Here is a 57,671-nt window from a genome sequence, read left to right on the forward strand (position 1 = left end):
CTTTAGCAGAAGCTATTCGGTCGGAATTACCAACCCCGTTCCGAGCACACACGTTTCCGCGGGTCTCGTCGAGGCGGTTGTGCCAACGTACTGGAGCGGGCCCCCGGATGCAAATCCGGGGGCCCGCTCCTGGTCCAGTGGTTGACGAGGCGTCAGACCTCAACCACCACAGGGAGGATCATCGGTCGCCGACGGTAGGTGTCGGAGACCCATTTGCCGACCGAGCGGCGGATGAGCTGCTGGATCTGGCGTGCTTCCATCACCCCGTCGGAGGCCGAACGGGACAGCCCCTCCTCGATCTTGGGGATGACGGCGGCGAATGCGTCGTCCTCGATACCCGAACCGCGGGCATGGATGTTCGGGCCGCCGACGATCTTGCCGGTGGTCGAGTCGACCACCACGAAGACCGAGACGATGCCTTCTTCCCCGAGGATGCGGCGGTCCTTCAGCGACGACTCCGTGATGTCGCCGACGGAGAGACCGTCGACGTACACGTAACCGGCCTGGACCTTGCCCGCGATTTTGGCGACGCCGTCGATGAGGTCGACGACCACGCCGTCCTCCGCGATGACGCAGCGGTTCTTGGGGATGCCGGTGAGCTGGCCGAGATCGGCGTTGGCGCGCAGGTGTCGCCATTCGCCGTGGATCGGCATCAGATTGCGCGGCTTGCAGATGTTGTAGAAGTACAGCAGTTCGCCGGCCGAGGCGTGGCCGGAGACGTGGACCTTGGCGTTGCCCTTGTGGACAACGTTGGCACCCCATCGGGTGAGGCCGTTGATCACGCGGTAGACCGCGTTCTCGTTGCCCGGGATGAGGGAGGACGCGAGGATGACGGTGTCGCCTTCGACGATCCGGATCTGGTGGTCGCGGTTCGCCATCCGGGACAGGGCGGCCATGGGCTCGCCCTGGGAGCCGGTGCAGACGAGGACGACCTTCTCGTCGGGCAGGTCGTCGAGGACCTTGACGTCCACGACGAGACCGCTGGGCACCTTGAGATAGCCCAGGTCGCGGGCGATGCCCATGTTCCTGACCATCGAGCGGCCGACGAAGGCCACCTTGCGGCCGCGTTCGTGCGCGGCGTCCAGGACCTGCTGGATGCGGTGGACGTGGCTGGCGAAGCTCGCCACGATGATCCGCTTGTCCGCCTTGGCGAAGGTCTGCCTGAGCACCTGCGAGATGTCCCGCTCGGGTGCGACGAAGCCGGGGACCTCGGCGTTGGTGGAGTCCGCGAGGAGCAGGTCGATGCCTTCCTCGCCGAGCCGCGCGAAGGTCGGCAGGTCGGTCAGGCGGCCGTCCAGCGGGAGCTGGTCCATCTTGAAGTCGCCCGTGACGACGACCATGCCCGCCGGAGTGCGGATGGCGACGGCCAGCGCGTCCGGGATGGAGTGGTTGACGGCGACGAATTCGCAGTCGAAGGGGCCGATGCGCTCGCGCTCGCCCTCCTTGACCTCCAGCACGTACGGCCGGATGCGGTGCTCCTGGAGCTTGGCCTCGATCAGGGCGAGGGTCAGCTTGGAGCCGATCAGCGGGATGTCGTCCTTCTCCCGCAGGAGGAAGGGGACGGCGCCGATGTGGTCCTCGTGGCCGTGGGTCAGGATGACGCCGACGACGTCGTCGAGGCGGTCCCTGATGGAGGTGAAGTCCGGCAGGATCAGGTCGACGCCGGGCTGCTCTTCCTCGGGGAAGAGCACTCCGCAGTCGACGATCAGCAGCTTGCCGCCGAATTCGAAGACCGTCATATTGCGGCCGATTTCTCCGAGGCCGCCGAGCGGGGTGATCCGGAGGCCGCCGTCGGGCAGGGTCCGCGGGGGGCCGAGTTCGGGGTGCGGATGGCTCAAAAGTCTCTCCCTACCACGCGCGCCGCCGGACCCTCCTGGGTCGCGGCGCGCGTGACATCGTGTTTTCCGTGCGTATGCGGCAGTGCGCATCGTCGGCTGTGCGGTCTTTCGGCTGTGCGGTTGTGCAGTCGTTCGGTTGTGCGGTTGTGCGTGTTCGGACCTATTAAGTTGTGAAGTCTGTGGTCAGAGGTCTACCCCGCCTGCGGCGAGATCCCTCCTGAGCTGTTCGGTGGCGGCCTGGTCCAGCTCCACGAGGGGGAGCCGGAGGGGACCGGCGGGCAGTCCGCGCAGCGCGAGGGCGGTCTTGGTGGTGATGACGCCCTGGGCGCGGAACATGCCGGTGTAGACCGGCAGCAGTCGCTGGTGGATCTCGGCGGCCTTGGTGACGTCGCCGCTGGTGTACGCGTCGAGGAGCGCGCGCAGTTCGGCGGAGACCAGGTGGCCGACGACGGAGACGAAGCCGGCGGCGCCGATGGAGAGCAGCGGCAGATTGAGCATGTCGTCGCCCGAGTACCAGGCCAGGCCGCTGCGGGACATCGCCCAGCTCGCGGCGCCGAGGTCGCCCTTGGCGTCCTTGTTGGCGACGATCCGGGGGTGTTCGGCCAGCCGGACGATGGTCTCGGTGTCGATGGGGACGCCGCTGCGGCCGGGGATGTCGTAGAGCATGACGGGCAGCCCGGTGGCGTCGGCGATGGCGGTGAAGTGCCGGTACAGGCCCTCCTGCGGGGGCTTGTTGTAGTACGGCGTCACCGCGAGCAGGGCGTGGGCGCCGGCGCTTTCCGCCTGGCGGGCCAGTTCCGTGCTGTGCCGGGTGTCGTTGGTGCCGGCTCCGGCGACGACGAAGGCGCGGTCTCCGACGGCTTCCACGACGGCCCGTACGAGCCGGGCTTTCTCCGTGTCGCTCGTGGTGGGCGACTCCCCGGTCGTGCCGTTGACGACGAGACCGTCGTTCCCGGCGTCCACGAGGTGGGCGGCGAGCCGTTGCGCGCCGTCGAGATCGAGGGCGCCGTCCGCGGTGAACGGCGTGACCATTGCGGTCAGGACCCGCCCGAAGGGGGCCGTGGGGGTGGAGGTCGGAGCCATGGGTCCACGCTACTCGGTGTGTGTACGGGCATGCAGCCTCGGGACCTGCGCAAAGGACTCCGGCGGTGCCTGCTCGGGGGTTCAAGCAACGCCGGAGTCCGTTTCAGCAGCCTAGATGAACTTCACGAATGCCTGCAATCTGAACACTTCGGACATTTGACTGCGGTCGCGCCGATCGATTCCGGCCGTTACGGTGCCACCCGGCCGTTCGCGTTGAACGCCGCGTGTGTCAGGGGCATCAGACCCGCCCACGCGGCCTCCATCCGCTCCCCCACCATCTCGATCTCCCGCTGCGGGAACGACGGCGTGGCCGCCAGTTCGTGCTGCGTCCGCAGCCCCAGGAAGTGCATCAGCGAGCGCGCGTTGCACGTCGCGTACATCGACGAGAACAACCCGACCGGCAGCGTCGCCCGCGCCACTTCCCTGGCCACCCCGGCCGCCAGCATCTCCTGGTACGCCGCGTACGAATGCGCGTACGACTCCTCCATCGCCCCCCGCACCGCCTCGTGCTGCTCCGCGGTGCCGTGCACGAACTCGTACTTCCCCGGCCGCCCCTGCTGCACCAGCTTCCGCTCGGGTCCCGGCACGTAGAACACCGGCTGCAACTCGCGGTAACGCCCGGACTCCTCGTTGTACGACCAGCCGACGCGGTGGCGCATGAACTCGCGGAAGACGAAGATCGGGGCGCTGATGAAGAAGGTCATGGAGTTGTGCTCGAAGGGGCTGCCGTGGCGGTCGCGCATCAGGTAGTTGATCAGGCCCTTGGAGCGCTCGGGGTCCTTGGTCAGCTCTTCGAGGGACTGCTCTCCGGCGGTGGAGACCCGGGCCGCCCACAGGACGTCGCCGTCAGAGGCGCTGTGCTTGACGAGGTCGACGGTCACGTCGTCGCGGAACTGGACGGGGACGGTGGTCCCGGTGGTGGTCTCGGTCGGCACCCGAGGTCCTTCCTGCTTGGCGGCTGTGCGGTTGAGCTGGTGTGCGGTTGAGCCGGTGTGCGGTCGGGCGGCTGTTCTGCCGTGCGGCGCCAGCCTATTCGCTCCGTATGACAGCGTTCGTCGGGCGGGCCAGGGCCGATCGGACGACCCGAGGTAGCCGCGGCGCCGCACGGCGGCTAGCCTCACCCGTCATAGCCCGCTCGTGCCGGAAGCTGCCGGAAACCCGAAGAGGATTCCCCGCGTGTCCCTCCCCCACAATTCCACCACCGCCTTCGTCGATGAGTTCACGCCCGGACGTGCGCTGCCGCACGCCGACCAGGACCGCTGGATGCGGCCCTACCGTCCAGGACCGTGGCGGGTCGCGACCGCGGCGCTGCTGCTGGTCTTCGCCTCGTACCTGCTCTTCGCCGCGCTGATCATGGTCGCCGCGGGAAGCGGGCAGGGCGGCGTCACGTGCCTGCTCTCGGCGTTCGTGATCATCGCGGTCACCCTGCGGCTGCTGCGCGTGGGTGTGTGGGTGAGCGGGAAGGGCCTGCGCCAGGTGGAGTTCTTCTCCACCTCGACGGTGTCGTGGAGCCAGGTGGTCTCGGTGCGCACGGCCCAGCAGCCCGTGCGGGTGCTGGGGCTGCCGCGCAGTGTGCAGGGGCAGGCGCTGGTGATCACCCGGCGCGGCGGCCGTCCGCTGCGGCCGATGCTGACCGACCACAACGCGGACTTCCTCGGCCGGGTCGAGGCGTTCGACCTCGCCGCCGACGCCATCGAGGGCTGGGCCGCCGAACTGCGCTGAGCCGCGCTCAGCTTCACCCTCCCGGGTGCACGGCCGGATGAATTCGACCGGGCACACCCGTATGAGGAGTCGCGCCCGGTCGCGGCCCGCCTAGACCCGCTCGCGCACCTCGCGCCCGTCGTGCAGCGCGATGGCCCGCTGCATCGCCTTGCGGGCCCGCGGGGTGTCGCGTGCGTCGAAGTACGCGACGGCGAGCCGGAACCAGTTGCGCCAGTCGTCCGGCGCGGCCTCCGTCTCGGCCTGCCGCTTGGCGAACACCGCGTCGGCCGAGTCGCGGTCGATCCGGCCGCTGGGCGTACGGACCAGTTCGTCCACGGGCAGGCCGCCCTCGGCCTCCAGTTCGCGGCCGAGCCGTCCGGCGTGGCGGGCGAACTGGGTGGTGTGCCAGAGGAACCAGGCGCCGATCAGCGGCAGGACGAGCACGGCGACGCCGAAGACGACGGTGACCGGGCGGCCGTCCGCGATGAGCAGCACCCCGCGGTCGCCGACCAGCACGAAGTAGAAGACCAGCACGACCGCGGACACGGCGTAGCTGAGTTTGGCGCGCATTTCGGTTTCCGTCCTCCGGTTCGGTCCTCCGCGTCAGCCCTCGTCCGGCTGAAGCGCGCGGTGGTCGTCCGAGAGGAAGTGTTCCAGGCCGAAGGTGAGGCCGGGGACACCGGGCACGGTACGGGCCGCGAGCAGGATGCCCGGCATGAAGCTGCTGTGGTGCAGCGAGTCGTGCCGGATGGTGAGGGTCTCGCCGGTGTCGCCGAAGAGCACTTCCTGGTGGGCGAGCAGGCCGCGCAGCCGTACCGAGTGCACCGGGACGCCGTCGACGTCCGCGCCGCGGGCGCCGTCCAGGGCGTGGGTGGTGGGGTCCTCCTGCGGGGCGCGGCCCGCCTCCGCGCGGGCGGCGGCGATGAGCTGCGCGGTACGGGTGGCGGTGCCGCTGGGGGCGTCCGCCTTCCGGTTGTGGTGCAGCTCGATGACCTCGACGCTCTCGAACCAGCGGGCGGCCTGCTGGGCGAAGCGCATGGTGAGGACGGCGCCGATGGAGAAGTTCGGCGCGATGAGCACCCCGGTGGCGGGCGAGGCGGCGAGCCGGCCGCGCAGGGTGTCGAGCCGCTGCGGGGTCCAGCCGGTGGTGCCGACCACGGCGTGGATGCCGTGGCCGACGCAGAACTCCAGATTGCCCATGACGGCGTCGGGGTGCGTCAGGTCGACGGCGACCTGCGTACCGGACTCGGTCAGTGTCTCCAGCCGGTCGTCACGGTCGATCGCCGCGACGAGGTCGAGGTCGTCGGCCGCCTCGACCGCGCGTGCCGCCTCTGATCCGATCCGGCCCTTGGCGCCGATGACGGCCACACGGAGCTTGCTCATCGTTGTCCTGTCCTCGTCCTTCGCATCTCACATCGGTTGACGGCACGCGCGCCGCGGCTCCCGCGAGCCGGTCCGCTACGCGAGCGCCTCGCGCAGGCGCGCGCTCTGCTTCTCCTTGAGCGGCCCTATGACGGCCAGCGACGGCCGCTGGCCCAGTACATCGCGGGCCACCGCGCGTACGTCGTCCGGGGTCACCGCGGCGATCCGGCCGAGCAGGTCGTCGACGGACAACTGCTCGCCCCAGCACAGCTCGCTCTTGCCGAGCCGGTTCATCAGCGCGCCGGTGTCCTCGAGACCGAGCACCGTGGAGCCGGAGAGCTGGCCGATCGCACGGCCGATCTCCTCGTCGGTCAGGCCGTGTTCCGCGACCTGGTGCAGCTCGTCCCGGCAGATCTTGAGCACTTCCGGCACCCGGCGCGGCTGGCAGCCCGCGTAGACGCCGAAGAGGCCGCAGTCCGCGAAGGACGAGGTGTAGGAGTACACCGAGTAGGCCAGGCCGCGCTTCTCGCGCACTTCCTGGAAGAGCCGGGAGCTCATGCCGCCGCCGAGCGCGGTGTTGAGCACGCTGAGCGCCCAGCGCCGGTCGTCGTTGCGCGACAGGCCGGGCATGCCGAGGACGACATGGGCCTGCTCGGTGCGCCGGTCGAGCAGTTCGAGGTGGCCCGCGGCGCGGAGCGTACGGCTGCCGGAGCGCGGCGCCATCGGGACGGCGTCCGGGTCGTGCAGGCCGCCCGCGTTCTCGAAGGCGCGCCGGACCTGGCGGACGACGGCCGCGTGGTCGACGTTGCCCGCGGCGGCGACGACGAGCCGCGTGGGGTCGTAGTGCCGCTTGTAGAAGCGGGCGACCTGGTCGCGGGTGAGCGCGTTGATGGTCTCGACGGTGCCGAGGACGGGGCGGCCGAGCGGGGTGTCGCCGAGCATCGCGGTGGTGAACAGGTCGTGCACCTGGTCGCCGGGGTCGTCCTCGGTCATCGCGATCTCCTCCAGGATGACGCCGCGTTCGGCGTCGATGTCCTCCTGGCGGATCAGCGACCCGGTGAGCATGTCGCAGACCACGTCGATGGCCAGCGGCAGATCGGTGTCGAGCACCCGCGCGTAGTAGCAGGTGTACTCCTTGGACGTGAAGGCGTTCATCTCGCCGCCGACCGCGTCCACGGCCGCGGAGATGTCCAGTGCGCTGCGGCGCTCCGTGCCCTTGAAGAGCAGGTGCTCCAGGTAGTGGGTGGCGCCGTTGAGCACCGGGGTCTCGTCGCGGGAGCCGACGGCCGCCCAGATGCCGAAGGTGGCGGAACGGACGGTGGGCAGCGTCTCGGTGACGACGCGCAGCCCGCCGGGCAGGACGCTGCGCCGTACGGTGCCGATGCCGTCGGTGCCCGGGAGGAGGGTCCGCGTGCGGACGGCCCGCCCCTTGGTGGAGGGGCGGGCCGTCACTGCGGTGGAGCGGGTCGTCACTTCTCCGACTCGTCCTTCGCGTCCTCGGCGTCGTCTTCGCCCTCGATGACCGGGATCAGCGAGAGCTTGCCGCGCTGGTCGATCTCGGCGATCTCGACCTGCACCTTGGCGCCCACACCGAGAACGTCCTCGACGTTCTCGACGCGCTTGCCGCCGGCGAGCTTACGGATCTGCGAGATGTGCAGCAGGCCGTCCTTGCCGGGCATCAGCGAGACGAACGCGCCGAAGGTGGTCGTCTTCACGACCGTGCCCAGGTAGCGCTCGCCGACCTCGGGCATCGTCGGGTTGGCGATCTGGTTGATCACCGCGCGGGCCGCCTCGGCCTGCGAGCCCTCGGTGGCGCCGATCAGCACGGTGCCGTCGTCCTCGATGGAGATGTCGGCGCCGGTGTCCTCCTGGATCTGGTTGATCATCTTGCCCTTGGGGCCGATGACCTCGCCGATCTTGTCCACGGGGATCTTGATGCTGATGATCCGCGGGGCGTTGGGGGACATCTCGTCCGGGACGTCGATGGCCTCGTTCATCACATCGAGGATGTGGAGGCGGGCGTCACGGGCCTGCTTCAGCGCGGCGGCCAGCACGGAGGCGGGGATGCCGTCGAGCTTGGTGTCGAGCTGGAGCGCGGTCACGAAGTTCTTCGTGCCGGCGACCTTGAAGTCCATGTCGCCGAACGCGTCCTCGGCGCCGAGGATGTCGGTGAGCGCCACGTAGTGCGTCTCGCCGTCGATCTCCTGCGAGATCAGGCCCATGGCGATACCGGCGACGGGGGCCTTGAGCGGCACACCGGCGTTCAGCAGCGACATGGTGGAGGCGCAGACCGAGCCCATCGACGTGGAGCCGTTGGAGCCGAGCGCCTCGGAGACCTGACGGATCGCGTAGGGGAACTCCTCGCGGGTCGGCAGGACCGGGATCAGGGCGCGCTCGGCGAGCGCGCCGTGGCCGATCTCGCGGCGCTTGGGCGAGCCCACGCGGCCGGTCTCGCCGACCGAGTACGGCGGGAAGTTGTAGTTGTGCATGTAGCGCTTGCGGGTCTCGGGCGCCAGGGTGTCGAGCTGCTGCTCCATGCGGAGCATGTTGAGGGTGGTGACGCCCAGGATCTGGGTCTCGCCACGCTCGAACAGCGCGGAGCCGTGCACGCGCGGGATGGCCTCGACCTCGGCGGCCAGCGTACGGATGTCCGTGACGCCGCGGCCGTCGATGCGGACCTTGTCCTTGATGACGCGCTGGCGGACCAGCTTCTTGGTCAGCGAGCGGTACGCGGCGGAGATCTCCTTCTCGCGGCCCTCGAACTGCGGGAGGAGCTTCTCGGCGGCCAGACCCTTGACGCGGTCCAGCTCGGCCTCACGGGCCTGCTTGCCGGGGATGGTGAGCGCCTGGGCCAGCTCGCCGGTGACGGCGGACTCCAGGGCCTCGAACACGTCCTCCTGGTAGTCCAGGAAGATCGGGAACTCGCCGGTGGGCTTGGCGGCCTTGGCGGCCAGCTCGGACTGCGCCTTGCAGAGCGTCCGGATGAACGGCTTGGCGGCTTCGAGGCCCGCGGCCACGATCTCCTCGGTCGGCGCCTCGGCGCCGCCCGCGACGAGCTGGATCGTCTTGGCGGTGGCCTCGGCCTCCACCATCATGATCGCGACGTCGCCGTCCTCGAGGGTGCGGCCCGCGACGACCATGTCGAAGACGGCGTCCTCGAGCTCGCTGTGGGTCGGGAACGCGACCCACTGGCCCTTGATGAGGGCGACGCGGACGCCGCCGATCGGGCCGGAGAAGGGCAGGCCCGCGAGCTGCGTGGAGCAGGAGGCGGCGTTGATCGCGACCACGTCGTACAGGTGGTCGGGGTTGAGCGCCATGACCGTGCAGACGACCTGGATCTCGTTGCGCAGGCCCTTGACGAAGGACGGGCGCAGCGGGCGGTCGATCAGCCGGCAGGTGAGGATCGCGTCCTCGGAGGGGCGGCCCTCGCGGCGGAAGAAGGAACCGGGGATCCGGCCGGCCGCGTACATGCGCTCCTCGACGTCCACCGTGAGGGGGAAGAAGTCGAAGTGCTCCTTGGGCTGCTTCGAGGCGCTGGTGGCCGACAGCACCATGGTGTCGTCGTCCAGGTAGGCCACGGCGGAGCCGGCGGCCTGACGGGCCAGGCGGCCCGTCTCGAAGCGGATGGTGCGGGTGCCGAACGTGCCGTTGTCGATAACGGCTTCGGCGTAGTGGGTCTCGTTCTCCACTATGGGGATTCTCCTCGTCCATGCCCGCAGGGCGTTTCCCTGGCGGGCCATCGGTGGAGGGGCGTCCTGTTACCGGTGCCGGTCTTCGATCGAAGCCTCCGGGGCGTGTGTCTTCCGGAGGCCACTACCGAGGACCGGCTGTTCGGCGATCAGGAGGACGCTCCTCCTCATACTTGATAACCATTGCACCAGATGACGGAGACATCACGCACTTCATGTGCGCGCTTCGTCGCTCGGCGCGTATATGGCCACTACGGCGATGCTTCGCCGTACACGGCGCGTATCGCGTATACGGCAAAGGGGGAGCGGCCCCGACTCGCGGGTACCGCTCCCCCTCCACGGCGTCTTAGCGAACGCCCGCGGCGCCGGCACGGATGCCGAGGCGCTCGCGGAGCTCACGGAAGCGCGTGATGTCCTTCTTGGCCAGGTACTGCAGCAGACGGCGGCGCTGGCCGACCAGGATCAGCAGACCACGACGCGAGTGGTGGTCGTGCTTGTGGGTCTTGAGGTGCTCGGTCAGGTCCGAGATACGGCGCGAGAGCAGAGCGACCTGGACCTCGGGGGAGCCCGTGTCGCCCTCCTTGGTACCGAACTCGGCGATGATCTGCTTCTTCGTCTCGACGTCGAGCGACATACGGACTCCTTAGGTATCAGTGGCCTCCGAGCGCCCCCGGTATTCATCGCGGGGGATGCTTCGTTGACTCGCGAGGCGCGGGATCACGGGGTGTGTACACACACGTGACCGTCACCCAGAGTACCAGCCCGCGGCGGTCCGCTTACCCGCGGGTCATCTCCGGGCGCGGGCGGGGACGCCGCCCGGCGCGTGAGGGTGGTGTGCGAGGGGCACTGACCCATGAGGGCGGGCCTGACATCGGAAGGCTACCGACGATTAGTCTTGCCCCTGACGGGGAGGGGGATCGGACATGGGATGCGTGGGTATGCGCGCAGCGGTGCGGTCCCGCGACGGTGTCCCGCGCCGACGAGCGGCTTTTTACGGGCCGGACTCGTCGCGGGGACACGGTGAAGCAGCAGACCAGGAGGCATTGTGAGCAGCGATCGGGACGACAGCCGCGTGGGCGGGGCCGGCCCTGTCGAGGACCGGGGCGACGCCGACTACACGGGTGAGTTCAGCCTGGGCGACGCGGCGCCCGCCTGGTACATGGGGGACGCGGGCGGCTCCGCGGACGCCGACGACGCCGACGAGGCGGCGGACAGCGGCTCGGATTCCGGCGCTGGCGCCGATTCCGGTTCCGTTCCTGTCACGGATTCGGGGTCCTTCACGGGCTCGGGCCCGCAGACGGGCGCGCGGTCGGACCGGCGCTCGGATACGGGTGCCGCAGGTTCCTTCCCTGCTGCCGTTCCCGGCTCCGAGCGGGGGGCGGGGCTGACGGGTGACGCGGCGGGTTCGTCGGAGTCGTCGGAGTCGTCGTGGTCCGCCGCCGCCGTGCCGTCGCTGCCCCTGCCCACGCCGGGCCCTTCGGCGTCGGCGGCCGAACCGTCCTGGTCGGCCGCGGCCGTACCGTCGATCCCGGTTCCGCGCGCCGCGTCGGCCGAGTCGGCGGGCGAGCCCGCGCGCGCGTCGGCGGGTCCGGACCGTTCGGACGGCTCGGACCGCTCGGAGGGTGCGGCGAAGCGGGAGCCCGAGTCCGCGCCTGCGGCGGAGGCCGCGGCCACGTCCGAGCCGGAGCCGGTACGGGCTTCCGCGTCGGGGTCCGGTACGCCCGGTGGTTCGGGATTCCCCGCTTTCGGGGGCCGCGAGGACGGCGCGCCCGACGCCACGGTGCGCTTCTCCGCCGCCGCGTTGCGGCGCGAGGTCGAGGAGCGCGAGGCCGGCAAGCGGAAGCCGCCGGAGCCGGCCGTCTCCTCTCCTACGTCCTCTTCTACGTCTTCTACGTCCTCGTCCACCGCCGATGACGAGCCTGCGGAGGCCAAGCCCGCCGCGCCCGCTGCCGCTGCCGCGAAGCCGTCGGCACCGTCGGAGCCCGAGGCCGAGGAGGCCCCGGCCGCGCCTCGTGCCCCGGTCTGGGTGCCGCTGCCCGGCGCGGCGGACGCCCTCCCGTGGGCGCCCGGCGCACCGCGCGGCCCCGTACCGCCGCTCCCCCCGGACTTCGAGCGCGCGGAGCCCTCGCACCCCGCCCCGGACAGCTCCCCGGCCGCCCCGCGACAGGGTTACGGTTTCCCGCCCGCCGCCGACGCCCCCGCCGCGCCCCTGCACCCGGGCGGCCCCAACCCGCCCGCACCCCAACAGGGTTACGGCAATCCCCCGGCGGCCAACGCTCAGGCGGCACCTCCGGCCGCCCCCTTGCACCCCGGCGGCCCCAACCCGCCCGCACCCCAACAGGGTTACGGCTTCCCGCCGCCGACCGGCGAGCCCGCCGCGCCACCGGCAGCGCCGCTGCACCCCGGCGGGCCCAACCCGCCCGCACCCCAACAGGGTTACGGCTTCCCGCCCGCGGCGCCCGCCGGGCCCGCGCAGCAGGGGAATTCGGGTCCTGCGGCGGCGGCGCCGTTGCACAGCTTCCCGCCGCCGACCGGACAGCCGGTGAACCTCCCGGCCCGTCAGGAGCCCCCGGCCGCCGCGCAGCCGGGCCCGGTCCAGCAGCCGGGCCAGCCCGTGCCGCCGACCGGCTACGCCCAGCCGCAGCCGCAGCCCCACCATCAGTCTCAGCCTCAAGCGCAGCCGCCCGCGCCGGTCGCGGGGACGCCGGACGCGCCGCAGGGCCAGGGGTACGGCTTCCCGCCGCCCGCGGCGCCGCACGCCCCGGTCCTGGCGCCCGCTCAGGTCCAGCCGCCGCAGGCACCGGAGCCGCAGGACGCGGTGCCCGAGCCGAACGACGCGGTGCCGCAGGACACCCCGGAGCGGAATCTGCCCGCGCCGGCCGGCTTCGGAGCGCCGCCGCAGGGCGGGCCGCAGCCGTACACGGCGGGCCCCGTACCGTCGGGACTGCCGCACGAGCCGGTGGCGCCGCAGCAGGGCGCGGGTCCCGCGCAGGGCAGCGGTTACGGTTTCCCGCAGCACGCGCAGCCGGGCCAGGACCAGGCGGCGCCGCTTCAGCCGCTGCCGCAGCAGGGCGGTTACGGCTTCCCGCAGCCGGGGCAGCCGCACCAGCCGCAGCAGCCCGCGCGGCCCGACCCGCAGGGTCAGCAGCAGGCCCCGCAGCCTCCGCCTCCGCAGCCGCAGGCACCGGCCGACCCGCGGATGGGCGGCTGGCCCACCGTCACGCCCGACCAGCGGCAGCCCACGACGCAGGGCGGCACGCCGCTCGGCTACACGGCGGCCGTGGAGCTGTCGTCGGACCGGCTGCTGCGCAATCCGCCGAAGGCGAAGCGCGCGGGCGCGAACGCGCAGCCGTCGCGGTTCAAGATCGGCGGCAAGAAGGAGGAGGCGGAGCGGCAGCGGAAGCTGGAGCTGATCCGTACGCCGGTGCTGTCGTGCTACCGGATCGCGGTGATCAGCCTCAAGGGCGGCGTGGGCAAGACGACCACGACGACCGCGCTGGGCTCGACGCTGGCCTCCGAGCGGCAGGACAAGATCCTGGCGATCGACGCCAACCCGGACGCGGGCACCCTCGGCCGCCGGGTGCGGCGCGAGACGGGGGCGACGATCCGCGACCTCGTACAGGCGATCCCGTACCTCAACAGCTATATGGACATCCGCCGGTTCACCTCGCAGGCGACGTCGGGGCTCGAGATCATCGCGAACGACGTGGACCCGGCGGTCTCGACGGCGTTCAGCGACGAGGACTACCGGCGGGCGATAGACGTGCTGGGCCGCCAGTACCCGGTGATCCTCACGGACTCCGGCACGGGTCTGCTGTACAGCGCGATGCGCGGAGTCCTCGACCTGGCCGACCAGTTGATCATCGTGTCGACGCCGTCGGTGGACGGCGCGTCCAGCGCGAGCACCACGTTGGACTGGCTGTCGGCGCACGGGTACGCGGAGTTGGTGTCGCGGAGCATCACGGTCATCTCGGGGGTCAGGGAGACCGGCAAGATGATCAAGGTCGACGACATCGTGGCGCACTTCCAGACCCGCTGCCGCGGTGTCCAGGTGGTGCCCTTCGACGAACACCTCGCCGCGGGCGCGGAGGTCGACCTCGACATGATGCGGCCCAAGACCCGCGAGGCGTACTTCAACCTGTCGGCGATGGTCGCGGAGGACTTCACGCGGGCCCAGCAGGCGCAGGGGCTGTGGACGGCCGACGGGGTCAACCCGCCGCCGCACCAGGCGCCGCCGATGCCGGTCCAGGGCGGCGGCCAGGCCGGTCCCGGCTACGGCCCCTACGCCGCTCCGCAGGGCGGTTTCCCCGCGCCGCCACCGCCGCAGCAGGGCAATTACCCTCCGCCGCCGCAGCCCCAGCAACCGCAGCAGGGCGGCTATCCGGCACCGCAGCACGGCGGTTACCCGGCGCCGGGTCAGGCGGGTCAGCCGGGACAGCCCGGCCAGCCCGGTGCGTACGGCGGTCCGCCGCAGGCTCCGCAGCCGTACCCGCCGGGCCAGCAGGCGGCGCCCGCGCCCTTCCAGCCGCAGTCGCCGCAGCCCCAGGCCCCGCAGCCGCAGCAGGGGTGGCCGCAGCAGCCCGCGCCGCCGCAGGGCGAGCAGCCGTACGGCGGGCCGCCGCAGGATCCGCAGAACCCGCAGGCGCCGCAGCTCCCGCCGGGGTACGGCTACCCGCCGCCGCCCGCCCCGCAGTAGCCGGGGGCAGGCGGGCCCGCACGGGCGCACAGCGCGGACACAGGGGCCGCCACCACGCGTTGTCGCTGGTGGCGGCCCTTGTCGTCCCCGGCCGCAGCGGCGGCCGGGGGGCGCGTACAACAGTTGGTGTACGGGGCGTCCCCCCGGAGGCGCACGCGGGCGGGGCGGGAATCCGCCCGTGGACCGTCGCCGCGGCGGCCGCGGGGAACAAGGATGGAATCATCCCTTCCCGCTGACGCACCGCCGAGGACGATCCGATGATCGAAGCCCACGCCCTGACCAAACGGTACGGCGAGCGCACCGCCGTGTCCGACCTGAGTTTCACCGTCCGGCCCGGCGTGGTGACCGGATTCCTCGGCCCCAACGGCGCGGGGAAATCGACCACGATGCGGATGATCCTGGGCCTGGACGCGCCGACGTCGGGCGGTGTCACCGTCAACGGCAAGCAGTACGCGGAGCACCGCGCGCCGCTGCACGAGGTGGGCGCGATGCTGGAGGCGTGCGCCATCCACACCGGCAGGAGCGCGTACAACCATCTGTTGTCGCTGGCCGCCACCACGGGGATTCCGCGCCGCCGGGTGGACGAGGTGATCGACATCGTGGGTCTGGGCGAGGTGGCCCGCAAGCGGGTCGGCGGTTTCTCGCTCGGCATGGGGCAGCGCCTCGGCATCGCGAGCGCGCTGCTGGGCGACCCGGCGACGCTGGTGCTGGACGAGCCGGTCAACGGCCTGGACCCGGAGGGCATCCTCTGGATCCGCAATCTCCTCAAGGACCAGGCGGCGGAGGGCCGTACGGTCCTGCTCTCCTCCCACCTGATGTCCGAAATGGCGCTGACCGCCGAGCACTTGATCGTCATCGGGCGGGGGCGGCTGATCGCCGACACGTCGGTGGCGGAATTCGTGCGGGCCGCGGCGGGGACGTCGGTGCGGGTGCGGACCGACGAGGCGGAGCGGCTGCGGAAGCTGCTGGCGGGCCCCGATGTGTCGGTGGCGTCGGTGGAGCGCGGTGTGCTGGAGGTGACCGGGCTCAGCAGCGACCGGATCGGCCGGATCGCGGCCGACCAGGGCGTCGCGCTGGCCGAACTGACGCCGCAGCAGGCGTCGTTGGAAGAGGCGTTCATGGAACTGACCAGGGACGCCGTGGAGTACCAGGCACCGGCGCCCGTGCGCGAGCGGGAAGGACAGGCGGCATGAGCACTGCCACCATCGACAAGGCGCCGGAGACTCCCGGGGCGCGGCGGACCGCGCCGCGCGGCGAGGTCACCCTCGCCCGCGTGCTGCACTCCGAGTGGATCAAGCTGCGGACGCTGCGGTCCACCTTCTACACGCTGATCGCGGGCATGGTCGCGCTGATCGGTTTCGGCGCGCTGTTCTGCGCGGTCACCGCGAACCGCTGGCCGCACATGTCGCCGCACGAGCGGGCCGACTTCGAGCCCGCGCTGACCAGTCTGCGCGGCTTCTTCCTCGCGCAGCTCGCGGTCGGTGTGCTCGGTGTCCTGATGATCACCGGTGAGTACGCGACCGGCATGATCAGGGCGTCGCTGTCCGCGGTGCCGCGGCGGCTGCCGGTGCTGTGGGCGAAGGCCGGGCTGTACGCGGCGGTGACCTGGGTGGTGATGACGGCGGGCGCGCTGATCGCCTTCCTGGTCGGTCAGGCGCTGCTGTCCTCCCGGCACATCGGCACCTCGCTGAGCGACCCCGGCGTGACCCGGATGGTGCTGGGCGCGGGCCTGTATCTGACGGTCGTGGGGCTGCTGGGCGTCGCGATAGGCGCCCTGGTCCGCAACACGGCGGGCGGTATCGCCACCGTCTTCGGCCTGCTGCTCGTCCTGCCGGTGCTCGCCGAGGCGCTGCCCACCTCGTGGGCCGACCACATCAACAAGTACCTGCCGAGCAACGCGGGACAGTCGCTGATCTCGCTGCACCAGGACGCCACGAGCCTCGCGCCCTGGACGGGGTTCCTGGTGTTCTGTCTCTACGCGGCGGTGGCGCTCGCGGGCGCGGCGGTGCTGCTCAAGCGGCGCGACGCGTGACGACGGCGTGACGAGGACGCGATGACGTACCCGCTGCCGTCCACCGCGACGGCACAGGACCCGGCTGCCCGGGGGAACGCCCCGCGGCAGCCGGGACCGGCGTCCGCGGACCCCGGCGCGACGGTCCCCTTGAGCACTGGTCCCATGGGCACCGGCATGTTGCCCATGCGATCGGCTGCTACCGGACCGGCCCCCGCGTGGCGGGCGCTGGCCGGGCGGGCCCGGCGGCGGGTGGGACGGCGGCTGCCCCCGATGGTGGTGGACGGGCTGTTCGCCGCCACGCTCTACGTGGGTCTCAGCATGCTGGCGCGGGCGGCGCTGCGGGACGATCCGGTGCCGTTCCTGGCGCTGGGGGCGGGGCTCACGGCGCCGTTGGTGTGGCGGCGGCGGGCGCCGCTCGCGGTCTTCGCCTGCATCGCGGCGACGGCCTTCGTGCAGTGGCTGCTGGACTTCCAGGTCCCGGCCGACGTGGCGCTGCTGGTGGCGCTCTACACGGTGGCCGCGTACTGCGACCGGCGGCGGCTGATGATGGCCTTCGGCGTGCTGGAGGTCGGGGTCGTCCTGGCCACGGTGAGCTGGGCGATGCACGACCGGAGCGCGGGGACCTTCGTCTCGCTGTCGGCGATGGCCGTCGCGGCGGCGGTCTTCGGCGTGAACATGCGCAGCCGCCGTGACCGTCTGGCCTTCCTGGAGGACCGGGCGGTGCGGCTGGAGCGGGAGCGCGACCAGCGGGCGCAGTTGGCGGTGGCCGACGAACGGGCCAGGATCGCACGGGAGATGCACGACATCGTGACGCACAATCTGTCGGTGATGGTGGCGCTCGCGGACGGTGCGGTCTTCGCGCAGCAGCGCACCCCCGAGCGGGCGACGACCGCGATGCGGCAGGTGTCGGCGACCGGGCGGCAGGCGATCACGGACATGCGGCGCTTCCTGGGGGTGCTGCGGGCGGACGAGCCGGACGCGCTGCGGCATCCGATGCCGGGCATCGCGCAGCTCGAATCGCTGGTGGACCAGGTACGGGCGGCGGGGCTGCCGACGGTGCTGTCCGTGGCGGGCGATCCGGGCCCGGTGCCCGTGGCGGCGCAGCTCACCGTCTACCGGCTGGTCCAGGAGGCGTTGACGAACACGCTCAAGCACGCGCCCGCCGGGACCAGCGCGGAGGTGCGGATCGGCTGCGCCCCCGACGCGCTGACCGTGACCGTCACCGACGACGGCCCGGGCACGCACCCCGCGGCGGCCGACACCGCGCACGGCGGCGCGATCGCCGACGGTGCGGCGGCCTCGGCGGGGCACGGCATACCCGGCATGCGGGAGCGGGCGGCGGCGTACGGCGGTTCGCTGGTCGCGGGGCCGCTGCCCGGTGGCGGCTGGCGGGTCGCGGCGGTGCTCGTCCTCGGCGCCCCGGAGCCGATATGACCGGCGGGGCGGCGGAGCTCGCGCCCGGCGGGAGCGAAAACGACGGGCGCGGAGCCGACGACAGCGGAGCCGACGAGGACGGGGGCGGGCGGGTGATCAGGGTGCTGCTGGTGGACGACGAGCCGTTGCTGCGGATGGCGTTCACGATGGTGCTGGACGCGCAGTCCGACATGCGGCCGGTCGGCGAGGCGGGCGACGGCGCGGAGGCGGTACGGCTCACGGACTCGCTGCGGCCCGACGTGGTGCTGATGGACGTCCGGATGCCCGGCACCGACGGCATCGAGGCCACCACGCGGATCGTACGGCGCTGCCCGGATTCCAAGGTGCTGATCCTGACCACCTTCGACCTGGACGAATACGCCTTCGCCGGGCTGAAGGCGGGCGCGTCCGGCTTCCTGCTGAAGAACGCGCTGCCCGAGGAACTGCTGGGCGCCATCCGCTCGGTGGCCGCGGGCGACGCGGTGGTGGCACCGCGCATCACGCGCCGCCTGCTGGAGAACTTCGCGCACCAGCTCCCCTCGGCGGCCGGCGGCTCCGAGGGCGACGGGCGGCTGAACCGGCTGACCGCCCGCGAGCGCGAGGTGCTGGTGGAGGTCGGCCGCGGCCTGTCCAACACGGAGATCGCGGGCACGCTGCACCTGGCGGAGGCGACGGTGAAGACCCATCTGAGCCGGATTCTGGTCAAGTTGGAGCTGCGCGACCGTGTGCAGGCCGTCGTCTTCGCCTACGAGACCCGGCTGATCCGCCCCACCTGAGGCCCGGCGCTCCCGCGCGCTCCCGCCCGCACGCTGTCAGGTGGCTGTCTCACAGGCCCGTCGCGCCGTCGATCCGCTCCCTGAGCAGGTCGGCGTGCCCGTTGTGCCGGGCGTATTCGGCGATGAGATTCACCAGGATGTAGCGCAGCGATATCTCCTTGCCGGTGACCAGCGAACGGCAGGTGGCGTCCAGCGAGGGCGCCTCGGCGACGATGGTCCTGGCCCGGTTGCGCTCGACCCGCCACGCCGAGAAGGCCGCCTCCACGTCCCCGTCGAGCCGGTCGAAGCCCTGGTCGGGGTCCTTGTCCGAGTAGTTGAGCATCGGCAGGTCCTCGCCCGCGAAGTGCTGGCGTATCCACCACCGCTCGATGCCCGCGAGGTGCCGTACGAGGCCGTGCAGGCTCAGCCCTGACGGGGGTATCGCCCGGTCCGACAGCCGGGCCGCGGCCACGCCCCGGCACTTCAGCTCGAAGGTCGCGCGGTGCCAGTCGAGGAAGGCGGTCAGGATCTCCCGCTCGCTGCCCGTGGTGGGCAGCGGCGGCCGGTCGTCACCCTCCGCCGTCGGGGAGAGCTGGACGTTCGCGAAGAACGGTACGTACTGCTCGGACATGCGCCAAGTCTGGCAGCGACCACTGACAGAGCGGCTGTGGAACGGCCTGGCCCGAGGCTATTCGGCGGCGGGCGACGGCTCGGTCGGCGCGGACGTGGGCTCGGGCGCGGACGCGGGCGGGGGCGTAGGCGGGGCGGCGGCCGAGTCGGCGGCGTCCACCAGGTCCCTGGCCCGCTTCACGTCGTCGGCCATCCGCTCCAGCAGCGCGTCGATGGTGTCGAACTTCTCCATCCCGCGCAGATAGGCGAGGAAGTCCACCGCCACGTGCAGCCCGTACAGATCGAGGCCGACGCGGTCGATCGCGTACGCCTCGACCGTGCGCGCGGTGCCGTCGAAGGTCGGGTTGGTGCCGACCGAGATCGCGGCGGGCATGGCCTCGCCGTCGACGTGCAGCCAGCCCGCGTAGACGCCGTCGGCGGGGATGGCGGTGTGCGGCAGGGTCTCGACGTTGGCGGTGGGGTAGCCCAGTTCGCGTCCGCGCTGCGCGCCCCGGACGACAACGCCCTCGACGCGGTGCGGGCGGCCCAGGATCTCGGCGGCGCCCTCGACGTCGCCCTCGCCGACCAGCCGCCGGGTCAGGGTGGAGGAGAACGGCTCGCCGCCGCCCGCCTCACCGCGCACGAAGAGGTCGACGACCTCCAGCTCGTAGTCGTACTTCAGCCCGAGCGCGGAGAGGAATTCGACGTCGCCCGCCGCCTTGTGCCCGAAGCGGAAGTTGGGGCCCTCGACCACGTGCTTGGCGTGCAGCCCCTCGACCAGCACGGTCTTGACGAATTCGCTCGGCGTCAGCTTCGAGAACTCGCTGGTGAAGGGGATGATCAGCAGCGCGTCCACGCCGAGGTCCGCGACCAGTTCGGCGCGCCGGTGGTGGGCGGACAGCAGCGGCGGGTGGCTGCCGGGCCGTACGACTTCGCTGGGGTGCGGGTCGAAGGTCACGACGACCGAGGGCAGCCCCAGTTCACGGGCGCGCTCCACGGCGCGGCCCATGATGAGCTGGTGACCGCGGTGGACGCCGTCGTACGAGCCGATGGTGACGACGCTGCGTCCCCAGTCACCGGGAACGTCGTCCAAGCCCCGCCAGCGCTGCACCTTGACGCTCCGCTTCTTCGCCGAATCACTGACCGTGTTGTCTTGTCCTGCGGGTCCAAGCCTGCCATGCCGCCGCGATGCCGTGCCCATCGGCACGGTCCGCGCGTACGGCGTCGGCCCTTCCCACCTGCGGCGCCCGTTCGAATGTGATGTGGACCGCGACATCCCGCCCGCTCGCCGACCTCCGACACGGGCGTGACTTTATCGGTTCCGCGACGGCTCCGGCGGAGCGGGCGCGGGCCCGGTCCGCGGCGAGCGCGGCGCACGCCTGGCCCGGTCCGCGGCCGGCGCGGTCTACAGCGAGGCCATGATGCGGCGCGGCGCGTCCAGGAACCGGCTCACGCCCTGGACGAGCAGCGGCGGCTGGTCGGTGTCGTCGCGCGACACGTTGAGCACGTAATAGACCTGTTCGATGGAGGGCGGGCCGACCGCGAGGGTGCGCAGCGCGGCCTGGCGGCTGTCGGCCTGTCCGGTGCGGACCAGATACGCGGCGGCCATCGAGCCCGTACGGCCGACGCCCGCGCCGCAGTGCACGAAGACCGGTCCCTGCGAGGTCCTCACGATCCGCAGGAACGTGTCGACCTGCCGCTCCGTGGGGGTCTGGCCGTCGCGGATCGGCAGCCGGACGGCGTGCAGTCCCGCGGCGGAAGGCAGGGCCAGTTCCGCGGGCGCCAGATCCTCCGCCCTGAGGTCGACGACGGTACGGATGCCCCGGTCGGCCAACGCCCGGTAGCCCGCGGCGGTCGGCGCGGACCCGCGCCACACGTGCGGGTCGACGGCCAGGAAGTGGTTGATGCCCGCCGTCCGCTCGCCGGAACCGGCCGAGGCGCCGTGCCGCGCCCACGCGGAGACCGCGAGCATGCCGCCCGCGGAGGCGGCCCACAGCACGCCGTAGCCGAGCAGACAGCCGAGCAGCACTTTCGTCACCCGCCGCGCCCAGATCCGGGCGCCGGGGGCGGCGGGCGGTAGGGAGCCGGGCCCGAAGTCGCCCGCGGGATCGGGTTCGTGGTCGGTTCCGGGACCGCGCGCCGGGCCGCGGACGGAATCACGTACGGAATCGCGTACGGGATCGCGTACGGGCCGCCGTAACGACGTCGGGGCAGGGACCGGGATCGGGATCGGGAGAGCGGCCGATTCGGACAAGCGGGGTTCACCACCTGGGGAGCGGAAACCTGGGGACGGGTGCCGCCGTCCCTCCCCGAGGGCAGCGGCCGTCCCGTCAGGCTAGCCGCTGCTTCCGGGGCCAGTGCCCGATTCCGGTACGCGGGCCCCCTGCCGGGGGCGCGCAGAGGGCGGGTCAGTGCGGGACTCCCGCCTGTCCCGTGCCCAGGACCTTGGCGTGGGCCCGGTTCACGCTCGCGTCCGAGAGGCAGCCGCGCAGCCGCATCATGTCGTGCGGACTGAGCGCGGGCCGGATGACGCCCGCGAAGACGCCGTCGGCGAGCCGCCCGAGGCTGGCGTCGGGGTTGAGCGAGGAGGTGGAGCGGCGGCAGCCCTCCCACAGGTCGCGGGCGGCCAGTTCACGCGCCCTGGCGTCGTCGGTGCCGTGCACGTCGATCCGGAAGACCACGGTGCTGGCCGCCGCGTCGGGCCTGGACTCCTCGCGGGTCTCGGTGGCCTCCGACAGCACATAGACGAGGTAGACCAGCAGCACGACCCCGGCGGCCGCGCCGAATCCGGTCAGCAGCGGGCGCAGTCGGCGCGCGGGCGGCACCGCCGGGTTGTCCTCCAGTTGGGTGATGACGCCGTGCACGCCGCCCGAGGGGGCGGCGAGCGGCGCGAGGCGGCCCGCGAGCCGCCGTTCCGCGCCCGGTCGCGCGGTGACCGCCGCGATCCGCTGGATCACCCAGGCGACACCGGACAGCGCCGCGCCGGTGACCATGAGGATCGGTACGAAGACGAACGTACGGTTGCCGCCGTCCACGCCGTCGCGGCTGTCCCCGTAACCGCCGCCGCTCGCACCGCCGTTGCCGTTGCCATTGCCGTTGCCGTTGCCGTTGCCGAGCCAGCGGAAGGGGTGCGCGGAGGTCTCCCTGGCGTGTTCGAGGCGCTGCCGTACTTCCTCCATCCGGGCGTCCGCGTCGCTCAGCCGCCGTTCCAGACGGCCCATCCGGCCGAGCAGGATCACGCAGACGAGGAAGCCCTCGACGGCGAGGAGCAGCACCCCGCAGATAACGGCGCGCTGCCACTCCCAGCGGTAGAGGTAGATCACCAGGTAGATGCCCGCGGCCAGGGTGGACAGGCCGCCGAAGAGGTAGCTGACGTACTTCACGCGACGGCCCCCTTGCGCGGTTCGTCCCGCGCTTCGAGCGCGGCGCGCCCGTCCCTGGGGGCGGGGGCGTCGTCGGACCCGTCCGGCTCCGCGCCCGGTGCGTCGGACGCGCCGCCCGTCGGCTCCACCGCCCCCGTACCGCCACCTGTCCGCTCCACCGCCCCCGTACCGCCACCTGTCCGCTCCACCGTCCCCGTACCGCCGTCCACGGCGAGCCCGGAGCCGGGGGCGAACCGGCCGACGGCGTCGGTGACGCCCACGACGGTCGGCACGTGGTACTCGCGGGCCAGCACCGCCAGGTGCGACAGGACGCTGCCGGTCTCGGCGACCAGGCCCGACAGACCCGGCAGCAGCGGCGCGAGCGCCGGGTCGAGCGAGCGGACGACGAGCACGGCGTCCGGCGGCCGTACGCCCGCCCCGTCCCAGGCGGTCCCCGCGCCCTGGCCGCCGCCCGCGCCCTGGCCCTCGCCCTGTCCCCGACCGGTACGGCCGCGGGCCAGGCTCACCGCCTGCGGTGCGCCGTCGGCGAGCCGGAAGGCGGCGGGCAGCGGCGGGGTCTCGGGGCGCGGGGTGCGCTCGGCCAGGTCGGCCGGACGGCCGCGGCCCGCGCCGACGCCCAGCAGTTCGTCCCAGCGCAGCAGCGCGATCTTGCGCCGCTCGCCGACCAGACAGTACGCGTCCATCCGGGTGCCGATCTCACGGACCATCGCGGCCTGCATCTCCTGCACCCAGCGGATGCGCAGCCGCAGCCCCTCACGGACGCTCAGGAAGCCGACACCGCGCGGGACTCCGTTCCAGCCGACGTGCTCGGGCAGCGGGCCGCGCTCGCCGAGGGTGGGCGGCAGCAGGGTGAGCAGGACGGGGTGGTGGGCGATCAGCTCCGCGTCGGTGGCGCCCCGGCCGCGGCCCTCGGCCAGTACGGCCAGCGCCTCGCCCGCCGCCGTCGTCCCGCCGCCCGTACCGACGCTCGCGGCGCCGCCCGTACCGCCGCCCGTACCGGTGCCGGTGTCCAGCAGCGCGCCCGCCAGGGACTCCTGGGCGTGCAGGGCGGACAGGGCGTTGCGTCCCCAGGAGACGGCGTTCAGCAGCTCGCCGCTGAGCATCTTCCGGGGCGCTCTGAAGTCGTGCAACTGCCGGTCGACGTCGGCCATCAGGTCCTGCGCGAGCAGCGGCAGCGCGCCGCGCAGCCGTCCGACCCGCCAGGCCGCGGCGGCGCGGCGGGCGCCGGGGGCCGGGTTGATGAAGTGCAGCACCGGGTGCGCGGGCGGTGTCACGCCGAGCAGCCGCAGGTCAGCGGCGGCGCGGCCCTCGACGGTACGGGCCACCGGCAGCTTGCGCAGCCGCCGCCGGGACGCGGCGCCCGCGATGTCCAGGGCCAGCGTCAGCCCGTGCGCCATCGGCGCCAGCCACAGGTCCTCCTCCAGCGGCTGGAGCACACCGGGCAGCGTCTCGCTCACCGGTCCCGGCCCCAACAGCCGTGCCCCGCGCGGCGGTCGGGCCGCCATCGCGGTGATCGGCCGCGCCTGGAACAGCCACAGCCGCCCGTCGTCCGCGAAGCCGAACTCGATGTCCTGCGGCCCGCCGTACACGCGCTCGGCGCGCCGGGCCAGCCGCACGAGCCGGACCAGCTGCCGCCGGGTGAGCGGCTGCCGCTCCCGCGCGGTGAGGGTCCCCGGCTCCGGCCGCCGCTCCCGACGGCCGGGCAGCGGCCGTGCGAGCAGCCGGGTCACCCGGCCGTGCCCCGAGGGCGCGGGTTCGGTGCGCAACAGCCGTCCGCGGCGGGTCAGTTGGTAGCGGACGCCCTGCGTGCTGCCGTCCACGAGGCGGTCGGGGCCGCCGGGGACCGCGCTGATCAGGACGCGGTCGTAGCGGCCCTCGACGGGGTCCGCGCCGAACATGACGCCGCCCGCGGCGGCCCGCAGCATGGGCTGGACCAGGACGGTCATGTCTCCGGGGTGGACTGCGGGTTCGGCCGCGTCGTCGGCGTCCGGTCCTGGCCCAGGACCGGGCCCCTGTCCTGGCGCGCTTCCTAATCCGGGTCCAGTTCCGGTTCTGGGTCCGGGTCCAGTTCCGGGTCCAGTTCCGGGTCCGGGTCCAGTTCCGGGTCCGGGTCCAGTTCCGGAGATGTCCTCCGCGGACGGCCAGGGCGGCGACGGCACGCGCGCGGCGGAGTCCAGCACCGCCCGCACCGCGTCGGTGAAGGCGTCCCAGCCGCGTACGTCGAGGACGGACTCGAAGCGGCCCGCCATGGACGACTCGGCGGTGTCCTCGTGCGCGGAGGAGGAACGGACCACCAGCGCGGCGCCGTCCGGTCCGCCCAGCTCCTGCCAGGCGCGGCGCAGAGCCGCCGTCCCGGCCGGGGCACCGGGCGCGCGGGCGGCCGGGACGAGGGCGAAGCCGGGGAGCACCGGCAGCCCCCGCGCCGCCGCCCGGGCCAGATTCGCCGCCTTGGCCCCGGCCAGCGCGGCCTCGTGGGCCAAGGGTGATTCCAAGGGCACCACTGCCAGCTCTTCAGCGTCGACGCGCATCTGCGCTCCTTCCGCGGCTGCCGCCCGGGTACGCGTGCGCCGCCGGGCTCGTGGCCCGCGGCGGACGCGCCTCCTCGACTACAACGTCCCTTCACCCAGGAGACCTTCCCCATCCACCAACGTGACGTGAGGAACGCCTCATAGGTGACCGCCTACCCTCGAAACGGCGGTTTCCGGCCGCCCTGACAGCGGCCGGTCACCGGGCAGTTGACGCGTTGACGGGCTGACGCGCTGACGGGCTGCGCAGGCTGTCCCCCACCAACACCAGAGGGTGGCAGGAAGTCATGGCCGGCGATCCGAGGTGGCCGCTACGGAGATCCCCGGCCGGTCCCGTCAGGCCGCCGCCTCCAGGCGGCGTCTCGCGCTCGGGCCGATCACCGCGTCCCATGTGCCGCCCGTCTTGAGCCACTCGCGCACCAGGCGGCCGAAGTCGGGCCAGGAAGCGGCCAGTTCGACGACCCGGCGGTCGAACTGCGCGGCGCCCTCCGGCGTACGGCCGAGGAGCAGGCCGACCCGGTGGACCAGGTCGCGGGTGAGGACGGTCGGCCTGCGGTGGCAGCCGTCCGCCGCGGCGGCGAGCAGGGCGTCCAGGACGCCGGGGTCGCGTTCCGCCGCGAGCACCATGTCGAGGAGTTCCTGGCGCAGCGGCCGGGACAGGTGGGTGCCGGGGGCGGCGAAAACCGGGAGCAGCGCGCGGCGGACGTCCGGCGGGTGGTCGGTCATGAGCGCGGCGGCCAGCGGCAGCAGGACGGCCCGGACGCCGGGGCCCTGTTCCAGCCGCCGGTCCAGGAAGCGGGCCACGTCGGCCGCGCCGTCCGGGTGGTGCAGCAGATGGTCCTGGGCCAGGGCGGCGGCGCGCCGGGCGAGGGCGGGCGAGGTGACCCCGGCCAGTTCGTCCAGCACCTCGGCGGCTCCCCCGTCGGGGTAGGGGGCGCGCAGCCGGGTCTGGAAGGCGGCGAGTACGGGTTCGGGGTGCGTGCCGAGGGCTGCCGCCAGTGCGCCCGCGGGCAGATGGGGATCGCCCGCCGCGAAGTACCGCAGCGCCGCGTCGAGATGGCGGGAACGCGTCACCGAATCCCGTACCAGCAGGCCGAGCGCGGCGCCGTGCAGAGTGCAGTCGCCGGGGCGGGCCAGGATCGCGAGGGCCGCGTACCGCAGCAGTTCCCGGTCGGCCTCCGAGCGTACGAACGCGGCGGCGCGGCGACCGTACGAGGCTGCCGCGACATGGCGGTCGGGGCGCGGGTCGTGCGCCCACCGGTCGACGGCCCTGCACACGGCGGACGGCTCGTCCTCGGCGAGCGCGGCGAGCACTTCGTCGGCGCCGGGGTGCCCTGCGGCCACCAGCGCCTCGGTCAACTCGTCCACGGCGAGCCGCCGGTGGGTGTGCAGCAGCGCCTGCGCGGCGGACGCGACGGTCAGCCGGGGGCCGTCCGCGCCCGGCGCCGTCTGGAGCGGCCGGTCGTCGTCGAACCACCCGCACACCGCCGCCAGGGCCTCGGCCGGCGCCTCCCGCAGCAGCTCCGCGACGGCGGGCAGGAAGCGGGTCTCGGGGTCGGCCGATTCACCGGGTACGGGCGGCCGGTCGGCGGGCAGCAGCAGCCGCAGCAGTTCGAGCCGCTCCCCCAGCGGCAACGGCACCCGCCGCCAGAACGCCGGGCCGAACTCGCCCAGCCCGCCGAGCCCCTCGGGCGTGAACCCTCCGCGCTCCACCGACCGCACCGCGACCCGCTCGGCCAACAGCCGCAGCACTCCCCGGTAGTTCCGCGCGTCCCCGAGCCGCGTCAGCACCTCCCCCACCAGATGCGCGGCCCACCACACGGCATCCCCCCGCCGCGCCGACACCCCGTCACCGCGCCGGGCCCGCGGCCCGCTCGCGTACGACGGTCCTCCGCCTTCGCACGAGGAGTGCCCCCACGCCGCGCCCCCGCCCTCATCCGGCCCCCCGCACGGCCCCCGACCCGGCGCGCTGTCTCCGCCGTCCAGCCGCTGCCCCGAACCGACCGTCGCAGGACCGCCGCCGGAGGCCCACTGCCCGCCGACACCAGCCCCGGCCCCGCCCGTACCGCCGCCACCACTCGGCCACCCGCCGCACGCCACCGACCACCCCGCAGGACCGCCGCCGGACACCCCCGCACCGCCTCCCGCACCGCCAGCGGGCACCACGCCCGCTCCCCCGCCCGGCGCTCCCGCGCTCCCGGCGAGCAACCCCACCGGCCCGCCGCCAACGCCCCCGCCCGTACCCCCGTCCGGCACCCCCTCGCCTCCGCCGCCCCCGCCTCCCTGGCACGGACCCGCGGGCGTCGGGCGGGGGCGCCGGCGGGAGCGGGGGTTCGGGACCGTCTCGGTGTCGAGGTAGGCGTCCGTGCAGGCGTCCCACGCGGGGCGGCGCACGGGGGCCGGGCGGCGCGGCGGCGCGGCCGGGTCCGGGTCCGGGGCGCTGACATGGCGGGTGGGGGCGATGGCCTGGTGGTCGAGGCGGTGGATGAGGTGGCGCAGATGGCGGGTGAGGGTGTCGGGGTCGGTGGCGAGCATGGCCTGGAGGACCGGGCCGAGGCGGTGGCGCGGGACGGGGAGGGAGCGCGGCCCCGAGGGCGGGGCGACGGCCGGGGCGGGCGGGACGGGCGGCTCGCCAGCGTGGACGGCGGCGGGCCGCTGCGGCAGCCGTACCGGCGCCTCCGAGCCGCCCGTCGGTGCCGCGAACCAGCGGTGGACCAGGGCGTGCAGGGCCGCGTCCAGGTCGAGGTGGAGGCCCTGGAGCCAGTCGGCGACCTCCTCGTGCGCGAAGCGGTATCCGGCGCCCGCGGGCACCAGCAGCCCTTCGGTGAGGACGGCGGACGCCCACCCCGTACGCCACGGGAAGAGGTCTTCGAAGGACTCGCGGTCCAACTCCCCCTGCCCCGGCCCCAGACAGCGCCGCGCCGCCTCGTGCACCTGCCCGGCCACCCGCGTGGCCAGCCGCCGTACGCCGTTGCCGCGTACCGGCCGCTCGGCGCTCGCGGCCAGCCGGACCGCGATCCGCAGGCACACCAGGTCCAGGTGGGCGGCGAAGATCTCGGCGCGGGTCGGCGCGGCGCCGTCCGTGGCGGTGCCGCCGGGCAGCGACGCCTGGATCTCGGAGAGCAGGCGCAGCGCCAGCGGGTGCGCGGCGTCGGCGGGCCGCAGGGCGTCCGGTGCCAGGCCGTGGCGGGTCCGCGCGCGGACCGCCTGGACGTCGGTCAGGTCGCCGAGCCGCAGGCAGGGCGGCAGCGCGCGGACGGCGACGTACGGGGCGGGCGGCGGCGCGTACGCCATTCCCGCGGGCAGCAGCGACCCGGCCTGTTCCCAGAACTCCGGGCGGCAGCCGACGATCAGCCGCACCCCGCCCGCGCGCAGCCAACTCGCCGTGCCCGCCGTCCAGTCGGCGAGCGCGTGCGCGAGGACCGGGGGCATCTCCTCGGGCGCGTCGAGCAGGACGAGCAGCGGCCGTCCCGCGGCCCGCGCGAGCGCCGCGACGGCGTCGGGCGAGGCGAACGGCGGGTCGCCGCCCACAGCGCCGCCGCGCCCGGCGGCGGCGCACACGATCCGGGCGGCGGTCCGCAGCGAGCGTTCGACGGCGTCCTTGATCCCGCCGTCGCCCGGCCGCAGTTCGGCGCCGCGCAGCCAGACGGTCGGCGCGGGTTCCGCGCCGCGCGCCCGGCGGGCCGCCAGCGCGGCCAGTTCGGTGCTGCGCCCGCTGCCGGGGTCGCCGACCAGGCCGAGCACCAGCGGCGCGGTCTCGCCCCGGGGTGCGAGGAAGTCCCGTAGCGCGTCGGCGGCTTCGGGCCTGGCGACCGGCTCCCGCCACTGGCCGGGCCCGGCCGCGGAGCCGACCGACGTACCCGTGAGCTGGAGCGCACCCGCGAGGTTGAGGTGCGGACCGTAGGCGGGCACCGTCGCCGCGTTCCTGGCCAGCAGCGCGGCCAGCGGTTCCGGCGTGCCGGGTCCGGCCCGCAGCGGTACGGCGAAACCGGCCGCCCGGTGTCCCGCGTGCAGCGCGGTGACCGCGACCGCGAGTACCGCGCCGGTCGCCGCGTCGATCAGCGGCGCGCCGGAGGACTGGGGCGCGACCCGGCTCATGTCGGTGGCGCCGAGGCCCAGTTCGTAGACCTCCTCCAGCAGGTGGAAGCGGTCGGTGGCGGTGTACGTGACGGACGCGGTGCCGAGGACGACGCCGTCGGTCCACTGCGGGACCTTCAGCCGTACCCGTCGCTCGGGGTGGGCCGGGCCGCAGGGCGCGATCGGCAGCGGCGGCAGATTCAGCCCCTCGGTGGCGACCAGCGCGAGCCCGGCTTCGGGCAGTACGGTGATCGCTTCCGCCTCGACCAGGCACACCTGGTCCCCCGGCGCGTGCAGCACCAGCCGGGCGAGCCCGTCGACCGCCTCGTGACTGGTCACCATCGTGCCGTCGGCGTCCGCGAGGAAACCCGTCCCGCGTGGCCGTCCCGCCAGGTCACAGACCCGCACCAACGCGTCGTCCACGTCGGCCCCGCGTACCGCCATCGGGCACCTCCCCCACCGCCGCGCCCCGTTTCGTCCCGCTTCGACGGTAGGTGCCCGATGATCTCCCGCCTAGATCGCGGAGGAAAAGCGCCCCCCTGTGCTCCCTCGCTTCACTCCGAGCGCCCGCCCATTGGGGTGATTTCCGGGTTCCGGATGGATAGGGAGACGTGAGGGGGGACCGAGGGGGATCGTGGAGCGGGGCCGCTCAGGGGACAGACGGCCGCGCTCCACGGTGTCCAGAGCCCGGCCCGGTCACACCGGGCCGGGCACGGGCGCAGGGGGGACGGACGGCTATTCCGGGAAGACCGCCACGATCTTCACCTGGCCGTCCTTCTCCTCCACCAGGGCCAGGAAGCGGCCGTCGGGGCCGAAGACGGCGGTCGGCCCGTCGGGCAGCGCCGGGGCCTTGATGCGGACGCCGTTGGCCAGCAGCCGGGCCTGGTCGGCGTCCACGTCCCAGCGCGGGAAGGCCGCGTCGGCCGCCTGCTCGATCGGCATGACCGTGCAGGACTCCTCCAACTGCTCCAGCGTGCGCGCGGTGTCCAGCCCGTACGGGCCGACGCGGGTGCGGCGCAGCGCGGTCAGATGGCCGCCGACGCCGAGCCCGGCGCCCAGGTCGCGGGCGAGGGCCCGGATGTAGGTGCCGGAGGAGCAGACGACGGTCACGTCGAGGTCGACGGCGCCGACGGCGTCCTCGGGCTCGTCGACCCGCCGCATGTCCTGGACGGTGAAGGAGTGGACCGTCACCGGCCGGGCGGCCAGCTCGAACTCCTCGCCCTCCCTGACCCGGGTGTACGACCGCACGCCGTTCACCTTGATCGCGCTGACCTTGGAGGGGACCTGCTGGATCGGGCCGGTCAGCGCGGCGATCCCGGCGTCGACGCTCTCCCTGGTGACCCCGGTGGCGTCGGCGACGGCGGTGATCTCGCCCTCGGCGTCGTCCGTCACCGTCGTCCGGCCGAGCCGGATCGTGGCGACGTACTCCTTCTCGGTGAGCGCGAGGTGGCCGAGCAGCCGGGTGGCCTTCTCGACGCCGAGGATCAGCACCCCGGTCGCCATCGGGTCCAGCGTGCCCGCGTGCCCGACCCGCCTGGTCCCGGCCAGCCGCCGCATCCGCGACACCACCCCGTGCGAGGTGAGCCCGCCGGGCTTGTCGACGACGACAAGCCCGGACGGGGCCCCCTTCCGCGCTCGGCTCGCCTCCGGTCGCTCAGAGCCGGTATGTGTCATGCGCTTGCCGGACCGCCCTCGGAGTCGGGCCGGGTGTCCGGGTCGGCGGCGGCCGGGACGTCGAGGTCGTCGTCGTCCAGTTCGTCGTCGGACGGCTTGCGGTACGGGTCCGCCTCGCCCGCGTACTGCGCGTCGGTGGCGGACTTGCGGACCTCCTCGTCGGCCGCGCGGGCCTTGGCGAGCAGGTCGTCGATGGTCTTGGCGTTGTCGGGCAGGGCGTCGGCGACGAAGGCCAGGCTCGGGGTGAACCGCACCCCGGTCTGCCGTCCGACCTCGGAGCGCAGCACACCCTTGGCGCTCTCCAGGGCCGCGGCGGAGGCCGCCCGCTCCTCGTCGTCTCCGTAGACCGTGTAGAAGACGGTCGCCTCCCGCAGGTCGCCGGTGACCCGGGTGTCGGTGATCGTCACGTACCCCAGCCGCGGATCCTTGATCCGCCGTTGCAGGGTCTCCGCGACCACGACCCGGATGCGGTCGGCCAGCTTTCGCGCCCGCGCGGTGTCGGTCATCGTCTTCTTCTCTCTGTGTCCTTGGGCGTTCTGCTCATTCGTCGTCGCCGTGGATACGCTGCCGTGCGGACAGCAGTTCCACTTCGGGACGGGCGATCATCCAGCGTTCGCACCGGTCGAGTACGTCCTTGAGGTGTCCGAGGTCTCCCGACACCACCGCGATTCCTATTTCGGCCCTGCGATAGAGGTCCTGGTCGCCGGTCTCCGCCACGCTCACCGCGAATTTGCGGTGCAGCTCGGCGACGATCGGACGGACGAGGGACCGCTTCTCCTTCAGGGACCGTACGTCACCCAGGAGCAGGTCGAAGCACAGCGTGCCTGCGTACATGGGTACGACGTTACAGCCGACGGCCGGGGCCGATCGACGGGATTTCTCCCGCCGACCGGCCCCGGCCCCGGACCGTCGCCCGGCCGTACGGCGTACCGCACGGCCGGGCAGCCGCGTCAGCCGCGCGGCTTCTCGCGCATCTCGTACGTCGCGATGACGTCGTCGATCTTGATGTCGTTGTAGTTGCCGAGGTTGATACCGCCCTCGTAACCCTCACGAATCTCGGTGACGTCGTCCTTGAAGCGGCGCAGGCCGTCGATGTTGAGGTTCTCCGCGATGACCTTGCCGTCGCGGAGCAGACGGGCCTTGGTGTTGCGCTTGACCTCGCCGGAGCGGACCAGCACACCGGCGATGTTGCCGAGCTTGGAGGAGCGGAAGACCTCGCGGATCTCCGCGGTGCCCAGCTCGACCTCCTCGTACTCCGGCTTGAGCATGCCCTTGAGGGCCGCCTCGATCTCCTCGATGGCCTGGTAGATCACCGAGTAGTAGCGGACGTCGACACCCTCGCGCTCCGCCATCTGCGCGGCACGGCCGGCCGCACGGACGTTGAAGCCGATGACGATGGCGTCGGAGCCGGTCGCCAGGTCGATGTCCGACTCGGTGACCGCACCCACACCGCGGTGCAGGACCCGGATGTCGACCTCGTCGCCGACGTCGAGCTGGAGCAGCGAGGACTCGAGAGCCTCCACCGAACCGGACGCGTCGCCCTTGATGATGAGGTTGAGCTCCTGGACCAGACCGGCCTTGAGCGCCTCGTCCAGGTTCTCCAGGGAGAACCGGACACCCTTGCGGGCGAAGCGGACGTTGCGCTCGCGCGCGGCCCGCTTCTCGGCGATCTGGCGGGCGGTGCGGTCCTCGTCCACGACGAGGAAGTTGTCGCCCGCGCCGGGCACGTTGGTGAGACCGAGCACGAGGACGGGGGTCGACGGGGTCGCCTCCTCCACGTTCTCGCCCTTGTCGTCGAGCATCGCGCGGACTCGGCCGTACGCGTCGCCGACCACCATGGTGTCGCCGACCCGCAGCGTGCCGCGCTGGACCAGGACGGTCGCCACGGCGCCGCGGCCGCGGTCGAGGTGCGCCTCGATCGCGATGCCCTGCGCGTCCTGCTCCGGGTTGGCCCGCAGGTCGAGCGAGGCGTCCGCGGTCAGGACCACGGCCTCCAGCAGGGAGTCGATGTTGAGACCCTGCTTCGCGGAGATGTCGACGAACATCGTGTCGCCGCCGTACTCCTCGGCCACCAGACCGAACTCGGTGAGCTGTCCGCGCACCTTGGTCGGGTCGGCACCCTCGACGTCGATCTTGTTGACCGCGACCACGATCGGCACGTCGGCCGCCTTGGCGTGGTTCAGCGCCTCGATCGTCTGCGGCATCACACCGTCGTTGGCCGCGACCACCAGGATCGCGATGTCGGTGGACTTGGCGCCGCGGGCACGCATGGCGGTGAACGCCTCGTGGCCCGGGGTGTCGATGAAGGTGATGGCGCGCTCTTCGCCGTTGACCTCGGTGGCGACCTGGTAGGCACCGATGTGCTGGGTGATGCCACCGGCCTCGCCCGCGACCACGTTGGTCTTGCGGATCGCGTCGAGAAGCCTGGTCTTACCGTGGTCGACGTGACCCATGACGGTCACGACCGGCGGGCGGGAGACGAGCATCTCCTCGCCGCCCTCGTCCTCACCGAACTCGATGGAGAACGACTCGAGCAGCTCGCGGTCCTCCTCCTCCGGGCTGACGATCTCCAGCACGTAGTTCATCTCGCCGGCGAGCAGTTCCAGCGTGGAGTCGGAGACCGACTGGGTCGCCGTGACCATCTCACCGAGGTTGAGCATCACCTGAACGAGCGACGCCGGGTTGGCGTTGATCTTCTCGGCGAAGTCGGTGAGCGAGGCACCGCGCGACAGGCGCACGGTCTGGCCGTTGCCGCGGGGCAGCAGCACGCCGCCCACGGACGGGGCCTGCATGGCCTCGTACTCCTGGCGCCGCTGACGCTTGCTCTTACGGCCGCGCGCCGGACGGCCACCGGGGCCGCGACCGAACGCGCCCTGCGTGCCGCCACGGCCGCCCGGACCGCCGGGACGCCCGCCGAAGCCGCCGGGACGGGGACCGAAGCCGCCGCCACCGCCGGGAGCACCGCCACCGGGGCGCGGACCGCCGAAGCCGCCACCGCCGCCACCGGGACGACCGCCGCCGCCGGGACCCGCCGGACGGCCGGCGAAACCGCCGCCGCCACCGGGACGCGCGCCGGGACCGCCGCCACCGGGACGGCCGCCGGGACCACCGCTACGGCCGCCGGGGCCACCGCCGGGACGCCCGCCCGGGGAGGGCGCGGGCCGCTGCGGCATCATGCCGGGGTTCGGGCGGGGGCCCGAGGACTGCGGGCGGGGCATGCCGCCGGGGGACGGACGCTGTCCGCCGGGACCGCCGGCCTGACCACCGGGGCGCGGGGCGCCGCCGGGACGCGGCATGCCGCCCGGGGCTCCCTGGCCGCCGGGGCGGGCGGGACGGTCGTCACGCCGGTCGCCGCCGGGACGCGGGGCGCCGCCGGGGCGCTGCATACCGGTGGAGCCGCCGGACGTGAAGGGGTTGTTGCCGGGACGCGGGCCCGCGGGACGGGCGCCGCCGGGGCGGGCACCGCCCTGGCCGGGACCGGCGGGACGCGCGGGGCGGGCCCCGCCGTCACGGGTGTCGCGCTGGCCGGTGCCGCCGCTCTGGGCGGGGGCCGGGCGCGCCGGGCGCGGGCCGGGGGTGGCGCCACCGCTGCGCGGCGCGGCCGGGGCCGCGGGCGCCGACGGGGGTGCCTGGAACTCCGCCGCGGGCACCGGAGCCGCCGGAGCGGGCTTCGGGGCGGGCGCGGCGGGGGCCGGCTTCGGACCCGGGCGCGGGCCGGAGCCCGCGGGGGTCGGTGCGGTACCGGCACCGGCGGCCGGGCCGGCGCTCGGGGCGACCGGGGCCGCGGGCGCGGCCGGGGTCACGGGGCCGCCGGCGGCCGGCTTCGGCGCCGGGGCAGCGGGACGGGCCGGCGCACCCGGGGTGGGCGCGGCCGGCTTGGCGGCGGGCGCGCTCTTGCGCGGCGCCGCGGGCTTCGCAGCGGACTTGGTGTTGCCACCGGGCCCCTGGAAAGCGTCAGTCAACTTGCGGACTACCGGCGCCTCGATCGTCGAGGACGCCGAACGGACGAATTCGCCGAGTTCTTGGAGCTTGGCCATGACGACCTTGCTCTCGACTCCCATCTCCTTGGCGAGTTCGTATACCCGGACCTTAGCCACTTCGCTCCTTTTAGGTCCGGGGTGATCGTCCGCCGGACCGTCGCTACTTCATGGGCGTACTCATCGCGTACTCATCGAGTGCTCATCGCAATCTCGACCTACTTCCATCTCGCGAGGTACCTGACCGCACGGTGACCCGTGCCGTTCTTCCTGCTTCTTACGGGGCTGCCTGCTCGACGAACCGGCGCAACTCCGCGGTGTCGGGCGTCACCGGGCCTTTGAAGGCCCGGTTGAACGCCCGGCGGCGGACCGCCAGGTCCAGACAGGCAAGGGCGGGGTGCAGATACGCACCCCGACCGGGCAGCGTACCGCGATGATCGGGAACACAGGTGTCACCGTCCACCGCCACACGCAGCAGCTCGCTCTTGGCCGCACGCTCCCGGCAGCCGATGCAACTTCGCTCCGGGCATGCTGGGGTTCGCGTCCGACCAGACACTCTTTAGTCTACCTCCCCGCACCGACCTCACTCCTTCGAGTGTGCCGACGCACGGTTGTTCGTTTCCTGCCCGCCGTCGGCGGAGGGCATGCATCGCCCGCCGCCGACCGCTTTCGGTCCGTGTTCCGGGCCCGGCCCTCAGCTCTGCGGCTGCTCGGTGTCCGGGCGGATGTCGATCCGCCAGCCGGTCAGCCGGGCGGCCAGGCGGGCGTTCTGCCCCTCCTTGCCGATGGCGAGCGAGAGCTGGTAGTCGGGCACGGTCACCCGCGCCGACCTGGCACCGGCGTCGACCACCTCGACCTTGGAGACGCGGGCCGGGGACAGCGCGTTCGCCACCATCTCGGCCGGGTCGTCCGACCAGTCGACGATGTCGATCTTCTCGCTGTTCAGCTCGGCCATCACGGCCCGTACCCGCGCGCCCATCGGGCCGATGCAGGCGCCCTTGGCGTTCAGCCCCGAGCGGGTCGAGCGGACCGCGATCTTCGTACGGTGTCCGGCCTCGCGGGCGATGGCCTCGATCAGCACCGAGCCGTCCGCGATCTCCGGGACCTCCATCGCGAAGAGCTTCTTCACCAGGTTGGGGTGGGTCCGCGACAGGGTCACCGACGGGCCGCGTACGCCCTTGGCGACCCGGACCACGTACGCCCGCAGCCGGGTGCCGTGCCGGTAGTCCTCGCCGGGCACCTGCTCCTGGACCGGCAGGATCGCCTCCAGCTTGCCGATGTCGACCAGCACGTTCTTCGGGTCCTTGCCCTGCTGGACCAGGCCGGAGACGATGTCGCCCTCGCGGCCCGCGTACTCCCCGAAGGTGATGTCGTCCTCGGCGTCGCGCAGCCGCTGGAGGATCACCTGTTTGGCGGTCGACGCGGCGATCCGGCCGAAGCCGGTCGGGGTGTCGTCGAACTCGCGCGGCTCGGCGTCCTCGGCGACCTCCTCCGGGTCCTCCTTCGCCCATACGGTCACGTGTCCGCTGGTGCGGTCCAGCTCCACGCGGGCCTTGCGGTGGCTGCCGGGCTCGCGGTGGTACGCGATGAGGAGCGCCGACTCGATCGCCTCGACCAGCAGGTCGAACGAGATCTGCCTCTCCTGCACCAGACCCCGCAGGGCCTTCATGTCGATGTCCACGGCTACGCCTCCTCGTCGTTCTCGTCGTCTTCGTGTACGTCGTGTACGTCTTCGTCTTCGTCGTGCACGTCGTCCTGTACGCCGTCGTCTTCGTGGACGTCGTCACCGGCCGCGTTCTTGCGGTTGAACTCGACCTCCACGCGGGCCTTCTCGATCTCGGCGAAGTCCGCGCGGGCGGGCTTGGGCTTGCGGCCCTTGACGCCGGGGACCTCCAGGTCGAGACCCGCGTCGTCCACCGTCATGATCCGCGCGATCAGCTCGCCGCGCTCCTTGAGCTGGAGCTTCACCAGCCGGCCGCTGTTGCGCCGGAAGTGCCGGGGCTCGGTCAGCGGCCGGTCGGTGCCCGGCGAGGTGACCTCCAGGACGTACTCCGCGTCGCCCATCGCGTCCGAGGCGTCCAGCGCCTGCGAGATCTCCCGGCTCAGCGCCGCGACCGCGTCGAGCTGCACGCCCTCGTCCGAGTCCACGACGACCAGCAACTGCCGCCGCTTGCCCGCGGCCGTCACCGTGACCTCTTCCAGATCCAGTCCCGTCCTCACGACGAGCGGCTCAAGCAGCCCGCGCAGCCTCTCGCTCTGGGTGGTGCTCATCCGGGTGACTCCTCGGCCGCGTGTGCTGTTGTGGTGGAAGGTCGCGTGTAAAGGAGAGATTACCCGAGTTTCCACACGTCGCCGCGCCATCGCGGGCCGCCGGGAGGCGGCGCCGAGCGCCCTCCCGCGCACCCTTACACTCGCCCAATGATCCCGGACGTGCCTCGGCTCAGCAGGCGGAGTGTGGTGGCGGTGGCGGCCGTTGTCGTCAGTGCCGGGTGTTCCGGAGGTGGTGGAACAGCGGGCTCGGACGGGGCCGGACACAAGGCCACGCTGCCCGAACCGGGCGAACTGGCGCTGCGCCAGGCGGTCCGCGACAGCGCGGCGTTGCTGGCGCGGTACGACGCGGTGGCCGCCGCGTATCCGGCGCTCGCCGGTCGGCTGGCGCCGCTGCGGGCCGAAGTGGCCCTGCACGTGGGCGCGTTCGGCGGCCGGGCGGCGCCCGTACCGACCGGCTCGCCGTCCCCCGGCGCGACGTCCGCCGCGACCCCCGCCTCCTCGCCGTCCGCTCCCCCGGCCTCCTCGCCGTCCGCGGCCCTGAAGTCCCTGGCGGACGAGGAGCGGCGGCTCGCCGACAGCCGGGCGACGGCGCTGCTCAATGTGCCGGGCGAGACGGCCCGGCTGTTCGCGTCGGTGGCGGCGGCGGGCGCCGGGCACGTGGCGCTGCTCGGGACGAAGGGGGCGGTGCGATGAGCGCGGTGCTGGACGCGGCGCAGGCGGCGCTGGCCGCAGAGCACGCGGCGGTGTACGGCTACGGCGTCGTGGGCGGCCTGGTCGGCGGGAGCCGCCGGCCCGAGGCGCGGCAGGCGTACGACGCGCACCGCGCGCGGCGGGACGTGCTGGGCCGTACCGTGCGCGATCTGGGCGGAGTGCCGGTGACGGCGGCGGCGGGTTACCAGCTGCCGTTCCCGGTGGCGGACGCGGCGGCTGCGCTGCGGCTGGCGGCGTATCTGGAGGAGCGGGTGGCGGGCGCCTACGGCGACGTGGTGCGGTCCGCGATCGGGGACATCAGGCGGGACGCGGCGGGCGCCATGCGCGAGGCGGCGGTGCGTGCCGTGCGGTGGCGCGGTGGCAGCGTAGCCTTCCCGGGGTTGGCGGAACGGAGCTGATCACCGTTCCCCGCCGCACACGACACGGAGGGAACGCACAGGGATGGCTTCAGCAGCGCACCACGGGGGGCCGGAAGGCGTACGGCTGGAGCCGCCGGAGCGGCTGGTCCGCACCGTCGGGGCCTGGGAGGGCGAGGCGGGCCGGGTGTGGCTGGCCGAACTCCCCGACCGGGTGGCGCGGTTCCTGGAGCGGTGGGGGCTGACCGTCGAGCGGGTCTTCGCGGCCGGGGGCCAGATCAGCATGATCGTGCTGGTCCGCACCGCGGACGGGGTGCCGGCGGTGCTGAAGGTCGGCATGGTCACGCGGGAGACCGAGCACGAGCACGCGGCGCTCGCGCACTGGGACGGGCGGGGCGCCGTACGCCTCCTCGACGCCGATCCCGGCGAGGGGGCGATGCTGCTGGAGCGGCTTCAGGCGGATGTGTCGCTGCGGTCGCTCGCCGAGCCCAAGGCGATGCTGGAGGCCGCCGGGGTTCTTCAGCGGCTCTGGGTGCCGCCGGCCGAGGGGCATCCCTTCACGTCGGTCGCCGACTACACCGGCGCGTTGGTGGCGCTGCTGCGCGAGCGGCGGGAGCGGCCTTGGGCGGCCGAGGCGGTCGGCCTCGTCGACGAGGCGCTGTCGGTGCACGCGGAGCTGGTCGCCTCGGGCGCCGAGGAGGTGCTGCTGCACGGGGATTATCACCACGGCAATGTGCTGGCCGGGGAGCGGATGGCGTGGCTGGCCATCGACCCGAAGCCGCTGGTCGGTGAGCGGGCCTACGATCTCGCGTGGCTGGTCCGTGACCGGCTTCCGACCCTGGCCGCCCAGCCCGGTTCCCGGGCCGCGGCCCGGCGGCGGCTCGCCAAGCTCGCCGCCTCTCTTGAGGTCGAGCCCGAGCGCCTTCGCGGCTGGGCCCTCTTCCGTGCCGTCGAGGCCGGCGTCTGGTACCTCTCCGTCGGCGACCGCGAAGCCGCCGAGCTCCTCCTCGAATTCGCCTCCTGGCTCTAGCCCCCCCGCCCCTCCCCGAAAGTCCTCAATCGCCGGACGGGCTGAGTCGGGGGTGGGTCTGATCCCGCAAGGAGCCGCCTTTCCAGGGACGCGGGGACCCGCGCGACCGCCGTCCGCACGACGGGGTCGTGCCCCAACCGCGCGATCAGCCACGGCGGCGAGCCGTCAGTGGGGGGTGGTGAGGAGGGCGAGGGCTTCGGGGAGGGGGAGCTCTCGGCGGGTGCCGGTGCGGCGGTCCTTGAGCTCGACGACGGCGTCGCGGGCGCGGCGGCCCGCGATGAGGAGGGTGGGGACACCGATGAGCTCGGCGTCGGTGAATTTGACGCCGGGCGAGAGGGAGGGCCGGTCGTCGAGGAGGACCCGCAGTCCCGCGGCGTGCAGCGCGGCGGCGGCCTCCTCCGCGAGAGCGGTCTGTTCGGCCTTGCCCGCGGCGATGACGTGGACGTCGGCGGGGGCGACCTCGGCGGGCCAGCACAGCCCCGCGTCGTCGGCGGTCTGTTCGGCGAGGGCGGCGACGGCGCGCGAGACGCCGATGCCGTAGCAGCCCATGGTGACGCGCACGGGCTTGCCGTCGCGCCCGAGGACGTCGAGCTGGAAGACGTCGGAGTATTTGCGGCCGAGCTGGAAGATGTGGCCGATCTCGATGGCCCGGTCGAGGCGGAGCCCGGCGCCGCACCGGGGGCAGGGATCACCGGCGCGGACGGTGACCACGTCGAGGTAGCGGTCGACGGTGAAGTCCCGGCCGCAGACGACGTTGGCGGCGTGCCTGCCGGGCTTGTTGGCGCCGGTGACCCACGCGGTGCCGGGGGCGATCCGGGGATCGGCGAGGTAGCGGACGCCCAGGCCCTGGGGGCCGACGTAGCCGCGTACCAGATCGGGCCGGCCGGCGAAGTCCTCGGCGGTGACGAGTGCGACGGCTGCGGGCGCGAGGTGTTCCGCGAGCTTGCCGAGGTCCACCTCGCGGTCGCCGGGGACGCCGACCGCGGTGATCTCGCCGTCCACCGTGACCAGCAGGTTCTTGAGTGTGGCGGAGGCGGGCACGCCGAGGCGGGCGGCGAGCGATTCGATGGTGGGGGTGTCGGGGGTGTCCAGCTCCTCGACGGGGCCGTGCTCAGCGGCAGCCGCGTCACCGGGCGCGGCAGTGAAGGTGACCGCCTCCGTATTGGCGGCGTAGTCGCAGGCGGGGCAGTCCGCGAAGGTGTCCTCGCCCGCGGCGGCGGGCGCCAGGAACTCCTCGGAGGCCGAGCCGCCCATGGCGCCGGAGACGGCGGAGACGACGCGGAAGTCGAAGCCGAGGCGTTCGAAGATCCGGATGTACGCCTGCCGGTGCAGCCGGTACGACGCGGCGAGCCCTTCGTCGTCGGTGTCGAAGGAGTACGCGTCCTTCATCTGGAACTCGCGGCCCCGCAGCACGCCCGAGCGGGGCCTGGCCTCGTCGCGGTACTTGGTCTGGATCTGGAAGAGGGTCAGGGGCAGGTCCTTGTAGGACGTGCACTGGTCCTTCACGATCTGCGTGAAGACCTCCTCGTGGGTGGGGCCGAGCACGTAGTCGGCGCCCTTGCGGTCGGTGAGCCGGAAGAGCAGGTCGCCGTACTCGTCGGCGCGCCCGGTGGCCGCGTACTGCTCTCGGGGCAGGAGCGCGGGCAGCAGCACCTCCTGGCCGCCGATCGCCTCCATCTCCTCGCGTACGACGCGGGCGACGTTGTCCAGGACGCGTTTGCCGAGCGGCAGCCAGGTCCACATCCCGGCGGACGAGCGGCGCACGTATCCGGCGCGGACCAGCAGCTTGTGGCTGGCGGTCTCCGCGTCGGCCGGGGCGTCGCGCAGCGTCTTGAGCATCAGCCGGGACATGCGCAGGACCATGGCGTTCTCCGTGAAGGTCGGGGGTGCGGCGAGGGTAGCCGGGCCGCCGGGCGCCCGCACAACCCTTTTCCCCCACGCCCGCCCGCCCCGCGCCGCGCTCTACCGCAGCAGCGGCAGCGGCGCGCCCATCACGGCGTAGGGGCGGGCGGCGCTCGGGAAGTGCACCGGGCGGGCCAGGTCCTGGTACCCGAGGGCGTGGTAGAGGCGGCGGGCGGGGCTGTCGCCGTCGATCGCGGAGAGGATGCTGCGCGGCTCGGTGGCGGTGTCGGTGATCTCGGTGATCAGGCGGCGGCCGACCCGGTGGCCCTGGAAGTCGGGCAGCACGTGCAGTTCGGTGATGACGAAGGAGTCGTCGAGCCAGCCGTCGGTGCCGCGCTGCCGCAGGTACGGCTGGACGACGCTCGACCACCAGTGGCCGCGGTCGTTGGGCAGCCCGTAGACGAAGCCGACCAGCCGTCCGTCGTCGGTCTGCGCGCCGAGGGCCCGCGCACCGGGGTAGTTGAGGTGCCGGAGCACGATCTGCCGCCGGATGGCGACCTCGCCGGGGCCGAGCCCGAAGGCGAGCGCCTGTACGGCGAGGGCTTCGTCGACCCGCGCGCCGAGGTCGACAGGTCCGACCACCACGTTCTCCATGGGCCGGGACACTACCCCCAGCGCCCGCGGCCTTCGAGCGCGGTCAGAACAACACACTCATGAACGCGCCGACTTCGGAGAATCCGACCCGCTGGTAGGCGGCCCGCGCGGGGGCGTTGAAGTCGTTGACGTAGAGGCTGGCGACCGGGGCGACATCGCGCAGGGCGTAGTGCAGGACGGCGGCCATGCCGGTCTCCGACAGGCCCTTGCCGCGGTGTTCGGGGGCGACCCAGACGCCCTGGATCTGGCAGGTGTGCCGGGTGACGGCGCCGATCTCGGCCTTGAAGACGACCCGGCCGTCCTCGATGCGGGCGAAGGCCCGTCCGGTGGAGACCAGTTCGGCGACGCGGGCCTGGTAGAGCAGGCCGCCGTCGCCCGCGAGCGGGGAGACGCCGACCTCCTCGGTGAACATGGCCACGCACGCGGGCACGATCACGTCCATCTCGTCGCGCCGGACGCGGCGGACCAGCGCGTCGGGCGTGATGTCGGCGGGCAGCGCGCGGGTGGTCATCAGCGGCTGGTGGGAGCGGACCTCGCGGGCCGGACCCCAGTGGGGTTCGAGGAGCGCCCACAGGTCGGCGGTGGGTTCCGCGGGGCCGACGATCGAGGAGCAGCGGCGGCCGGCCCGGCGGGCGCGCTCGGCGAAGGCGCGGATGGCCTCGGGGGTGGCGCACAGCGGTACGAGGTTGGCGCCCGCGTAACAGAGCGAGGTGAGTCTGCCGCCGCTGTACCAGCCCCACATCTCGCCGCCGAGCCGCCAGGGGTCGAGCCCGGCGACATTGACCCGGGAGGTGACGAAGGCGTTGGCCACCGGGTCGCGGTTGAGTACGGCGAGGGCGGCGTCGAGGTCGCCCGGTTCGAGGACCTTGGCAGTCGATGTGGTCAACACGTGGGTGCCTCACCGTACGGGCCGCAGCAGGCTTGGCTTGAGCAGCAGGCTTGGGATGATCTGCGCACTTTACCGCGCGAGGCCGTGCCGCGCCCCGCGTCCGGCCACCGGTGGGCGGCGGGCGCGGGGCTCGGGCGTGGCCCGGCGGCCGGTCGCGCGGGCTGCTCGGCAGTCAGGAGACGCTCACCTGCGGTTCGCCTGACATGGTGCCGTCGGCCTCCATCTGCTCGGCGAGTTTCATCGCCTCTTCGATCAGCGTCTCGACGATCTTGGACTCCGGCACGGTCTTGATGACCTCACCCTTGACGAAGATCTGACCCTTGCCATTGCCCGACGCGACACCGAGGTCGGCCTCACGGGCCTCACCCGGACCGTTGACGACACAGCCCATCACCGCGACCCGCAGCGGGACCTCCATACCGTCAAGACCCGCCGACACCTGGTCCGCCAGCTTGTACACATCCACCTGCGCACGCCCGCACGACGGACACGACACGATCTCCAGCCGCCGCTGCCGCAGATTCAACGACTCCAGAATCTGGATACCGACCTTGACCTCCTCCGCCGGAGGAGCCGACAGCGACACCCGGATCGTGTCCCCGATACCCTCCGACAGCAGCGCACCGAACGCCACAGCGGACTTGATCGTCCCCTGGAACGCCGGACCCGCCTCCGTCACACCCAGATGCAGCGGATAGTCCGACTGCGCGGCCAGCAGCCGGTACGCGTTGACCATCACCACCGGGTCGTTGTGCTTCACCGAGATCTTGATGTCCCGGAAACCGTGCTCCTCGAACAGCGACGCCTCCCACAGCGCGGACTCCACCAGCGCCTCAGGCGTCGCCTTCCCGTACTTCTTCAGCAGCCGCGCGTCCAGCGACCCCGCGTTCACACCGATCCGGATCGGCGTCCCCGCGTCCGAAGCCGCCCGCGCGATCTCCTTCACCTTGTCGTCGAACTGCTTGATGTTCCCCGGATTCACCCGAACCGCCGCACACCCGGCATCGATCGCCGCGAACACGTACTTCGGCTGAAAATGAATGTCCGCGATCACCGGAATCTGCGACTTCTTCGCGATCGTCGCGAGCGCGTCGGCGTCATCCTGCGTCGGACACGCCACCCGCACGATCTGACAGCCCGAAGCCGTCAGCTCAGCGATCTGCTGAAGAGTGGCACCGATGTCAGAGGTACGGGTCGTCGTCATCGACTGGACGGAAACAGGCGCGTCCCCGCCCACCGGGACCGACCCGACCTGGATCTGACGGCTCTTGCGGCGTTCGGCGAGCTTGATCGGAACATCTGGCATCCCGAGCGAAATCGCGGTCATTGCGTGGCATCCCCAAGGTGTGGATCGAGGTCCCGCGTGGGCGGGCTCCGATAACCGAGGTTACGGCACCCCGCCCACGACCCACACGCCCCTCATCCCATTACGAACTCAGTTTGACGGGGTTGACCACGTCGGCGATCAGGACAAGCAAGGTGAAGGACACAAAGATTCCGGCCACGACATAGGCGATCGGCATGAGCTTGGCGACGTCGAAGGGGCCGGGGTCCGGCTTGCGGAAGACCTTGGCGGCCTTGCGCCGGACGGACTCCCACAGCGCGCCCGCGATGTGGCCGCCGTCCAGCGGCAGCAGCGGGAGCATGTTGAACAGGAACAGCGAGAGGTTGAAGCCGCCGACGAGCATGACCATGGTCATGACGCGGTTGATGGCGGGCTCCTGGAGCGCGAAGACCTCGCCGCCGACGCGGGCGGCGCCGACGACGCCCATCGGGGAGTCCGGCTTGCGCTGCGCGCCGTTGAAGGCCGCGTTCCACAGGTCGGGAATCCGCTTGGGCAGGCTGATCAGAGAATTCACGCCCTGTTTGGCCATGTCGCCCATGTGGTTCACGGAATCGGTGAAGCCCAGCGGCTGGATGTGGCTGGCCGGGCTGAAGCCGAGGAAGCCCGCCTTGACCGTGCCGTCCACGTAGTTGCCGTCGCTGTCGGTCTTGGCGACGGTGTTGGTGGTGATCGTGGGGTGCAGCGTGAGCCGCTGTCCGTCGCGGACCACGACGACGCTGGCCGGGCCGATGCCGTCGCGGATGTCCTTGGACAGGGCGTTCCAGTCGCCGACCGGGTGGCCGTTGAACTCCACGATCTTGTCGCCGGCCTTGAAGCCCGCGGTCTTGGCGGGCGCGACCGGGTCGGAGGGCAGGCACGGGTTGTTCACGTCGCGCTTGGCGGTGTCCGCCTGCGAGATCACACAGTCGCTGACCTGGCTGACCACGGTGGTGCGCATGCTGATGCCGAAGCCCATGAACACGCCGAGGAACAGCGCGACGGCCAGGATCAGGTTCATGAACGGTCCGGCGAACATCACGATGACGCGCTTCCACGGCTTGCGCGTGTAGAACATCCGCGTCTCGTCGCCGGGCTGGAGCTCCTCGTACGCCGCCGAGCGGGCGTCCTCGATCATGCTGCGCCACGGCGAGGTCGACCGGGCGGAGACCTTGCCGTCCGCCCCCGGCGGGAACATCCCGATCATGCGGATGTAGCCGCCGAGCGGCACGGCCTTGAAGCCGTACTCGGTCTCGCCCTTGTGCCGGGACCAGATCGTCGGGCCGAAGCCGACCATGTACTGCGGCACGCGGATCTTGAAGAGCTTGGCCGTGGAGAGGTGGCCCAGCTCGTGCCAGGCGATGGAGACCATCAGGCCCACGGCGAAGACCACTATGCCGAGGACCGTCATGAGAGCGGTCATACGCCTGCTGCCTCCGATGTCGACGCGCTCGTGTTCACGTTCCCGTTCACGTCCGCACTCCCGTTGTTCCCGTTCACGTTCGCGAGTTCCCTGGCACGGGCACGGGCCCACGCCTCCGCTTCGAGGACGTCCTCGACGGTCAGTCGAGTTCCCGTCCCGGGCACGCCGTGTTCCTCGACGACCTTCGCGACGGTGTCCACGATCCCGGTGAACGGCAGCCGGCCGGCGAGGAAGGCGTCGACGCACTCCTCGTTGGCCGCGTTGAACACCGCGGGCGCGGTGCCTCCGAGGCTACCCACATGTCGCGCCAATGCGACGGACGGGAACGCGTCGTCGTCGAGCGGGAAGAATTCCCATGTCGAGGCTTTCGACCAGTCGAAGGCGGGCGCGGCGTCCGGGACCCGGTCCGGCCAGCCGAGACCCAGCGCGATCGGCATCCGCATGTCGGGCGGGCTGGCCTGGGCGAGCGTCGATCCGTCCACGAATTCCACCATCGAGTGAATGTAGGACTGGGGGTGGACGACGACCTCGATCCGCTCGAACGGGATGTCGTAGAGCAGGTGCGCCTCGATGACCTCAAGGCCCTTGTTGACCAGGGTCGCGGAGTTGATGGTGATCACCGGGCCCATGTCCCAGGTGGGGTGCGCGAGGGCGTCGGCGGGCTTGACGTCGGCCAGCTCCTCGCGGGTACGGCCGCGGAAGGGGCCGCCGGAGGCGGTGACGACGAGCTTGCGGACCTCGGCGCGGCTGCCGCCGAGCATCGCCTGGAAGAGCGCGGAGTGCTCGGAGTCGACGGGCACGATCTGGCCGGGCTTCGCGACGGCCTTCACCAGGGGGCCGCCGACGATCAGCGACTCCTTGTTGGCGAGGATCAGCACCCGGTCGGCCTCCAGCGCCGCCAGCGTGGGCCGCAGGCCGATCGAGCCGGTGATGCCGTTGAGCACCGCGTGGCACTCCAGGGTCGCGGCCTGGGTGGCGGCTTCCGGGCCGACCAGCAGCTCCGGCCCGTTGCCGGGGCCGAAGTGCCTGGTCAGGGCCTGTCGCAGCGGCTCCACGGCGGCCTCGTCCGCGACCGCGACCGTATGCACCTGAAGCTGGTGCGCCTGTTCGGCGAGCAGTTCCGCGCGGCTGCCCGCGGCGGAGATGGCCACGACGCGGAAGCGGTCCGGGTTGCGGAGCACCACGTCGATGGCCTGGGTGCCGACAGAGCCGGTCGAGCCGAGGATCACGATGTCCCGTCGGCCGCCGGCCGCCGCCTCTCCGGTCGTGTACGGGCGGTAGTGCGGGTCTGCGAGAGCGTCCGTCATGGGGCCATTCTGTCCTGCCGTGGCGGCTGTCAGTGCACCGGTCGGCGGACGTTGTCCGCCCGCGACGGGCCGGGCTCGGCCTCCGCGATCCACGGGCCCTCGCGGCTGGCGTCGACGATTCCGGCTTCCAGCCAGGTGAGGTCGCCGTTGAGCACGGAGCGGGTGAGGCGGCGGTCGGTGCTGTCGGTGTTGGTCCACAGCCGGGCGAACAGCTCCTCGGTGCGGATGCGCGACTGGTGGCAGAAGGCGTCGGCCAGACGGCGGGCCTCCCGGCCGTGGTCGCCGGTCGCGGCCAGGTGCTGGGCGCGGACGCAGGCGGCGCTCATCGCGAAGAGTTCCGCGCCGATGTCGACGATCCGGGCGAGGAAGTTCTGCTTGGTCTCCATCCGGCCCTGCCAGCGCGACATCGCGTAGAAGGTGCAGCGGGCCAGCTTGCGCGCGCTGCGCTCCACGTACCGCAGGTGTCCGGCGAGCGGCCCGAATTCGGCGTACGCGTGGGGGAGCTGGCCCGGGCCCGCGACGAGTTTGGGCAGCCAGCGGGCGTAGAAGCCGCCCGCCTTGGCGCCCGCCTTGGCCTTGTCGCCCAGGGTGGTGTCGGGGTCGATCAGGTCGCCCGCCACGGACAGGTGGGCGTCGACGGCCTCGCGGGCGATCAGCAGGTGCATGATCTCGGTGGAGCCCTCGAAGATCCGGTTGATCCGCAGGTCACGGAGCATCTGCTCGGCCGGGACGGCGCGCTCGCCGCGGGCGGCCAGCGAGTCGGCGGTCTCGAAGCCGCGCCCGCCGCGGATCTGCACCAGTTCGTCGGCCATCAGCCAGGCGGCCTCCGAGCCGAAGAGCTTGGCCAGCGCGGCCTCGATCCGGATGTCGTTGCGGTCCTCGTCCGCCATCTGGGACGACAGGTCCAGTACGGCTTCGAGCGCGAACGTGGTGGCGGCGATGTACGCGATCTTCGCGCCGACGGCCTCGTGCTCGGCGATCGGCTTGCCCCACTGCTCACGGGCGGCCGACCACTCGCGGGCGATCTTCAGGCACCACTTGCCCGCGCCCGCGCACATGGCGGGCAGTGACAGGCGGCCGGTGTTCAGGGTGGTCAGCGCGATCTTCAGGCCCGCGCCCTCGGCGCCGATCCGGTTCGCGGCCGGGACCCGGACCTGGTGGAAGCGGGTGACGCCGTTCTCCAGACCGCGCAGGCCCATGAAGGCGTTGCGGTTCTCCACAGTGATGCCCGCGGAGTCGGCCTCCACGACGAAGGCGGTGATGCCGCCCCTGTGGTCCTCGTAGGTGTCCGCGCCGCCGTCCGGCTTCGGCACCCGGGCCATGACGACGAGCAGATCGGCGATGACGCCGTTGGTGGTCCACAGCTTCACGCCGTCGAGTACGTAGTCGTCGCCGTCGCGGACCGCGCTGGTGGCCAGCCGCGCCGGGTCGGAGCCGACGTCGGGCTCGGTGAGCAGGAAGGCGCTGATGTCGGTACGGGCGCAGCGCGGCAGGAACTTCTCCTTCTGCTCCCGCGTGCCGAACATCTTCAGCGGCTGCGGTACGCCGATCGACTGATGGGCCGACAGCAGCGCGCCGATCGCGGGGCTCGCGGAACCGGCGAGGGCCAGCGCCTTGTTGTAGTACACCTGGGTGAGGCCGAGGCCGCCGTACGCGGTGTCGATCTTCATCCCGAAGGCGCCGATTTCCTTCAGGCCCGCGATCGTCTCGTCGGGAATCCGCGCCTCGCGCTCGATCCTGGCGCCGTCGACCTTCGTCTCGCAGAAACCCTTGAGCAGGTCGAGGAACGCCTCGCCCTTCTCCACCGCCTCGGCCGCGGGCAGCGGGTGGGGGTGGATCAGGTCGAGGCGGAAGCGGCCGAGGAACAGTTCCTTGGCGAAGCTGGGCTTGCGCCAGTCCTGTTCTCTGGCGGCCTCCGCCACCTGACGTGCTTCGCGCTCCGAGACCTTGCGTGCGGTGGGTGCGGACACGGTTGCGTCACCTCCGGGTAGCCGGTTACCAACCGGTGCTACTTGTCCGTACTACCCGAATCCGGCCGACCCGACCATCCGCGGCGCGAGGTCGGCCGAATCCCTCGGGCCCCGGAGGCCGGTGCCTGGAGGTCCCGTGTCTGGAGGTCCCGTGTCTGGAGGTCCCGTGTCTGGAGGTCCCGTGTCTGGAGGTCCCGTGTCTGGAGGTCCCGTGCCTGGAGGTCCTGTGTTTAAAGGTCCAGGCCGGTGAGGACCAGCACGCGCTCGTACGTGTAGTCGTCCATCGCGTACTTGACGCCTTCGCGCCCGGTGCCGGAGTCCTTCACACCGCCGTACGGCATCTGGTCGGCGCGGTAGGAGGGCGCGTCGCCGATGATGACGCCGCCGACCTCCAGTTCGCGGTGGGCGCGGAAGGCGGCCTGGAGGTCGTGGGTGAACACGCCGCTCTGGAGGCCGAAGCGGGAGTCGTTGACGGCGGCGAAAGCCTCGTCGGTGCCGTTCACCCGGTGCAGCGACAGGACGGGGCCGAATGCCTCGGCCGAGGCGAGGACGGCGTCGGCGGGCAGGTCGGCCAGGACGGTCGGGGCGTAGCTCGCGCCGTCCCGCACCCCGCCGGTCAGCAGCTTGGCGCCCTTGCCGACGGCGTCGTCGACCCAGGAGGCGACGCGCTCGGCGGCGGCCTCGCTGACCAGCGGACCGACGTCGGTCGCGTCGTCGCCGGGGTCGCCGACCGCCTGCGCGCGCACCTTGGCGACGATCTTCTCGGCGAGCGCGTCGTAGACGGCGGTGTCGGCGATGACGCGCTGCACCGAGATGCAGGACTGGCCCGCCTGGTAGTTGGCGAAGGTGGCGATCCGGCTCGCCGCCCAGTCCAGGTCGGCCTCGGACGACCAGTCGGCGAGGACGACGGCGGCGGCGTTGCCGCCGAGTTCGAGGGTGACGTGCTTGCGCGGCACGGAGTCCATGATCTGGTAGCCGACGGTGTCGGAGCCGGTGAAGGAGATCACCGGCAGCCGCGGGTCCTGGACCAGCGAGGACATCCGGTCGTTCGCCACCGGCAGCACGCTCCAGGCGCCCTCGGGCAGGCCGGTGGTCTCGGCGAGGAGTTCGCCGAGCAGCAGCGCGGACAGCGGGGTCGCGGGGGCGGGCTTGAGGATGATCGGCGTGCCGACCGCGATGGCCGGGGCGATCTTGTGGGCCACCAGGTTGAGCGGGAAGTTGAACGGCGCGATGCCCAGCACCGGGCCGCGGCTGAAGCGGCGGGTCAGCGCGAGCCGCCCGACGCCGCCGGCGTCGGTGTCCAGCCGCTGCGCCTCGCCGCTGTTGAAGCGGCGGGCCTCCTCCGCGGCCCAGCGGAAGACGGACACGGCGCGGCCGACCTCGCCGCGCGACCATTTCATCGGCTTCCCGTTCTCCGCCGTGATCAGCCGGGCGACCTCCTCCGACCGCTCCGCGAGCCGCTTCGACACGTGGTCGAGCGCCGCCGCGCGCACATGGGCGGGCGTCGCCGAGAACGCGTCCTGCGCCGCCGCTGCCGCCGCCACCGCCTCCTCGACCTGCGCGTCCGTCGGCACACTCACCCGGCCGACCGCCGCGCCGTCCCACGGGCTGGTCACATCGAATGTGTCCGTACCGGTGGCCTCACGGCCCGCCAGCCAGAACGCGTACGCGGCTGCGCCTGTCGTTGTCACGGTGGGTCCCGCCCTTCAGAAGTTCGATTGTGCTGCCGTCCCGTCTCTCACGGTAGGCGCGCCCGCGGACACCGCACGTTGTCCACGACGTAGTACGTGCCCACTGACGCGCGCCGTAATGGCCGGAATGGCCCGGCGCTGCGAGGGGGGCCGGTCTTCCGGGGACCGCCGGGCCCGGCGGCGGCCGGGCGTACCGGACGGCGTCCGGTGGGGCGTCGGTGCCGGGGGAAGGCGGGGCCGGACTTACGTGGACCACCAGGGGCCCGGCGGCGGCCGGTGGACCGCCGGTGCCTGGGACGGCAGGGGCCGGGCTTATGGGGACCACCAGGGGCCCGGCGGCGGCCGGTGGACCGCCGGTGCCGGGGACGGCAGGGGCCGGGCTTACGGAGACCGGCCGCGTTCGGCAGCGGCCCGGCGGGGCGACCGGAAGCCTTCCGGCGGCGGCTGGCGAGGCTCCGGCCGGGGGCGCGCGGGCGGACGGCGTCGGATACGGCCCCAGGAGGGCCGGGGTACGGCCGGTCGGCGGCAGCGGCTTCGGCCGGGGGGGCAGGTGGGGAAAGCCGCACGGCGTGCCCTCGGGCGCCTCTATCCTGCTGGCGGGACGGGGAGGGAACGCCATGACGGAGACCGTGACGATCGACCTGGGCGACGGCTCGACGGTGGAGGCCGAGGTCATCGGCGACCTCACCTTCCGGCAGCCCGGTGAGGCCGCCTCCGGCGCGGGCGGCGCCGACGCGTACGGCGACGTCGGTGTCGACGTCGGCCGCCGCGCCGCCGCGCTGGGCTCGGCCGTCGCCCTGAGCCTCGGCCAGGTGCGCGACACCGTCCGCAGTGTCGGCCGCTGGGCGGCCGAAACGGTGACGGAGGGCGGCGCCGCCGGTTCCCCCGACGCCTTCGAGGTCGAATTCGGCCTCAATCTGGCCGTGAAGTCCGGCCAGCTCTTCGGGATCATCGCGGAGGCGGGCAGCGAGGCCAGCCTGACCGTACGGCTCTCCTGGGACCTGGCGGCGCGCAGAGCCCGCGCGGAAGCGGCCGAGGCGGCCGAGGCGGCTGAAGCGGCTGAAGCGGCTGAAGCGGCTGGGGCGGCCGTCACGGCGGTGGTCGGAGCCGCCGCGGACGGGACCGGCCCGGCCGGGGACACGGGCTCCGGGTCCGGCGGACAGCCGTGAGCGCTGGGGCCGTCGCCTGGTGGGGCGCCGGACCGCTGGGCGGCGAGGCGCACTTACGCGCGGTGTGGCTGGAGATCGGCGGGACCTTCCGGGGCAGCGGCTTCCTCGTACGGGACGGGCTCGTCGTCACCGCCGCGCACGTGGTGGCCGGAGCGGCCGGAATCGTCGTACGGCACCCGTCCGGCGGTGGTCCCGTGGCGGCGGACGGCGTACGGGCGGTGCCTCCGCACAGCGACGGCGGGCGCTTCCACCCGTATCCGGACCTGGCGCTGCTGACCGTGGCCGGGTGGTCCGGGCACCCCGTCGCGTCGCTCGCGGCCAGTGACCCCGAGCCGGGCACCGAGGTGACGGCGCTCGGCTACTCGGAGTTCACCCCCTCCCCCGGTGTCCAGCCGGACTCGCTCGCGCTGCGCACAGGAGCCAGGTCAGGCGACTTCTTCCGGGTGCTGGGCGACGGCGTCCGCGAGGGCTTCAGCGGCAGCATGCTGCTCGACCGGGCCGGTCTCGTGGTCGGTGTGGTGAAGGGCAGCCGCTCGTACCGGGACGACCGGGGCGGCTGGTGCACCCCGGTCTCGGCCCTGCGCGGCCTCCTCGGTATCGCCGACGCCCCGGCCGGCTCCGCCCCGACGGCCGCCGCGCCCGGCCCGCCGCCCACCGACATGGAACTGGTCGACGCCCTGCTGGCGTTCCCCTCTCTGGGACGCGCGGACAACCGCTACGACCTGCTCGACCGGATGGGCGACCACCTCGGCCTGCCGTACTCCTTCGAGGTGGAGGAGCGGCCGGGCCGCCGGGACCACCTCTTCCGGCTGGTGCTGAGCTGCCGCCGGTTCCGGGACGAGGGGGCCGCGTGGCGCGCCCTGTTCACGGCGATGGAGGAGATCGTGCCGGACGACCGGGCCCTGGAGCGGCTGCGCGACCTGGTCGGGCGGGCGATCGGCGGCTGGGGGGACGCGTAGCGCGATGGGTTCCGTGGAGGGGAAGTGGACGGCGAAGCGCCTGCTGGCCAAGGTCGGCAGGGCCGGGGACGGTCCCGGTCCGGCGGCCGACGGGGGTCCGTGGCCGGTCGGCGCGGCCGAGCTGCTGGGTGAACTGCTGGAGGACTTCCCGCAGTTGTCCCGGCACGGCGACCGGCTCGACCTGCTCCAGCGGATGGACGAGGCGGCGGAGCGCCACGAGCCGCGGCCGTACGGTCCGGGCGGCGTGCGGGGCGCGCGCCGGGCCCGCTTCCGGCTCGACGTCCGCGAGGAGTTCGTCGCCCGCGCCCACCTGCGCAATCTCGTCGGCGCGATCGAGACCCGCCCCGACCCCGACGCGGCACTGGACGCGCTGCGGGCGGCGCTGCGCGGTCAGGCGCCGTACGACAAGGCCCTGCCGTGGCTGGAGTTGGCCGTCCTGGGCCTGACCGGCGCGGCGCCCCTGCCGCCCGACGCCTCGCTCACCGTCCTCACCGCGCTGCGCGCGGACCTCCCGCATCTCCCCTCCCCCGCCCAGCTCGCGCGCCATGTCCCGCACGGCGCGCCCGGCACCGCGCTGCTCACCGGCCGCGAGACCCTGCCGGAGATCCTGGTGCGCCTGTCCGACCTACGGGGCGGCGGCCCCGGCGGCGACGCGGGCCGGGCGGTACCGCTGCTGCGCTTCCTCGGCTCCGTCACGGCCGACACCGACCTTGCCGCGTACGCCCGTTGGGCGGCGCTGCGCGAGCTGCTCGGCGCGCTGGGCGGCGGCCGGGCCGGGGACACCGGGACGGCCGGCGGCGGAGCGCAGAGCCCGGAGGCCGCCGACCGGCTGATCGTGCAGATCCGCGTCGAGGCCGCGGGCCCCGAGCATGTCGAGGACGGCAGCTACGAACTGCGCGGCGCCTACTACCGGCAGGCCGTGCACGGCGGCCCGCTGCGCCGGGTGGCGGCGCTGCCGCCCAGCGAGCCCTTCCGCCGCAGCGAGCTGACCGGCGCGGGCAGCGCCCGGATGTCGGCGTGGACGGAACTGGCCCGCGAGGTGCGCGGCGCGGGCGGCGGTGTCCGGGTCGAATTCCTGCTGCCCGAGGCCCTGTTGGGCTACAGCGCCGAGCTGTGGTCGGCCGGCCCGACCCGTACCCCGCTCGGCCAGCACCACCCCGTCGTCGTACGGTCCCTGGAGCGGTACACCGACTCCTGGGTCATCGGCGCGTGGCGGCAGCGCTGGCAGCATCTGCGCCGGGACCCGCAGCGAGCGGCGGCCCCGCACGGCGGCGGGAACGGCGACACGGCCGGAACCGGGGCTCGGGAGCCGGACCCGGCGGACGACGCGCTCGGCAGGATCTCCTGGCCCCGGCTGCACGGGCGGTCCGCCGCGACTGAGCTGACCGAATCCCTCGTACGGCAGCCCGAGTTGGCCTGCCTCGGCCTGACCGTGCCGTACGACCGGCTCTCGGCGCACCTGCTCGCGGCCGTGAAGGACGCGCTGTACACCGAGGGCGTGCCCGTCATGCTGTGGCGGCGCGACCCCGGCGACCCGCGCGAGCTGGTGACGGCGCTGCGCGCCCACCCCCCGGCCCGGCTGCTCGACCTGCCGGAGACCGTGCACCGCTGCCGCAAGTACGGCAGGACGGCGGGCGCCGACGACGTGCGGAACAACATCACGCTGCTCTGGGACGACCCGGACAGCGTGGACGCCGACCAGGACACGCCGTACGCGGGGATGGCCTGACATGCGGACGACGCGCACAGGACGCACAGGACGCAGAGGACAAGGAGCGGTGCAGTGACGGCGAACGGCGACGACTGGTGGGTGTACCGGGGTACCGGCACCCCGCACGACGGCATCGACGGCCTGCCGGAGGCCCCCGCCTGGCGGGCCTTCGGCACCGAGTACGGCGACCCCGGCGAACTGCCCCCGCCGCCCGCCGACACGGGACCGGGCGCGGACGGCGCGACCGCCCGGCGGCTCGGCCGCGACCGCCAGGCCGTCGCCTATCAGGCCGACCGGCGCGAGGTGCAGCTCGTCAACCTGGCCCTGCACCTGCGCCGCCCCCTGCTCATCACGGGCAAGCCGGGAGTCGGCAAGTCGACACTCGCCTACGCGGTCGCCCACGAACTGCGCCTCGGTCCCGTGCTGCGCTGGCCGATCACCAGCCGCGCCACCTTGCGCGACGGCCTGTACGCGTACGACGCGATCGGCCGTCTGCACGACGCGGGCATGGGACGCGGTCCGGCGGGGAGCACGGGCGGCGCGGGGAGGGACGGCACCGGGGGCGGCACCGGCAGGGAGGAGCCGCCGCCCGTCGGCCGCTATCTGCGGCTCGGTCCCCTCGGTACGGCGCTGCTGCCCTGGCGGCACCCGCGGGTGCTGCTCATCGACGAGATCGACAAGAGTGATCTCGATCTGCCCAATGACCTGCTGAACGTCTTCGAGGAAGGCGAATTCGGGATTCCGGAACTCGCCCGGCTGGGGCCGGGTGATCAGGAAGTCATGACCGCGGACGGTGCGCGGACGGCCACCGTCACTGGCGGGACGGTGCGCTGTGCTCAGTTCCCCTTCACCGTCTTGACGAGCAACGCCGAGCGGGAGTTCCCGGCCGCGTTCCTGCGTCGCTGCGTCCGGCTGGAGATCCAGCCGCCGGACGCGGACCGGCTCGCCGCGATGGTCACCGCGCACCTGGGACCCGGCGCCCCCGGCGCGGCGGCCGAACGCGCCGCGGTCATCGCCGAGTTCCTGCGCCGCCAGCGCGAGGAGGGCGCGGAGCTTGCCAACGACCAGCTCCTGAACGCCCTGTTGATGGCCGACCGCGGCCTGTGGTCGGGCCGGCAGGACCGCGAGTTCATCGAGAGCGTCCTCCTCCGCCCCCTCAACGAGTCCTGACCCGCGCCCGCCATGCCCCCACCCCCACCCCCACCGCCACGGCCACCCGAGCACCCCGACGGGCTCAGGGCCGTACTGGCCGGGCTCCTCGGCGGCCACGAGGACGGCCCCACGGCTGTCGAAATGGCCGATGTGGTGTGGCTGGCACGGCTGGCCGGACTGACGGCGGAAGACGGGGCCGACGAGGTGGACGGCGGCGGCCCGGAGGAACCGCCGCGGGCGGTCGCACCGGAACCGGACCCCGTACGGCCGGGCCCCGAACCGGCGGAGCGGGAGCGCGCACCGGACCCCGGACCCGGACCGCGCCGCCCACCGGCCGCGCCCGCCGCCCCCGCCCCGCGCGTCGGCCTGCACTCGCTCACCAAGGCCGCGCCCGCGCCCGGCGGCCCCGCCGCGCATGTCGTGCGGGTCACCCAGCCGCCCGCGCTCAGCGGTTCCCTGGACCTCGCCCGCGCCCTGCGCCCGCTGCGCCAGTCCGTGCCCGCGCCGGGACCCGCGGTCCTCGACGAGGAGGCCACCGCCCAGGCGACCGGCGAGGCGGAGTATCTGCTGCCGGTCTGGCGGCCGGCGAGCGAACGCCGGTTCTCCGTCGACCTGTTGATCGACACCGGCGCCACGATGGCGGTCTGGCACCGCCTGGCCACCGAGCTGTGCACGGTGCTGGAGCGGCACGGCGCCTTCGCGGACGTACGGTGCTGGTCGCTGTCGACCGACGGCCCCGCGCCGCGCCTGTCCCCCTTCCGCCGCCGCAAGTCCGCCCGCCCGGCGGCCCCGGCGGGTCCCGCGGGTCCGCGCTGGAGCCGCGCCCTGGAGGACCCCGCCGGCCGGGCGCTGCTGCTCGTGCTGACCGACGGCGTCGGCCCCGCCTGGTACGGCGACGAGCTGCCCGAATTCCTGGCCCGCGCGGGCCGGGAACGCCCGGTGGCCGCGCTCCAGGTCCTGCCGCGCAGGCTGTGGCACCGCACCGCGCTGCGTACGGCACCGGTCGAGCTGCGGGTGCCCGACGCGGCGCGGCCGGTCGCCGAGGTACGGACGGCCGCCGCCGTGCCGGGCCTGCCGCGCGGCGCCCGCCCGCACGGGGTGCGCTGGCTGCCGGTGATGGAGGTGGACGGCGCCTGGCTGGCACCCTGGGCCGGTCTGGTCGCGGGCCGCGTGCCCGGCTGGTCCCCGATGCTGGCGGCGCCCGTACACGGCGCGCCCCGGCCCGCGCGGGCCGCCGCCCCCTCGGAGCCGCCGGGCCCCGCGGAGCGCGTCGCCCGCTTCCGTTCCGGCTGCTCCCCCGACGCCTTCCGCCTCGCCTGCCACCTCGCGGCGGCCCCGCTGAGCCTGCCCGTCATGCGGCTCGTCCAGCAGGCCACCGTCCCCGGCTCCGGCCAGACCGACCTCGCCGAACTCTTCCTCTCCGGCCTGATCGAGCGCCGCGGCCCGGCCCCCGATGACGCGCCCGCGCCCGCACCGCCCACCGACCCCGACGAGGTCGTCTACGACTTCGCCCCCGGCGTCCGCGACGCGCTGCTCGCCGAGCTGACCCGTACCGAATCCCTGCACGTCCTGGACGATGTCCTCGCGCGCGTCTCCGGCCGCGTCGCCGCGACCTTCGGCGGCACCCTGGACTTCCGGGCGCTGGCCTCCCTGGCCGTCGACGCCGCCTCGGCCCCGGCGGCGGCCCCCGAGAACGGCGCCTCCGGCCGGCTCCTGCCCGAACGCAGCCTCCCCTTCGCCGAGGTCGCCGCCGCCGTCCTCAGCGGCGCGGGCGGCCAGCACCGGGCGCTGGCACGGCAGTTGACGGCAGCGGCCGAGGGACGCGCCCTGGACGTGCTCGACGCCGGGCCGCACGAGGGGGCGGCAGCGACGCCGCACGCCTCCACCGTCCCGCACCCCGAACACCTCCTCCCCGTCCCGCCGGTCACCACCCCGCCCGATCCCGAGCGGATGATCGGCCGCGCCCCCGAACTGGACACCCTGAAAAGGACGTTGCGACCCTCCCCCGCCGACCGCACGGCGGACGGCGGCTGGAGCATGCCCTCGGTGGCCGTCGTCGTCGGCGCGAACGGGTCGGGCCGCACCCGCCTGGTGCAGGAGTACGTCCGCACGTACGGGCCCCGGCACAGCTTCGTCCACCGGATCGACGCACGGACCCGGCAGAGCCTGCGCGAAGGGCTGACCGCGCTGGAGTCCGCGCTCACCCCGGACCGGGAGCACCGCTCCGCGCCCCCCACGGACCTGTGGGCACGCCTGGGCGCACACCGCGACTGGCTGCTGATCTTCGACCGGGTCCGGTCCTATGGCGAGGGCCTGCGCGAGGCGCTGGAGGGATGCCTTCCCCCGTACGGCCGGGGCTCCGTGCTGTTCACCGTGGCCTCCCTCGACGGCGTTCGCGACCTGTCGAGCCTGGGCACCG

At 73.4% G+C, this 57,671-nt stretch carries 43 protein-coding genes (1 of these 43 running past the window's edge); 14 read left to right on the forward strand and 29 right to left on the reverse strand.

Annotation, left to right across the window (positions count from 1 at the left end):
- Window positions 1–152: 152 nt before the first annotated feature.
- The 3 genes from ACFZAM_RS28160 to thyX all read right to left on the reverse strand — a co-directional run bounded on the left by ACFZAM_RS28160 (window position 153) and on the right by thyX (window position 3,856).
- The gene (locus ACFZAM_RS28160; protein WP_355349837.1) at window positions 153–1,838 is read right to left on the reverse strand and encodes a ribonuclease J; all 1,686 of its coding nucleotides are present in this window, start codon (window positions 1,836–1,838) and stop codon (window positions 153–155) included.
- 183 nt (window positions 1,839–2,021) lie between these two features.
- Window positions 2,022–2,921, reverse strand: a complete 900-nt coding sequence (gene dapA / locus ACFZAM_RS28165; protein WP_355349834.1) for a 4-hydroxy-tetrahydrodipicolinate synthase — start codon at window positions 2,919–2,921, stop codon at window positions 2,022–2,024.
- A 188-nt stretch (window positions 2,922–3,109) separates the two neighbouring features.
- Entirely contained in the window at window positions 3,110–3,856 is a 747-nt protein-coding gene (gene thyX / locus ACFZAM_RS28170; RefSeq protein ID WP_355349831.1) for an FAD-dependent thymidylate synthase, read from the reverse strand.
- A 241-nt stretch (window positions 3,857–4,097) separates the two neighbouring features.
- Here thyX and ACFZAM_RS28175 point away from each other — a divergent pair, with 241 nt between their 5' ends.
- Entirely contained in the window at window positions 4,098–4,643 is a 546-nt protein-coding gene (locus tag ACFZAM_RS28175) for a hypothetical protein (protein ID WP_355349828.1), read from the forward strand.
- Window positions 4,644–4,733: 90 nt separating this feature from the next.
- Here ACFZAM_RS28175 and ACFZAM_RS28180 read toward each other — a convergent pair whose 3' ends face one another.
- The 5 genes from ACFZAM_RS28180 to rpsO all read right to left on the reverse strand — a co-directional run bounded on the left by ACFZAM_RS28180 (window position 4,734) and on the right by rpsO (window position 10,307).
- Window positions 4,734–5,192 carry a hypothetical protein gene (locus tag ACFZAM_RS28180; protein WP_355349825.1) on the reverse strand — a complete coding sequence of 153 codons (459 nt, stop codon included), beginning with the start codon at window positions 5,190–5,192 and terminating at the stop codon, window positions 4,734–4,736.
- Window positions 5,193–5,225: 33 nt separating this feature from the next.
- Window positions 5,226–6,005, reverse strand: a complete 780-nt coding sequence (gene dapB, locus ACFZAM_RS28185; protein WP_355349822.1) for a 4-hydroxy-tetrahydrodipicolinate reductase — start codon at window positions 6,003–6,005, stop codon at window positions 5,226–5,228.
- A gap of 75 nt (window positions 6,006–6,080) precedes the next feature.
- Window positions 6,081–7,457, reverse strand: coding sequence for an insulinase family protein (locus ACFZAM_RS28190; RefSeq protein ID WP_391050288.1), 1,377 nt, complete (start codon window positions 7,455–7,457; stop codon window positions 6,081–6,083).
- Window positions 7,454–9,673: a polyribonucleotide nucleotidyltransferase gene (locus ACFZAM_RS28195; protein WP_355349816.1), complete on the reverse strand. Its 2,220-nt coding sequence runs from the start codon at window positions 9,671–9,673 to the stop codon at window positions 7,454–7,456. The genes ACFZAM_RS28190 and ACFZAM_RS28195 overlap by 4 nt, the downstream gene beginning before the upstream one ends.
- 346 nt (window positions 9,674–10,019) lie before the next feature.
- Complete coding sequence (rpsO, locus tag ACFZAM_RS28200) at window positions 10,020–10,307, reverse strand: 30S ribosomal protein S15 (RefSeq protein ID WP_033173003.1); 288 nt, start codon at window positions 10,305–10,307, stop codon at window positions 10,020–10,022.
- A 411-nt stretch (window positions 10,308–10,718) separates the two neighbouring features.
- Between rpsO and ACFZAM_RS28205 the strand changes: the two genes are divergently transcribed.
- The 5 genes from ACFZAM_RS28205 (at window position 10,719) to ACFZAM_RS28225 (ending at window position 18,572) form a co-directional block, all read left to right on the forward strand.
- A complete protein-coding gene (locus ACFZAM_RS28205; RefSeq protein ID WP_391050291.1) occupies window positions 10,719–14,369 on the forward strand; it encodes an SCO5717 family growth-regulating ATPase in 3,651 nt (1,216 codons plus the stop codon).
- A gap of 257 nt (window positions 14,370–14,626) precedes the next feature.
- Window positions 14,627–15,562, forward strand: a complete 936-nt coding sequence (locus ACFZAM_RS28210) for an ATP-binding cassette domain-containing protein (protein ID WP_391050293.1) — start codon at window positions 14,627–14,629, stop codon at window positions 15,560–15,562.
- On the forward strand, window positions 15,559–16,401 hold the full coding sequence (locus tag ACFZAM_RS28215; RefSeq protein WP_391050295.1) for an ABC transporter permease subunit: 843 nt from the start codon (window positions 15,559–15,561) through the stop codon (window positions 16,399–16,401). The genes ACFZAM_RS28210 and ACFZAM_RS28215 overlap by 4 nt, the downstream gene beginning before the upstream one ends.
- Before the next feature lie 165 nt (window positions 16,402–16,566).
- Entirely contained in the window at window positions 16,567–17,817 is a 1,251-nt protein-coding gene (locus ACFZAM_RS28220) for a histidine kinase (protein ID WP_391050297.1), read from the forward strand.
- Window positions 17,818–17,951: 134 nt separating this feature from the next.
- The gene (locus ACFZAM_RS28225; RefSeq protein ID WP_391050380.1) at window positions 17,952–18,572 is read left to right on the forward strand and encodes a response regulator; all 621 of its coding nucleotides are present in this window, start codon (window positions 17,952–17,954) and stop codon (window positions 18,570–18,572) included.
- Between the two features lie 49 nt (window positions 18,573–18,621).
- Here the strand turns inward: ACFZAM_RS28225 and ACFZAM_RS28230 are convergent, their stop codons facing one another.
- The 13 genes from ACFZAM_RS28230 to rimP all read right to left on the reverse strand — a co-directional run bounded on the left by ACFZAM_RS28230 (window position 18,622) and on the right by rimP (window position 37,067).
- Window positions 18,622–19,182: a DUF664 domain-containing protein gene (locus tag ACFZAM_RS28230; protein WP_391050299.1), complete on the reverse strand. Its 561-nt coding sequence runs from the start codon at window positions 19,180–19,182 to the stop codon at window positions 18,622–18,624.
- Window positions 19,183–19,239: 57 nt separating this feature from the next.
- Entirely contained in the window at window positions 19,240–20,271 is a 1,032-nt protein-coding gene (locus ACFZAM_RS28235; protein ID WP_391050301.1) for a bifunctional riboflavin kinase/FAD synthetase, read from the reverse strand.
- A 294-nt stretch (window positions 20,272–20,565) separates the two neighbouring features.
- A complete protein-coding gene (locus ACFZAM_RS28240) occupies window positions 20,566–21,414 on the reverse strand; it encodes a dual specificity protein phosphatase family protein (RefSeq protein WP_391050303.1) in 849 nt (282 codons plus the stop codon).
- Between the two features lie 154 nt (window positions 21,415–21,568).
- Window positions 21,569–22,543 carry a hypothetical protein gene (locus ACFZAM_RS28245; protein ID WP_391050305.1) on the reverse strand — a complete coding sequence of 325 codons (975 nt, stop codon included), beginning with the start codon at window positions 22,541–22,543 and terminating at the stop codon, window positions 21,569–21,571.
- Window positions 22,540–25,071, reverse strand: coding sequence for a PEP/pyruvate-binding domain-containing protein (locus ACFZAM_RS28250; RefSeq protein WP_391050307.1), 2,532 nt, complete (start codon window positions 25,069–25,071; stop codon window positions 22,540–22,542). The genes ACFZAM_RS28245 and ACFZAM_RS28250 overlap by 4 nt, the downstream gene beginning before the upstream one ends.
- A 333-nt stretch (window positions 25,072–25,404) precedes the next feature.
- On the reverse strand, window positions 25,405–29,589 hold the full coding sequence (locus ACFZAM_RS28255) for a serine protease (RefSeq protein WP_391050309.1): 4,185 nt from the start codon (window positions 29,587–29,589) through the stop codon (window positions 25,405–25,407).
- 291 nt (window positions 29,590–29,880) lie between these two features.
- Entirely contained in the window at window positions 29,881–30,819 is a 939-nt protein-coding gene (gene truB / locus ACFZAM_RS28260; RefSeq protein WP_355349784.1) for a tRNA pseudouridine(55) synthase TruB, read from the reverse strand.
- Complete coding sequence (rbfA, locus tag ACFZAM_RS28265) at window positions 30,816–31,325, reverse strand: 30S ribosome-binding factor RbfA (RefSeq protein WP_391050311.1); 510 nt, start codon at window positions 31,323–31,325, stop codon at window positions 30,816–30,818. The genes truB and rbfA overlap by 4 nt, the downstream gene beginning before the upstream one ends.
- A 34-nt stretch (window positions 31,326–31,359) precedes the next feature.
- The gene (locus tag ACFZAM_RS28270; protein ID WP_355349778.1) at window positions 31,360–31,653 is read right to left on the reverse strand and encodes a DUF503 domain-containing protein; all 294 of its coding nucleotides are present in this window, start codon (window positions 31,651–31,653) and stop codon (window positions 31,360–31,362) included.
- Between the two features lie 116 nt (window positions 31,654–31,769).
- On the reverse strand, window positions 31,770–34,916 hold the full coding sequence (gene infB, locus ACFZAM_RS28275) for a translation initiation factor IF-2 (RefSeq protein WP_366823806.1): 3,147 nt from the start codon (window positions 34,914–34,916) through the stop codon (window positions 31,770–31,772).
- 157 nt (window positions 34,917–35,073) lie between these two features.
- On the reverse strand, window positions 35,074–35,352 hold the full coding sequence (locus ACFZAM_RS28280) for a YlxR family protein (RefSeq protein WP_355350310.1): 279 nt from the start codon (window positions 35,350–35,352) through the stop codon (window positions 35,074–35,076).
- A gap of 138 nt (window positions 35,353–35,490) precedes the next feature.
- A complete protein-coding gene (nusA, locus tag ACFZAM_RS28285; protein WP_188279440.1) occupies window positions 35,491–36,477 on the reverse strand; it encodes a transcription termination factor NusA in 987 nt (328 codons plus the stop codon).
- Between the two features lie 2 nt (window positions 36,478–36,479).
- Complete coding sequence (gene rimP / locus ACFZAM_RS28290; protein WP_391050312.1) at window positions 36,480–37,067, reverse strand: ribosome maturation factor RimP; 588 nt, start codon at window positions 37,065–37,067, stop codon at window positions 36,480–36,482.
- A gap of 147 nt (window positions 37,068–37,214) precedes the next feature.
- Between rimP and ACFZAM_RS28295 the strand changes: the two genes are divergently transcribed.
- The 3 genes from ACFZAM_RS28295 to ACFZAM_RS28305 are packed head-to-tail and all read left to right on the forward strand — an operon-like array spanning window position 37,215 to window position 39,164.
- A complete protein-coding gene (locus ACFZAM_RS28295; RefSeq protein ID WP_391050313.1) occupies window positions 37,215–37,760 on the forward strand; it encodes a hypothetical protein in 546 nt (181 codons plus the stop codon).
- Window positions 37,757–38,176, forward strand: coding sequence for a ferritin-like domain-containing protein (locus ACFZAM_RS28300; RefSeq protein WP_355350320.1), 420 nt, complete (start codon window positions 37,757–37,759; stop codon window positions 38,174–38,176). Before ACFZAM_RS28295 ends, ACFZAM_RS28300 begins: the two co-directional genes overlap by 4 nt.
- Before the next feature lie 43 nt (window positions 38,177–38,219).
- The gene (locus ACFZAM_RS28305) at window positions 38,220–39,164 is read left to right on the forward strand and encodes an aminoglycoside phosphotransferase family protein (protein ID WP_355350323.1); all 945 of its coding nucleotides are present in this window, start codon (window positions 38,220–38,222) and stop codon (window positions 39,162–39,164) included.
- 165 nt (window positions 39,165–39,329) lie between these two features.
- On the opposite strand, the gene ACFZAM_RS28310 is transcribed toward ACFZAM_RS28305, so the two are convergent.
- From ACFZAM_RS28310 to ACFZAM_RS28345, 8 genes are all read right to left on the reverse strand, one after another.
- Window positions 39,330–41,027 (reverse strand): proline--tRNA ligase, encoded by a 1,698-nt coding sequence (locus tag ACFZAM_RS28310; RefSeq protein WP_391050314.1) that lies wholly within the window; start codon window positions 41,025–41,027, stop codon window positions 39,330–39,332.
- 99 nt (window positions 41,028–41,126) lie between these two features.
- Window positions 41,127–41,660 (reverse strand): GNAT family N-acetyltransferase, encoded by a 534-nt coding sequence (locus tag ACFZAM_RS28315; RefSeq protein WP_355350329.1) that lies wholly within the window; start codon window positions 41,658–41,660, stop codon window positions 41,127–41,129.
- A gap of 43 nt (window positions 41,661–41,703) precedes the next feature.
- A complete protein-coding gene (locus tag ACFZAM_RS28320; protein ID WP_391050315.1) occupies window positions 41,704–42,549 on the reverse strand; it encodes a GNAT family N-acetyltransferase in 846 nt (281 codons plus the stop codon).
- A gap of 172 nt (window positions 42,550–42,721) precedes the next feature.
- Window positions 42,722–43,876 carry a flavodoxin-dependent (E)-4-hydroxy-3-methylbut-2-enyl-diphosphate synthase gene (gene ispG / locus ACFZAM_RS28325; protein ID WP_391050316.1) on the reverse strand — a complete coding sequence of 385 codons (1,155 nt, stop codon included), beginning with the start codon at window positions 43,874–43,876 and terminating at the stop codon, window positions 42,722–42,724.
- 100 nt (window positions 43,877–43,976) lie between these two features.
- Window positions 43,977–45,293 carry a site-2 protease family protein gene (locus ACFZAM_RS28330; RefSeq protein ID WP_391050317.1) on the reverse strand — a complete coding sequence of 439 codons (1,317 nt, stop codon included), beginning with the start codon at window positions 45,291–45,293 and terminating at the stop codon, window positions 43,977–43,979.
- Complete coding sequence (dxr, locus tag ACFZAM_RS28335) at window positions 45,290–46,600, reverse strand: 1-deoxy-D-xylulose-5-phosphate reductoisomerase (RefSeq protein WP_355346589.1); 1,311 nt, start codon at window positions 46,598–46,600, stop codon at window positions 45,290–45,292. Before dxr ends, ACFZAM_RS28330 begins: the two co-directional genes overlap by 4 nt.
- Window positions 46,601–46,629: 29 nt before the next feature.
- Entirely contained in the window at window positions 46,630–48,570 is a 1,941-nt protein-coding gene (locus ACFZAM_RS28340) for an acyl-CoA dehydrogenase family protein (RefSeq protein WP_391050318.1), read from the reverse strand.
- Between the two features lie 230 nt (window positions 48,571–48,800).
- Window positions 48,801–50,261, reverse strand: coding sequence for an aldehyde dehydrogenase family protein (locus ACFZAM_RS28345; RefSeq protein ID WP_391050319.1), 1,461 nt, complete (start codon window positions 50,259–50,261; stop codon window positions 48,801–48,803).
- A gap of 617 nt (window positions 50,262–50,878) precedes the next feature.
- Here ACFZAM_RS28345 and ACFZAM_RS28350 point away from each other — a divergent pair.
- The 5 genes in view from ACFZAM_RS28350 to ACFZAM_RS28370 are tightly spaced (at most 54 nt apart) and all read left to right on the forward strand, a layout consistent with a single transcriptional unit that may run on beyond the window.
- Entirely contained in the window at window positions 50,879–51,430 is a 552-nt protein-coding gene (locus ACFZAM_RS28350; protein WP_391050320.1) for a CU044_2847 family protein, read from the forward strand.
- Window positions 51,427–52,389, forward strand: coding sequence for a trypsin-like peptidase domain-containing protein (locus tag ACFZAM_RS28355; RefSeq protein ID WP_391050321.1), 963 nt, complete (start codon window positions 51,427–51,429; stop codon window positions 52,387–52,389). Before ACFZAM_RS28350 ends, ACFZAM_RS28355 begins: the two co-directional genes overlap by 4 nt.
- Before the next feature lie 4 nt (window positions 52,390–52,393).
- Window positions 52,394–54,118 (forward strand): hypothetical protein, encoded by a 1,725-nt coding sequence (locus ACFZAM_RS28360; protein ID WP_391050322.1) that lies wholly within the window; start codon window positions 52,394–52,396, stop codon window positions 54,116–54,118.
- 54 nt (window positions 54,119–54,172) lie between these two features.
- Window positions 54,173–55,270 (forward strand): AAA family ATPase, encoded by a 1,098-nt coding sequence (locus ACFZAM_RS28365; RefSeq protein ID WP_391050323.1) that lies wholly within the window; start codon window positions 54,173–54,175, stop codon window positions 55,268–55,270.
- A gap of 12 nt (window positions 55,271–55,282) precedes the next feature.
- A protein-coding gene (locus tag ACFZAM_RS28370; protein ID WP_391050324.1) for an SAV_2336 N-terminal domain-related protein crosses the window boundary here: on the forward strand, window positions 55,283–57,671 show its start. Its footprint extends 2,762 nt past the window's final position; the window shows 2,389 of its 5,151 coding nt (coding positions 1–2,389); it begins with the start codon at window positions 55,283–55,285; its stop codon lies beyond the right edge, outside the window.

Origin of the sequence: Streptomyces sp. NPDC008079, from assembly GCF_042957385.1 — a bacterium.
Classification (GTDB): Bacteria; Actinomycetota; Actinomycetes; order Streptomycetales; family Streptomycetaceae; genus Actinacidiphila.

Bases quoted from the DNA above. Each gene is read 5' to 3' on its own strand.
- dapA (WP_355349834.1), bottom strand. From the start codon at position 2,921: ATGGCTCCGACCTCCACCCCCACGGCCCCCTTCGGGCGGGTCCTGACC.
- ACFZAM_RS28180 (WP_355349825.1), bottom strand. From the start codon at position 5,192: ATGCGCGCCAAACTCAGCTACGCCGTGTCCGCGGTCGTGCTGGTCTTC.
- dapB (WP_355349822.1), bottom strand. From the start codon at position 6,005: ATGAGCAAGCTCCGTGTGGCCGTCATCGGCGCCAAGGGCCGGATCGGA.
- rpsO (WP_033173003.1), bottom strand. From the start codon at position 10,307: ATGTCGCTCGACGTCGAGACGAAGAAGCAGATCATCGCCGAGTTCGGT.
- ACFZAM_RS28210 (WP_391050293.1), top strand. From the start codon at position 14,627: ATGATCGAAGCCCACGCCCTGACCAAACGGTACGGCGAGCGCACCGCC.
- ACFZAM_RS28215 (WP_391050295.1), top strand. From the start codon at position 15,559: ATGAGCACTGCCACCATCGACAAGGCGCCGGAGACTCCCGGGGCGCGG.
- ACFZAM_RS28220 (WP_391050297.1), top strand. From the start codon at position 16,567: ATGCGATCGGCTGCTACCGGACCGGCCCCCGCGTGGCGGGCGCTGGCC.
- ACFZAM_RS28225 (WP_391050380.1), top strand. From the start codon at position 17,952: ATGGCGTTCACGATGGTGCTGGACGCGCAGTCCGACATGCGGCCGGTC.
- ACFZAM_RS28230 (WP_391050299.1), bottom strand. From the start codon at position 19,182: ATGTCCGAGCAGTACGTACCGTTCTTCGCGAACGTCCAGCTCTCCCCG.
- ACFZAM_RS28250 (WP_391050307.1), bottom strand. From the start codon at position 25,071: ATGCGCGTCGACGCTGAAGAGCTGGCAGTGGTGCCCTTGGAATCACCC.
- ACFZAM_RS28255 (WP_391050309.1), bottom strand. From the start codon at position 29,589: ATGGCGGTACGCGGGGCCGACGTGGACGACGCGTTGGTGCGGGTCTGT.
- truB (WP_355349784.1), bottom strand. From the start codon at position 30,819: ATGACACATACCGGCTCTGAGCGACCGGAGGCGAGCCGAGCGCGGAAG.
- rbfA (WP_391050311.1), bottom strand. From the start codon at position 31,325: ATGACCGACACCGCGCGGGCGCGAAAGCTGGCCGACCGCATCCGGGTC.
- ACFZAM_RS28270 (WP_355349778.1), bottom strand. From the start codon at position 31,653: ATGTACGCAGGCACGCTGTGCTTCGACCTGCTCCTGGGTGACGTACGG.
- rimP (WP_391050312.1), bottom strand. From the start codon at position 37,067: ATGAGCACCACCCAGAGCGAGAGGCTGCGCGGGCTGCTTGAGCCGCTC.
- ACFZAM_RS28295 (WP_391050313.1), top strand. From the start codon at position 37,215: ATGATCCCGGACGTGCCTCGGCTCAGCAGGCGGAGTGTGGTGGCGGTG.
- ACFZAM_RS28300 (WP_355350320.1), top strand. From the start codon at position 37,757: ATGAGCGCGGTGCTGGACGCGGCGCAGGCGGCGCTGGCCGCAGAGCAC.
- ACFZAM_RS28305 (WP_355350323.1), top strand. From the start codon at position 38,220: ATGGCTTCAGCAGCGCACCACGGGGGGCCGGAAGGCGTACGGCTGGAG.
- ACFZAM_RS28310 (WP_391050314.1), bottom strand. From the start codon at position 41,027: ATGGTCCTGCGCATGTCCCGGCTGATGCTCAAGACGCTGCGCGACGCC.
- ACFZAM_RS28315 (WP_355350329.1), bottom strand. From the start codon at position 41,660: ATGGAGAACGTGGTGGTCGGACCTGTCGACCTCGGCGCGCGGGTCGAC.
- ispG (WP_391050316.1), bottom strand. From the start codon at position 43,876: ATGACCGCGATTTCGCTCGGGATGCCAGATGTTCCGATCAAGCTCGCC.
- ACFZAM_RS28330 (WP_391050317.1), bottom strand. From the start codon at position 45,293: ATGACCGCTCTCATGACGGTCCTCGGCATAGTGGTCTTCGCCGTGGGC.
- dxr (WP_355346589.1), bottom strand. From the start codon at position 46,600: ATGACGGACGCTCTCGCAGACCCGCACTACCGCCCGTACACGACCGGA.
- ACFZAM_RS28350 (WP_391050320.1), top strand. From the start codon at position 50,879: ATGACGGAGACCGTGACGATCGACCTGGGCGACGGCTCGACGGTGGAG.
- ACFZAM_RS28360 (WP_391050322.1), top strand. From the start codon at position 52,394: ATGGGTTCCGTGGAGGGGAAGTGGACGGCGAAGCGCCTGCTGGCCAAG.